The organism is Arthrobacter parietis (assembly GCF_039530425.1).
Classification (GTDB): Bacteria; Actinomycetota; Actinomycetes; order Actinomycetales; family Micrococcaceae; genus Arthrobacter_D; species Arthrobacter_D parietis.
In genome coordinates this window covers 1,167,592-1,225,262 of the sequence record NZ_BAAAON010000001.1, presented here as the reverse complement: position 1 = coordinate 1,225,262, position 57,671 = coordinate 1,167,592, and the positions used below count along the sequence as shown (strand labels likewise).

51 protein-coding genes and 2 riboswitches (2 of these 53 only partly in view) are annotated in these 57,671 nt (G+C 61.6%); of the genes, 35 read left to right on the top strand and 16 right to left on the bottom strand.

Annotated elements, in window-relative coordinates:
• From recF to dnaA, 4 genes are all read right to left on the bottom strand, one after another.
• On the bottom strand, positions 1 to 475 hold the beginning of the coding sequence (recF, locus tag ABFX19_RS05750) for a DNA replication/repair protein RecF (RefSeq protein WP_277358072.1). The gene continues 707 nt to the left of window position 1, outside the view; 475 of the gene's 1,182 nt are visible here — the first part of the coding sequence; it begins with the start codon at positions 473 to 475; its stop codon lies beyond the left edge, outside the window.
• A 17-nt stretch (positions 476 to 492) separates the two neighbouring features.
• A complete protein-coding gene (gene gnd, locus ABFX19_RS05745) occupies positions 493 to 1,380 on the bottom strand; it encodes a phosphogluconate dehydrogenase (NAD(+)-dependent, decarboxylating) (protein WP_346027788.1) in 888 nt (295 codons plus the stop codon).
• Positions 1,381 to 1,421: 41 nt separating this feature from the next.
• Positions 1,422 to 2,546, bottom strand: coding sequence for a DNA polymerase III subunit beta (gene dnaN / locus ABFX19_RS05740; protein WP_277358071.1), 1,125 nt, complete (start codon positions 2,544 to 2,546; stop codon positions 1,422 to 1,424).
• A gap of 454 nt (positions 2,547 to 3,000) precedes the next feature.
• The gene (gene dnaA, locus ABFX19_RS05735; protein WP_277358070.1) at positions 3,001 to 4,404 is read right to left on the bottom strand and encodes a chromosomal replication initiator protein DnaA; all 1,404 of its coding nucleotides are present in this window, start codon (positions 4,402 to 4,404) and stop codon (positions 3,001 to 3,003) included.
• Between the two features lie 454 nt (positions 4,405 to 4,858).
• Between dnaA and rpmH the strand changes: the two genes are divergently transcribed.
• The 8 genes from rpmH to ABFX19_RS05695 all read left to right on the top strand — a co-directional run bounded on the left by rpmH (position 4,859) and on the right by ABFX19_RS05695 (position 10,756).
• On the top strand, positions 4,859 to 4,996 hold the full coding sequence (gene rpmH, locus ABFX19_RS05730) for a 50S ribosomal protein L34 (RefSeq protein WP_022892375.1): 138 nt from the start codon (positions 4,859 to 4,861) through the stop codon (positions 4,994 to 4,996).
• Between the two features lie 65 nt (positions 4,997 to 5,061).
• Complete coding sequence (gene rnpA / locus ABFX19_RS05725) at positions 5,062 to 5,436, top strand: ribonuclease P protein component (protein WP_346027787.1); 375 nt, start codon at positions 5,062 to 5,064, stop codon at positions 5,434 to 5,436.
• A complete protein-coding gene (gene yidD, locus ABFX19_RS05720) occupies positions 5,433 to 5,786 on the top strand; it encodes a membrane protein insertion efficiency factor YidD (RefSeq protein WP_346027786.1) in 354 nt (117 codons plus the stop codon). Before rnpA ends, yidD begins: the two co-directional genes overlap by 4 nt.
• A 13-nt stretch (positions 5,787 to 5,799) precedes the next feature.
• On the top strand, positions 5,800 to 6,762 hold the full coding sequence (gene yidC / locus ABFX19_RS05715; RefSeq protein WP_056545587.1) for a membrane protein insertase YidC: 963 nt from the start codon (positions 5,800 to 5,802) through the stop codon (positions 6,760 to 6,762).
• Entirely contained in the window at positions 6,759 to 7,316 is a 558-nt protein-coding gene (locus tag ABFX19_RS05710; RefSeq protein WP_346027785.1) for a Jag family protein, read from the top strand. Before yidC ends, ABFX19_RS05710 begins: the two co-directional genes overlap by 4 nt.
• A 34-nt stretch (positions 7,317 to 7,350) precedes the next feature.
• Positions 7,351 to 7,989 carry a 16S rRNA (guanine(527)-N(7))-methyltransferase RsmG gene (gene rsmG, locus ABFX19_RS05705; RefSeq protein WP_428831013.1) on the top strand — a complete coding sequence of 213 codons (639 nt, stop codon included), beginning with the start codon at positions 7,351 to 7,353 and terminating at the stop codon, positions 7,987 to 7,989.
• A gap of 97 nt (positions 7,990 to 8,086) precedes the next feature.
• Entirely contained in the window at positions 8,087 to 9,196 is a 1,110-nt protein-coding gene (locus tag ABFX19_RS05700) for a ParA family protein (RefSeq protein WP_346027784.1), read from the top strand.
• A gap of 93 nt (positions 9,197 to 9,289) precedes the next feature.
• Positions 9,290 to 10,756, top strand: coding sequence for a ParB/RepB/Spo0J family partition protein (locus ABFX19_RS05695; RefSeq protein WP_346027783.1), 1,467 nt, complete (start codon positions 9,290 to 9,292; stop codon positions 10,754 to 10,756).
• 1,947 nt (positions 10,757 to 12,703) lie between these two features.
• Here ABFX19_RS05695 and trxA read toward each other — a convergent pair.
• From trxA to ABFX19_RS05670, 5 genes are all read right to left on the bottom strand, one after another.
• Positions 12,704 to 13,027 carry a thioredoxin gene (gene trxA / locus ABFX19_RS05690; RefSeq protein WP_277358063.1) on the bottom strand — a complete coding sequence of 108 codons (324 nt, stop codon included), beginning with the start codon at positions 13,025 to 13,027 and terminating at the stop codon, positions 12,704 to 12,706.
• Between the two features lie 21 nt (positions 13,028 to 13,048).
• Positions 13,049 to 14,083, bottom strand: coding sequence for a thioredoxin-disulfide reductase (gene trxB, locus ABFX19_RS05685; protein WP_346027782.1), 1,035 nt, complete (start codon positions 14,081 to 14,083; stop codon positions 13,049 to 13,051).
• A 117-nt stretch (positions 14,084 to 14,200) separates the two neighbouring features.
• Positions 14,201 to 15,706, bottom strand: a complete 1,506-nt coding sequence (locus ABFX19_RS05680; RefSeq protein WP_346027781.1) for an ABC transporter substrate-binding protein — start codon at positions 15,704 to 15,706, stop codon at positions 14,201 to 14,203.
• Positions 15,707 to 15,788: 82 nt separating this feature from the next.
• Positions 15,789 to 17,516, bottom strand: a complete 1,728-nt coding sequence (murJ, locus tag ABFX19_RS05675) for a murein biosynthesis integral membrane protein MurJ (protein WP_277358504.1) — start codon at positions 17,514 to 17,516, stop codon at positions 15,789 to 15,791.
• Positions 17,517 to 17,607: 91 nt separating this feature from the next.
• Complete coding sequence (locus tag ABFX19_RS05670) at positions 17,608 to 18,138, bottom strand: NUDIX hydrolase (RefSeq protein WP_277358505.1); 531 nt, start codon at positions 18,136 to 18,138, stop codon at positions 17,608 to 17,610.
• Between the two features lie 172 nt (positions 18,139 to 18,310).
• On the opposite strand from ABFX19_RS05670, the gene ABFX19_RS05665 reads away from it, so the two are divergent.
• Together ABFX19_RS05665 and ABFX19_RS05660 are read left to right on the top strand one after the other, a co-directional pair.
• The gene (locus ABFX19_RS05665; protein ID WP_277358506.1) at positions 18,311 to 19,753 is read left to right on the top strand and encodes a CCA tRNA nucleotidyltransferase; all 1,443 of its coding nucleotides are present in this window, start codon (positions 18,311 to 18,313) and stop codon (positions 19,751 to 19,753) included.
• Entirely contained in the window at positions 19,750 to 20,397 is a 648-nt protein-coding gene (locus ABFX19_RS05660; protein WP_056545578.1) for a histidine phosphatase family protein, read from the top strand. Before ABFX19_RS05665 ends, ABFX19_RS05660 begins: the two co-directional genes overlap by 4 nt.
• On the opposite strand, the gene ABFX19_RS05655 is transcribed toward ABFX19_RS05660, so the two are convergent.
• A complete protein-coding gene (locus ABFX19_RS05655) occupies positions 20,394 to 21,554 on the bottom strand; it encodes a DUF418 domain-containing protein (protein ID WP_346027780.1) in 1,161 nt (386 codons plus the stop codon). The genes ABFX19_RS05660 and ABFX19_RS05655 overlap by 4 nt on opposite strands.
• 469 nt (positions 21,555 to 22,023) lie before the next feature.
• Between ABFX19_RS05655 and ABFX19_RS05650 the strand changes: the two genes are divergently transcribed.
• The 6 genes from ABFX19_RS05650 to ABFX19_RS05625 all read left to right on the top strand — a co-directional run bounded on the left by ABFX19_RS05650 (position 22,024) and on the right by ABFX19_RS05625 (position 28,733).
• Positions 22,024 to 22,335, top strand: coding sequence for a hypothetical protein (locus ABFX19_RS05650; RefSeq protein WP_277358508.1), 312 nt, complete (start codon positions 22,024 to 22,026; stop codon positions 22,333 to 22,335).
• Between the two features lie 248 nt (positions 22,336 to 22,583).
• Positions 22,584 to 23,831: a D-inositol-3-phosphate glycosyltransferase gene (mshA, locus tag ABFX19_RS05645; protein WP_346027779.1), complete on the top strand. Its 1,248-nt coding sequence runs from the start codon at positions 22,584 to 22,586 to the stop codon at positions 23,829 to 23,831.
• Between the two features lie 50 nt (positions 23,832 to 23,881).
• Positions 23,882 to 24,649, top strand: coding sequence for a phosphatase (locus ABFX19_RS05640; RefSeq protein WP_346027778.1), 768 nt, complete (start codon positions 23,882 to 23,884; stop codon positions 24,647 to 24,649).
• A 107-nt stretch (positions 24,650 to 24,756) separates the two neighbouring features.
• Complete coding sequence (locus ABFX19_RS05635; RefSeq protein ID WP_346027777.1) at positions 24,757 to 26,448, top strand: formate--tetrahydrofolate ligase; 1,692 nt, start codon at positions 24,757 to 24,759, stop codon at positions 26,446 to 26,448.
• A gap of 34 nt (positions 26,449 to 26,482) precedes the next feature.
• Positions 26,483 to 27,526: an L-threonine 3-dehydrogenase gene (tdh, locus tag ABFX19_RS05630; RefSeq protein ID WP_277358512.1), complete on the top strand. Its 1,044-nt coding sequence runs from the start codon at positions 26,483 to 26,485 to the stop codon at positions 27,524 to 27,526.
• Positions 27,527 to 27,539: 13 nt separating this feature from the next.
• Positions 27,540 to 28,733: a glycine C-acetyltransferase gene (locus ABFX19_RS05625; RefSeq protein WP_277358513.1), complete on the top strand. Its 1,194-nt coding sequence runs from the start codon at positions 27,540 to 27,542 to the stop codon at positions 28,731 to 28,733.
• A 119-nt stretch (positions 28,734 to 28,852) separates the two neighbouring features.
• Here the strand turns inward: ABFX19_RS05625 and ABFX19_RS05620 are convergent, their stop codons facing one another.
• On the bottom strand, positions 28,853 to 29,347 hold the full coding sequence (locus ABFX19_RS05620; protein ID WP_277358514.1) for a DUF2306 domain-containing protein: 495 nt from the start codon (positions 29,345 to 29,347) through the stop codon (positions 28,853 to 28,855).
• A gap of 77 nt (positions 29,348 to 29,424) precedes the next feature.
• Here ABFX19_RS05620 and ABFX19_RS05615 point away from each other — a divergent pair, with 77 nt between their 5' ends.
• Positions 29,425 to 30,045 (top strand): MerR family transcriptional regulator, encoded by a 621-nt coding sequence (locus ABFX19_RS05615; RefSeq protein WP_277358515.1) that lies wholly within the window; start codon positions 29,425 to 29,427, stop codon positions 30,043 to 30,045.
• A gap of 20 nt (positions 30,046 to 30,065) precedes the next feature.
• On the opposite strand, the gene ABFX19_RS05610 is transcribed toward ABFX19_RS05615, so the two are convergent.
• Entirely contained in the window at positions 30,066 to 31,043 is a 978-nt protein-coding gene (locus ABFX19_RS05610; RefSeq protein ID WP_277358516.1) for a YeiH family protein, read from the bottom strand.
• 107 nt (positions 31,044 to 31,150) lie between these two features.
• On the bottom strand, positions 31,151 to 32,236 hold the full coding sequence (locus ABFX19_RS05605) for an inositol-3-phosphate synthase (RefSeq protein WP_056545557.1): 1,086 nt from the start codon (positions 32,234 to 32,236) through the stop codon (positions 31,151 to 31,153).
• A 213-nt stretch (positions 32,237 to 32,449) separates the two neighbouring features.
• On the opposite strand from ABFX19_RS05605, the gene ABFX19_RS05600 reads away from it, so the two are divergent.
• The 6 genes from ABFX19_RS05600 (at position 32,450) to ABFX19_RS05575 (ending at position 42,124) form a co-directional block, all read left to right on the top strand.
• Positions 32,450 to 33,919: a hypothetical protein gene (locus tag ABFX19_RS05600; RefSeq protein ID WP_346027776.1), complete on the top strand. Its 1,470-nt coding sequence runs from the start codon at positions 32,450 to 32,452 to the stop codon at positions 33,917 to 33,919.
• The gene (locus tag ABFX19_RS05595; protein ID WP_346027775.1) at positions 33,916 to 35,010 is read left to right on the top strand and encodes a lipid II:glycine glycyltransferase FemX; all 1,095 of its coding nucleotides are present in this window, start codon (positions 33,916 to 33,918) and stop codon (positions 35,008 to 35,010) included. Before ABFX19_RS05600 ends, ABFX19_RS05595 begins: the two co-directional genes overlap by 4 nt.
• 2 nt (positions 35,011 to 35,012) lie before the next feature.
• Positions 35,013 to 36,458, top strand: coding sequence for a phytoene desaturase family protein (locus ABFX19_RS05590; RefSeq protein ID WP_277358519.1), 1,446 nt, complete (start codon positions 35,013 to 35,015; stop codon positions 36,456 to 36,458).
• Between the two features lie 84 nt (positions 36,459 to 36,542).
• Positions 36,543 to 36,644: riboswitch (glycine riboswitch) on the top strand.
• Between the two features lies 1 nt (position 36,645).
• Positions 36,646 to 36,749: riboswitch (glycine riboswitch) on the top strand.
• 54 nt (positions 36,750 to 36,803) lie between these two features.
• Positions 36,804 to 39,632, top strand: coding sequence for an aminomethyl-transferring glycine dehydrogenase (gene gcvP / locus ABFX19_RS05585; protein ID WP_277358520.1), 2,829 nt, complete (start codon positions 36,804 to 36,806; stop codon positions 39,630 to 39,632).
• A 9-nt stretch (positions 39,633 to 39,641) separates the two neighbouring features.
• Positions 39,642 to 40,754: a glycine cleavage system aminomethyltransferase GcvT gene (gene gcvT, locus ABFX19_RS05580; RefSeq protein ID WP_277358521.1), complete on the top strand. Its 1,113-nt coding sequence runs from the start codon at positions 39,642 to 39,644 to the stop codon at positions 40,752 to 40,754.
• A complete protein-coding gene (locus ABFX19_RS05575; RefSeq protein WP_346027774.1) occupies positions 40,751 to 42,124 on the top strand; it encodes an L-serine ammonia-lyase in 1,374 nt (457 codons plus the stop codon). The genes gcvT and ABFX19_RS05575 overlap by 4 nt, the downstream gene beginning before the upstream one ends.
• A gap of 37 nt (positions 42,125 to 42,161) precedes the next feature.
• On the opposite strand, the gene ABFX19_RS05570 is transcribed toward ABFX19_RS05575, so the two are convergent.
• Entirely contained in the window at positions 42,162 to 42,356 is a 195-nt protein-coding gene (locus ABFX19_RS05570) for a hypothetical protein (RefSeq protein ID WP_346027773.1), read from the bottom strand.
• A gap of 19 nt (positions 42,357 to 42,375) precedes the next feature.
• Complete coding sequence (locus tag ABFX19_RS05565; protein WP_346027772.1) at positions 42,376 to 42,906, bottom strand: P-loop NTPase family protein; 531 nt, start codon at positions 42,904 to 42,906, stop codon at positions 42,376 to 42,378.
• Between the two features lie 81 nt (positions 42,907 to 42,987).
• Here ABFX19_RS05565 and ABFX19_RS05560 point away from each other — a divergent pair, with 81 nt between their 5' ends.
• The 3 genes from ABFX19_RS05560 to ABFX19_RS05550 all read left to right on the top strand — a co-directional run bounded on the left by ABFX19_RS05560 (position 42,988) and on the right by ABFX19_RS05550 (position 48,597).
• Positions 42,988 to 44,670: an ABC-F family ATP-binding cassette domain-containing protein gene (locus tag ABFX19_RS05560; protein WP_277358524.1), complete on the top strand. Its 1,683-nt coding sequence runs from the start codon at positions 42,988 to 42,990 to the stop codon at positions 44,668 to 44,670.
• A gap of 114 nt (positions 44,671 to 44,784) precedes the next feature.
• Positions 44,785 to 47,253, top strand: coding sequence for a zinc ribbon domain-containing protein (locus ABFX19_RS05555; RefSeq protein WP_346027771.1), 2,469 nt, complete (start codon positions 44,785 to 44,787; stop codon positions 47,251 to 47,253).
• A gap of 165 nt (positions 47,254 to 47,418) precedes the next feature.
• Entirely contained in the window at positions 47,419 to 48,597 is a 1,179-nt protein-coding gene (locus ABFX19_RS05550; protein WP_346028042.1) for an MFS transporter, read from the top strand.
• Between the two features lie 31 nt (positions 48,598 to 48,628).
• Here the strand turns inward: ABFX19_RS05550 and ABFX19_RS05545 are convergent, their stop codons facing one another.
• The gene (locus tag ABFX19_RS05545; RefSeq protein WP_346027770.1) at positions 48,629 to 49,045 is read right to left on the bottom strand and encodes a hypothetical protein; all 417 of its coding nucleotides are present in this window, start codon (positions 49,043 to 49,045) and stop codon (positions 48,629 to 48,631) included.
• A 267-nt stretch (positions 49,046 to 49,312) separates the two neighbouring features.
• Between ABFX19_RS05545 and ABFX19_RS05540 the strand changes: the two genes are divergently transcribed.
• The 9 genes from ABFX19_RS05540 to ABFX19_RS05500 all read left to right on the top strand — a co-directional run.
• Positions 49,313 to 49,906: an LURP-one-related family protein gene (locus tag ABFX19_RS05540; RefSeq protein WP_346027769.1), complete on the top strand. Its 594-nt coding sequence runs from the start codon at positions 49,313 to 49,315 to the stop codon at positions 49,904 to 49,906.
• 190 nt (positions 49,907 to 50,096) lie between these two features.
• Positions 50,097 to 51,083, top strand: a complete 987-nt coding sequence (locus ABFX19_RS05535) for an ATP-binding cassette domain-containing protein (RefSeq protein WP_277358528.1) — start codon at positions 50,097 to 50,099, stop codon at positions 51,081 to 51,083.
• The gene (locus ABFX19_RS05530) at positions 51,080 to 51,913 is read left to right on the top strand and encodes an ABC transporter permease (RefSeq protein ID WP_346027768.1); all 834 of its coding nucleotides are present in this window, start codon (positions 51,080 to 51,082) and stop codon (positions 51,911 to 51,913) included. Before ABFX19_RS05535 ends, ABFX19_RS05530 begins: the two co-directional genes overlap by 4 nt.
• Positions 51,914 to 52,166: 253 nt before the next feature.
• Positions 52,167 to 53,153: a YncE family protein gene (locus tag ABFX19_RS05525; RefSeq protein ID WP_346027767.1), complete on the top strand. Its 987-nt coding sequence runs from the start codon at positions 52,167 to 52,169 to the stop codon at positions 53,151 to 53,153.
• A 517-nt stretch (positions 53,154 to 53,670) separates the two neighbouring features.
• Complete coding sequence (locus tag ABFX19_RS05520; RefSeq protein WP_346027766.1) at positions 53,671 to 54,225, top strand: endonuclease domain-containing protein; 555 nt, start codon at positions 53,671 to 53,673, stop codon at positions 54,223 to 54,225.
• Between the two features lie 218 nt (positions 54,226 to 54,443).
• Positions 54,444 to 55,391 (top strand): ABC transporter ATP-binding protein, encoded by a 948-nt coding sequence (locus ABFX19_RS05515; protein WP_346027765.1) that lies wholly within the window; start codon positions 54,444 to 54,446, stop codon positions 55,389 to 55,391.
• Between the two features lie 2 nt (positions 55,392 to 55,393).
• A complete protein-coding gene (locus tag ABFX19_RS05510) occupies positions 55,394 to 56,275 on the top strand; it encodes an ABC-2 transporter permease (protein ID WP_346027764.1) in 882 nt (293 codons plus the stop codon).
• A gap of 34 nt (positions 56,276 to 56,309) precedes the next feature.
• The gene (locus ABFX19_RS05505; protein ID WP_277358534.1) at positions 56,310 to 57,566 is read left to right on the top strand and encodes a sensor histidine kinase; all 1,257 of its coding nucleotides are present in this window, start codon (positions 56,310 to 56,312) and stop codon (positions 57,564 to 57,566) included.
• Positions 57,563 to 57,671, top strand: the 5' portion of a protein-coding gene (locus tag ABFX19_RS05500) for a response regulator (protein WP_082565885.1). 575 nt of this gene lie beyond the right edge of the window; only the first 109 of its 684 coding nucleotides appear in the window; the start codon lies at positions 57,563 to 57,565; its stop codon lies beyond the right edge, outside the window. The genes ABFX19_RS05505 and ABFX19_RS05500 overlap by 4 nt, the downstream gene beginning before the upstream one ends.

Sequence of the window (57,671 nt, the reverse complement as noted above, 5' to 3'; positions counted from 1 at the left end):
TCAAGACCCGTTCGTAGTCCGCTCGTGTGCCGGCATGATGCGGTACCAGCTGCACCATCAGTTCGTCCAGGAACCGGCGGCGGTTGGACGGATCTCCCTTGACGAGAGCGAGGTCTTCCGGTGCAAAGAGTACCGTACGCAGGATACCTGCGGCGTCCCGTGCCCGAACCGGGTTGGCCCGGTTGATACGGGCGCGATTGGCCCGCTCGCCGTTGATCTCCAGCTCCACACTCGTGGCTTGTGATCCGCGTACCAGGCGCCCACGGACCAACGCCCGCTCAGCGTCGAAGGCTATCAATGGTTTGTCGGAGCTCACCCGGTGGGACGAGAGGGACCCGAGGAAACCGATGGCTTCGACGATATTGGTCTTCCCGACGCCGTTTTGCCCGACGAACACCGTCACTCCTGGTTCCAGGGCGACCTCAAGCTGGGAATAACTACGGAAATCGGTCAGTGAGAGATGCTGGACGTACACCGTTGCTCAATCATTTTTCACTTGCGGGGAGGGCGTACGGCATGGCCGCCGAACTGGTTGCGCAGGGCCGCAACCATCTTCAGCGAGGGTGCATCCTCCTGCCGCGAGCTGAATCGGGCAAAGAGCGCAGCAGTGATGGCTGGTGCGGCCACTTCATTGGCAATAGCCTGCTCAACCGTCCACCGCCCTTCGCCTGAGTCCTCAACGTAAGCGCCAACCTGGGTGAGTTTCGGGTCTTCCTCGAGCGCCTTCACCAACAGGTCCAGTAGCCAGGACCGCACGACTGTACCCTTTTGCCATGCGCGGAACGTCCCGTGTACATCCTTGATGATGTCTTTTGCCTCGAGCAGTTCGTAGCCCTCGGCGTAAGCCTGCATCAGACCGTACTCAATCCCGTTATGCACCATTTTTGCGTAGTGTCCCGCACCGGTGTCTCCCACATGGACGAAGCTTTCTTCGCGGTCACCTTCCGGACGCAAGGCATCGAAGACCGGCATCACCCGTTCAACGTCGTCGGCAGCTCCGCCGACCATCAGCCCATATCCGTTCTCAAGGCCCCATACACCGCCGGAGACCCCACAATCAACAAAGGCAATGCCTTTGAGTGACAACTGCTCGCTGTGTTCCTGATCGGTACTGAACTTGGTATTGCCGCCATCAATCACGAGATCGCCCTCGGAGAGCTTCTCTCCCAACTCGGCAATCACCTGATCGGTAATCTTTCCAGCCGGGACCATGACCCAGACCACCCGTGGAGTGGGGATCGTAGCAATCAGTTCATCAAGACTTGCGACGTCGGATACATCCGGATTGCGGTCGTAACCGGAGACCTCAATGCCCTTGGAACGCAACCGTTCCCGCATGTTATGTCCCATTTTTCCGAGTCCGATTAGGCCGATGTGCAAAGTATCCTCCATGGGTTTCGGTGGGATGGACGGTCTCGCTGCTACTGGTTTGGCAACCTCACCGGCATCAACAAGTACCTGTAATCTTCCCGGTCAGCGCCGGTTGCCTCTTCCTGCGCCGAGATAACAGCGGGTTTGGGCGGGGTGGTGAAGGAGAACCGCACGAAGCGGCTGCTGAAGGCACCAAGACCTTCACTCAGGTAATGGGGGTTGAAGGCAACGGTAATGTCCTCGCCGTCCAGGGTAGCTTCGATGGCTTCGGATGCCTGGGCATCCTCACCCGTACCGGCGTCAAGTACCACCTGGCCCGCACTGAAAGCGAGGCGCACAGGCGTATTCCGCTCGGCCACCAAGGACACACGACGGACTGCTTCGACCAGCAAACTCGTCTCCACCGTTGCATGGATGGGTGTGCTGTCCGGGAATAGGGACCGGATTTTGGGGTAATCGCCGTCAACCAGCAAAGAGGTGGTTCGCCGGCCGCCACTTTCGAAGCCGATGAGTTCACTGTTGTCAGACAGCGCGATGTTGAGATCTCCGGATCCGCCCAGGGTCTTTGCCACTTCGCTCAGAGTCTTGGCTTTGACCAGGGCGCTGGTGGAGATTCCAGGATTCGTCGGTTTCCAGGAGAGTTCACGCAACGCCAGGCGATAACGGTCGGTGGCGAGGAAGGTGATCAGGTCTTCCTCGATTTCCATCCGTACACCGGTGAGGATGGGCAGTGTGTCATCCCTGCTGGCAGCGATGATGACCTGAGAAACGGCTTCGGCGAAAGCATCGCCGTCGACGACGCCGCTGACCTCCGGCAGCGCTGGAAGTTCGGGATACTCCGCTTCCGGCATCGTCGCCAGGTTGAAGCGGCTGTTACGGCAGGTCAGTGTGACCTTGGATCCGTCAGTCTCTACCTCAACCGGTGCGGACGGAAGGCTGCGGCAAATGTCAGCGAGTAACCGGCCGGACACGAGAATGGTGCCTTCTTCGGCTACATCAGCGGCAATTTCCAAACGAGCTGAGATTTCGTAGTCAAAGCTGGCCAAGCTGAGACTGCCTGCACCCGCCTTGATCAACAGTCCCGACAGCACCGGTACGGGAGGACGCGGTGACAAGGAACGCGCCGTCCATGTGACGGCCTCAGCCAGGACATCGCGCTCGACTCGGAATTTCACTGAAGGGTGCCGCCTTTCGCGAGGTACATGGGGGAAGCCACTCGGCCTCGACCTGTCCGACGATTCTTTGCGGGCGAAGGAGGAGGCGTGAGCAAGCGTCAACTCTACTGAGTCACAGCTTAGCGCGACACAGCGGACAGTCTTGCCGGATGGCCTGGAGGGGAAATGTTATTTGGAACAGATCGATGGATTAAGGATCAGTAGTGTTAATAACTCCTGTGGATACTGTGGATAACCTTCCCAGTACTGGCATTTCCGCGGATTCTCCCTGTGTACAGCATGTGAGCTGAAGACGGAGAAGTACCAGGTGTGCTGTGCATGAGATAGCCGTAATTCAGCGGTCCACAGGCTTCCCTGGCGTTGTCCTCATTAACGTCCACGGGAATCCGGTAGTTATCCACAATTGTTTCCACAGATGTTAATTCACGCGCGGCTGAGGTATGTACCAAAGGTCCTATGAATCTTTCCGGTGGTGCTTTATCCGGTTGGTCAGTTCGGTCACCTGGTTGTAGATGGCCCGGCGTTCCGCCATGAGCTCGCGAATTTTGCGGTCAGCGTGGATGACAGTGGTGTGATCCCGTCCTCCCAGCTCTTGGCCTATTTTCGGTAGTGACATATCGGTCAGCTCACGGCACAGGTACATCGCAATCTGCCGTGCCGTGACCAGCGTGCGCGTTCGCGACTTGCTGCACAGGTCATCAAGAGTGATGTTGAAGTACTCAGCTGTCTGCGCCATGATCAGCGACGATGTAATTTCCTGGGCGCCGTCGTCACTGATCAAGTCCTTGAGCACGATCTCGGCCAGGTTCTTGTCCACCGCCTGGCGGTTCAGGCTGGCGAAGGCTGTTACGCGGATCAGCGCACCCTCGAGTTCACGGATGTTCGTGGAGATCTTCGACGCGATGTACTCAAGCACCTCATCGGGTGCGCTCATTCCTTCGCTGATTGCCTTCTTACGAAGGATGGCGATCCGGGTTTCCAGTTCCGGCGGCTGGATGTCAGTAAGGAGCCCCCACTCGAAGCGCGAACGCATCCGCTCCTCGAAGCCGGACAGCTGCTTGGGCGGAAGATCAGAGGTGATGACCACCTGCTTGCTATGGTTGTGCAGGGCGTTGAAGGTGTGAAAGAACTCCTCCTGTGTACGATCTTTGCCGGAGAGGAACTGAATGTCATCGATGAGCAGGATGTCGACGTTCCGATACGTCTGCTTGAAGCTTGTGCCTTCATCATCGCGAATTGAGTTGATGAAGTCGTTCGTGAATTCCTCGGAGTTCACGTAGCGAACCCGGATCCCTGTGTAGAGGTGGCGGGCGTAGTGGCCGATGGCGTGTAGCAGGTGAGTTTTACCCAGCCCGGAATCGCCGTAGATAAAGAGCGGATTGTACGCCTTGGCCGGCGCCTCGGCGACCGCCACTGCGGCCGCATGCGCAAACCGGTTCGATGAACCAATGACGAAGGTGTCGAAGATGTATTTAGGATTCAGTCGCCCGAACTCATGGGAGTTGCTCGGTGGAGTGGGCGATGGCGTCTGGTCCCGCGGCGCACTTTCCTCCGGAATCTCTTCCGGTTCTTCTTCAATGATCGGAGTGAGTTCCGGATCAATGACGAACGCGCACTGGATATCCTCTCGGAAAACGTCTTTTAGTGCGTCATTGAGCTGGCTCTTCAGCTGACTCTGCAAAACTTCGCGGGTCAGTTCATTCGGAACGGCCACCAGCAGGGTTGTCCCGATGAGTCCCTGTGCCTGCGCCAGCACCACGAACCCACGTTGACGTGGAGATATCCGCTCGTCCTGTTCCAGGGTTCGGATGACCTTGCGCCAGGAGCTTCCTACATCATTGATCTCGTCTGTACTCACTCGCGTCCTCAGTTGTCAGTTCTTTTGAGCCATCTTGACCCCGTAGCAGGGTCAGTAATCCACAGAGTTATGCACAGTACGTGGATAATTGCGCCACCCGGCAACAGTAGACGATGAAAAGTACAGAGGATAGCTGGGCCCGCGCCTGTGGATAAGGTAGTTCCCGCGAGTGCCCGTAGGGTGCAGGAGCGGCCGGTTGTCGGCAGTTGTCCACACGGTTCACAGGACGCCGCGCGCTGTGTCGAAGCCGGTCGGTTTGACCGCCTTGTGTTCGGTGCCCTAACGTTATGTAGTCCTTTATGTCTGCATTTTGCGTGCCTCCGTACGGCCAGCCAAGCGCTGAACAGTATGCTGTTGCCCGCCAACGCAGATGTACTACAACTTCATTGCGCCAGTCCGTTCTTCCCCCTTGTTGCAACGGCAGCGCATGCCAAGAACGTTCTGGAGTATCACAGTGAGCAAGCGGACCTTTCAGCCGAATAACCGCCGTCGTGCCAAGAAGCACGGCTTCCGCCTTCGCATGCGCACCCGCGCCGGCCGCGCCATCCTGTCTGCGCGCCGCGGCAAGGGACGCACCGAGCTTTCGGCCTAGCATCAGTCAATCCGTCCGCCGGTGTTGTCTCAACTGACAACGCCCTGACCGTCCCGGAGCTCCAGGTGCTTCCTATCGCCCACCGAGTTCGGACGGCCACAGATTTTTCACATACCGTTCGTTCCGGTACCCGTTCGGGGTGCCGGAACTTGGTGTTATATGCGGTCGGAACCGGAGCCGGTAGGCCTTCGCGTTTCGGTTTCATTGTGTCGAAAAGTGTGGGGAACGCGGTAACAAGGAACCTCGTTAAGAGGAGACTGAGAGAAGCAGCAGCGTCAGCGCTGGTGAAGCGACCGGTCGGAGTAGATGTTGTCGTACGTGCACTGCCTTCGGCGGCTTCGGCGGGTTGGCCCGAGCTCAGTTCCGATTTTGAACGATGCCTGGCATCGAGTGTGAAGCGGTTCAGCAAGGACCGCGGCAGAAAGGGAGACGGCAGATGACACGGGATCATTCGCCGTCCAAACTCTCCGGGCTGTTGTCGCTGCCACGTGTCATTCTTATCGGCATCCTTGTTGGCTACCGCCGCTTGATATCACCCCTCTATGGACCGGTATGCCGATTTTTCCCCTCCTGCTCGGCCTACGCACTTGAAGCTGTGACCGTCCATGGTGCTGGAAAGGGTTCATGGCTAGCTGCCAGGCGGCTCTGCCGGTGCCATCCCTGGAACGACGGCGGCGTGGACCACGTGCCGTCTGGTGGGCGACGCTTTGCACCCGGTGAGGAACCACAGATTGTAGTGCTGAATCACCCGGTGATTCCTGCAGACGAGGAAAGCCGCCCAGCGGCCTGAGGAGCAACAGATTATGGATTTCTTCGAAACGATTCTCCTGCCCTTCCGATGGCTGGTGTCTTGGGTCATGCAGGCTTTCCACGAGGGATTCACCTTCCTCGGGATGGACGCGGCGTCCGGCTGGACCTGGACGCTGTCCATTGTTGGCCTGGTTGTGGTCATCCGAGCCGCATTGATCCCCGTCTTCGTGAAGCAGATCAAGGCCCAGCGCGGGATGCAGGCGCTGCAGCCGGACCTTCGGAAGCTGCAGCAGAAATACAAGGGCAAGACGGATCAGCTTTCGCGTCAGGCAATGACGCAGGAGCAGATGGCACTGTACAAGAAGCATGGGACAAACCCGTTTGCTGCGTGTCTGCCGATCCTGATCCAAATGCCGTTCTTCTTCGCTTTGTTCACTGTTCTGAACGGTGTATCCACCGCAAGCGACAATGGTGAGGGTATCGGTGCTCTGACCGTCGACGATGTGCAGCAGTTCGATGCTGCCGAGATCTTCGGTGCGCCCCTCTCCTCCTCCCTGCTTCACGGGTTCGGTACTGAGGGACATACCTCAGTGGTGGTCCTTTCGATCATCATGATCCTTGCCATGACTGCCTCGCAGTTCATCACGCAGAAGCAGATCATGGCCAAGAACATGTCCGAAGAGGCCATGCAGAGTCCCTTCATGCGGCAGCAGAAGATCATGCTGTACATCCTTCCGCTGGTCTTCGGTATTGGTGGAATCAACTTTCCGATCGGTGTGCTCATCTACTGGACCACTACCAACCTCTGGACCATGGTTCAGCAGTTCTACGTGATCAGGCGGATGCCTACTCCGGGGTCCCCGGCGGCGAAGGCCCTGGCCGAGCGTCGCGCAAAGAAGGGACTGCCCATGGTTCCGTTGCTCGGCGAGAAGAAGAGTGAACCGGCAGTCGAAGTTGTTGCTCCACCCAAAGCTCAACGAGTACAGCCTCAGCGCAAGAACAGGAAACGCAAATGAGCACTGACAACATGCAGGAAGAATCTCTTCAGACAGTTGCTGGGGACGCCGGCGCCCAGGACGCAGGAGACCAAAATGAAGCGACCTCAGCGGAAGACGAGGGCGACGTCGCCGCTGACTACCTGGAGGAACTCCTGGACATAGCGGATCTAGACGGTGATATCGACATTGAGGTGCGAAATGGGCGCACCTACATCTCGATCGTGTCGGAAGAGAATGAAGCACGGGGACTTGAAGCTCTTGTCGGTCGGGATGGGGAGGTTCTTGAAGCACTCCAGGAACTGGCACGGCTCTCGGTGCTTACGTCGACGGAACACCGCTCACGTCTTGTTCTGGATATTGACGGATTTCGTGAGGCCCGTAACAAGGAGCTCCGCGAGATCGCCGAACAGGCAGTAAGTACGGTCAAGGAAGGCGGCACAGAGGTAGCTCTCGCGCCGATGTCTGCATACGAACGCAAAATCGTCCACGACATTGTTGCGGATCTGGGCATGGTCAGCGAGTCCGAGGGTGAGGGGTCACGGCGCCACATCGTAGTGTCAGCCGGATCCTGACATCCCGTCTGTCTTTCCCAAAGGAGGGATTGCCTTGACGATTGAGATCAGCACGAAGGAACTTCTTGCTGCGCGCACCATCTTCGGTGACGACCTTCCGCTTGCTGAGCGCTTCGTACACCACTTGGCTACGTCAGGGATCGAGCGAGGTCTTCTCGGACCTCGCGAGTTGCCGCGCTTGTGGGACAGGCATGTCCTTAACTGTGCGGTTGTCGGTGAACTGATTCCAGAGGCGTCTCGCGTTGCTGATGTCGGTAGTGGTGCCGGCTTGCCTGGGTTGGCTCTTGCCATCGCCAGACCGGATGCTGCATTCCTCCTGATTGAGCCCCTCGAACGAAGAGTGAACTGGCTTCGCGAGGTGACCGAGGATCTCGGCCTGAAGAACGTGGAGATTTTTCGCGGTCGCGCTGAGCAAGCTATCGGAAAGTCTGACGTAGATGTTGTTACAGCTCGCGCTGTGTCCGCGCTGTCCGGGCTCGCCTCGCTCACCATGCCACTCCTTAAGGGTCCGGGAGAGGTCCTCGCCATCAAGGGGCGAAGCGCGGGTGAAGAAGTAGAGAAGGCGGCGAAGATCATCCGCCGTTTGGGTGGAAAGTCGACGCGCGTTGAAACAGTGGGTGGCGATCTCCTTGACGAACCGACGACGGTAGTCCGTATCGTCGTCGAACGCTGATCTCGCCTCTACAGGGAAGTTCCACCACACAAGGGATTGCCTGCCGGGGTATGGGGCCTACACCCGATAACCTAGAGTGGAACACCCGGACCGGAAAGTGAGCAAAACGCTTGTGACGAAAGATTCTGCCATGCGACGCGAGCAGCCTACGTCGATGATGGGTTCGTCCTTGGCAATCACTATCGCCGATATTCAACCCGAAGTGTTTTCGAACCCGACAAACACCGGCATCGTTTCACGTGAAACGGGCAGCACGGGCGGGACAAGTGATTCAAGTCAGGCCACCAGCGTGAAATCTAATGGAAGTACCAGGAACGTCATGGATGTTCTCGACGACAGCACCCCTTTGGCGCGTGAGCTTGCGTCGGAGAACCGGCGACGCGAGAAGCTACTGGGGCGCTCTTTGCCTCGGCCGGCCGAGACGCGTGTGCTTACCGTCAGCAATCAAAAGGGCGGCGTCGGCAAGACGACCACAACAGTGAATCTCGCGGCAGGTCTCGCCTCCTCCGGCTTGAACGTTCTTGTTATCGACATCGACCCGCAAGGAAACGCCTCTACCGCTCTGGGCATTGAGCATCATGCCGAAGTGGACAGCATTTACGATGTCCTGATCGATGACCTTCCACTGTCGAGTGTGGTGGCACCGTGCCCAGATGTTCCAAACCTGATCTGCGCGCCCGCGACAATTCACTTGGCCGGCGCTGAAATTGAGCTCGTCTCGCTGGTGGCTCGTGAGCAGCGGCTGCGGCGTGCCATCGATCTATATGCGAAAGAGCGTGCGGAGAATGGTGAGGACCGTTTGGATTTCATCTTCATCGACTGCCCGCCAAGTCTCGGTTTATTGACCGTCAATGCTTTTGTAGCGGCTCGTGAAGTCCTTATACCCATCCAGTGCGAGTACTACGCTCTAGAGGGTTTGAGCCAGCTTCTGAAGAACATCGAGATGATCCAGAAGCACCTCAATGCTGATCTGGTTGTGTCTACGATCCTTCTCACCATGTACGACGGCCGAACTAATCTGGCCGCGCAGGTGGCTGCCGAGGTTCGCGAGCACTTCCCCCACCAGGTCTTAAAAGCGGTTGTTCCCCGTTCTGTGCGGATATCAGAGGCTCCCAGCTACCAGCAGACAGTACTTACCTATGACCCATCATCGAGTGGTGCACTGTCCTATTTAGAAGCGGCCGCTGAAATAGCGGAACGCTCCTAGAGCGCCTGCGCTGTATAGCGCATCCCCCACAGTAGACTGAACGCGTTATCAATCGTTGCAGTTTGTCTGCTCTCCTTTGAGAGGAACCGTTTCATGCCTGAGAAGCGTAGGGGTCTAGGTCGAGGACTTGGCGCGCTCATACCGAGCAGCGCAGAACAACAGGATGGAAACGCAGGCAGTACTAGCACGAGGGTCACTGAGCGTGGGCGTCCAGTTGACCTCTTCTTCCCCACCGGCGCATCTAATGGCGCCGGTGATCGCTCAAGTGATGGCGGAGAGCGGGATGAGCCGTCGCAGTCGTCTACGCGATCGTCGATTAACAAGGAGGCGCTGACCGCGCCCTCGAAGCGACAGACCGGACGTAACCAGGCAGGGCTCAAGAAGCAACCGCCGATCAGGGCAGCAAAAGCCAAGGCGGAACTCACTGGTCAAGGCACTGTTGCAACACCGGTTGATCCGGCGATTGATGATCAGAAGACAGACCAGAGCGGCATCACGGCGGAGCCTGCTCTGGATGCAGCGGGTTTGCAGACAAGCCCCGGCGACGCGACCACCTTGGCGGCATCTGACGCAGTTGAGTTGCAGCGCCCGGCCGCGAAGGAACCTTCGCCTGTGTCCCGAGTTGAAGGGGCGTCGCCGGGCTCCGAAGCCGAGCCGGGCGAGGATAAGACGGGTATCGTCGACGCCGGAACCGATACCGCTGATGACGTTTCACCCGATGACGTTTCACGTGAAACGCTTCGCGAGGTGCCGGGAGCCCGTTTCGCCGAACTCCCGATTGACTCCATTCACCCTAACCGGAAGCAGCCCCGTAACGTCTTCGACGAAGACGAGATGGCTGAGCTGGTGCACTCTGTCCGTGAAATTGGTGTGCTGCAACCGGTAGTGGTTCGTGTCTCCCCTGAGGGCGGAGAACAGAACTACGAGCTAGTGATGGGCGAGCGTCGTTGGCGAGCATCAAAAGAGGCCGGCCTTGAAACCGTTCCAGCAATCATCCGCGATACCACGGACGATGATCTTCTCCGGGATGCCCTTCTGGAAAACCTGCACCGTAGTCAACTCAATCCACTTGAGGAAGCTGCTGCGTACCAACAGCTTCTCGAGGACTTCGGTTGTTCTCAAGAGGAGCTGGCGGTGCGCATCGGGCGTTCCCGACCGCAGATCTCGAACACATTGCGGCTGATGAAACTGCCACCGCTCGTGCAGCGCCGCCTGGCAGCTGGCGTGCTCAGTGCTGGGCACGCGAGGGCGCTTCTCGGACTGTCCGATCCAGCTGAGATGGAGAAGCTGGCACAACGGATCGTCGCTGAGGGTCTATCCGTCCGTTCCACAGAAGAGATCGTTGCCATGAGTGACGGTCTGCGCCGGCCATCGAAGCCAAGTAGTCCGCGAGTTGGCGCGCGACATGAGCGCCTCGATTACCTTGCTACCTCGCTGTCCGATCGGTTGGACACCAGTGTCAAGATCACACTGGGCGCAAAAAAGGGACGGGTGAGTATTGAGTTCGCGAGTGTCGACGACCTGAACCGAATCATGGGGGTACTTGCACCGACTCCATAGTGGGAAGGAGCGGTCAATAGGTTCTGAAAAGGCGTCGTTTGCGTGGAAGTTTCACGTGAAACGGCGCCTTTTCGTGGTCAGACCGGTGCTGCCGAGGACGGGTCGTTTACAGTTGCGAAGTCCGCTCGGGCCAGATCTGCGGTTCCACCTGCGCTGAAGGTGTAATCAGGGGTTGATGACTCCGCGTAGCATTCGCACGGTGCGTCGAAGTCATCGCCGCATACAGCGGCGAATCACGCTGAGGCCACGCGACCCCTATGGGCGCGCTATATGCTACTGCTATCTGGGTTGGAAGGCGTTTGGTGTTTAATGGTCCCTGCGCTGGTCAAAATTGGCTGAAGGTAGGACCGGGGTTTGAAACAGAGACCTGTCTACCGTACCCACCCGGTTGCTGGTGGTACCGCTCGCACCTTTGCACGATGGGCTAGTTGACGACTGCGTGGCTGATGGCACCGGATACGACGGCGGAGGAAAGTGTCACGCGGAACTCCGAGCACTCGTGGCGAGCCTCTGCATTGTAGGAAATTGCTCGTGCAGGAGTGCCAAGGAACGAACGGTTTCACGTGAAACACCGGTACACCGGAATGCCATCTCGGTGAGCGGCTGTTGCGAAGGGCGGGCGACCCGAGGGCGACGGGCGGGCGACAGGCACGGGCACTACGCGGTCGGCGTCATTAACGAGTTGCCGATTGGCTTAACCGATTGAATTGTTCAGCGGCGGTATTGGTGCGTGTTGCCGTTGATTCAGGCTACGGGCGGGCAGCTTCCAGCTCTATGCTGTCGGAGCAAGCCGTTTCACGTGAAACGCGCGATACTACTGACCGGATGCAATGTGACGATGCGCTATGCGGCTCCGGTTGTGGCCATGTCGCGCGTTGCCATGTGCCCTGGCTCCTCGCCAACTGTTCTATTTTCCTACTCACTCGCTTCAGGGAAAGTAAACCGTAGCCCAATTTGTATGAGTGTCTGCGTATGAGTGTCCGCGGGCGCTTCAGAAGTATCGCCGAAGACAACGTTGCTGGAGGCTGAGGCGGGTCGTTTCGTGCAGTCTGCGCTCGGGGACCCCAATGGCCACCACGGCGCCCACGTCCCGTATTTGCCGCCTAGCCTTTGAAGACCTGTAACTTGCAAACCGGCACGACCCCGTCGCTACACGTTTGGAGTCCCAGTTTCACGTGAAACTCGACCGAATGAGTGCCTGCGTGACGCTGTTGGGAGCCAGGCCTGGTACTGCCTGGATCCGTTCCGAAGGACGGGCAGTTCGATTGAGCGCGAAGCTCTGGGGCAGCAAGCCTAACGAAGGCCGGCCCCGGATAGCTCCTCGGGATCGAGCTGCCACCGACGCGCGAGCGGGGCTAAGTCGCGATGGGTTGTCGATGGTCCGGCTTCATGAATCAGGAAGTCCGAAGGTTTCACGTGAAACCGCCGGTTTCCCTATCTGACCTGGCTGGTGACGCCGGCGGGTGTGTTCTTGGACGGACGTTAGCGCCCTGTGAACAGAGTCGGCATCTGCGATCAGAGCACCGATTCCCTTTGGCTTTTGGTGGGTCGCCTTGTAAGTACCTGACCGCTCGCGCGTTCCACGTGAAACGTACCGGCCAGCATCGGGCGGCTAGCCAGTGTTGGCGCGGGACTGCCGCTGACATCCAGGACGCTCAGGAGATAGAGGACCTGTCGGACAAGTCCTCGGACCAGCGTCTGCTATCGGTCCACAGCAGACCGGGGGCGGGATACGATTTTCGGTGAGCCGTTGGCTGGATTGAAGTTTTAGTGACCTTTGATCCACTTCCGCCACTGAAGCGCCGCGCGCATGGAGGTTGTGTTCCACGTGAAACATTGTTCCCTTGAAGATGAGCGTCTGGACATAAGCGTGAGGTGGCACCGCGATTTCATGCATGAAAAAGCCGGGGCCCGATTGGGCGGCCCGGCTTCTTCTGATCCGCGTTCTTAGAGGAACTGTGCAAACTCCTGTTCCAACACCTGCTTTGGCTTGGCACCAATTGAGGTAGCCGCCACTTCCCCGTCCTGGAAGACGTACACAGCGGGAATTGACGTGATCCCGTACTTCGCCGCCGTGGCAGGGTTGTCATCAACATTCAGCTTCACGACATCGATCTTGTCGGCGTGCTCTGAAGCGATGTCATCAAGGATTGGCGATAGTTTACGGCAGGGGCCACACCACTCGGCCCAGAAATCAACCATTACGGGTTTCGAAGCGTTGAGTACATCGGCTTCGAACGAACTGTCAGTAACTTCCTTTGCATCGCTCATATCTCTACTCCTTTTCGAGGGTTATACGGAAGCCGTCTCGGAGACTTCTTCTGCTACCGGTGTCGGTACTTCAGCGGCTGTCTGCACAGTGTCTCCCAGATCAGCGAGGTAGTGCTCGACATCGATGGCAGCAACACAGCCGGAACCGGACGCCGTGATGGCCTGACGGTACGTCGGGTCAATGACGTCCCCGGCTGCAAACACACCGGGCAAGGAGGTCTTGGATGTCCGCCCGAGAACGGCAATGGTTCCTTCACCTGTCAGCTTGAGCTGATCTTTGACCAGGTCGATCCGAGGGTCGTTGCCGATCGCCACAAACACTCCAGTGACAGCTAGTTCCCGGGAGGAATCGTCGACGGTGCTCGCGAGCGTCAGACCGGTCACCTTGTCGGTGCCATGGATAGCTGCCACTTCCGCGTTCCACTCGAAGCGGATCTTCTCGTGAGCCAGTGCGCGGTCCTGCATGATTCGTGACGCGCGGAGGGAATCACGCCTGTGGACCACCGTAACCGAGCGGGCAAACTTGGTCAGGAAGAGTGCCTCCTCCATAGCTGAGTCACCTCCGCCGATAACGGCAATGTCCTGGTCCTTGAAGAAGAACCCGTCACAGGTGGCGCACCAGCTGACTCCGTGACCGGAAAGTCGCTTCTCATCTTCGAGGCCGAGTTCGCGGTAAGCGGATCCGGTGGAGATGATGACCGCACGAGCCCTGAACGTCTCACCGGTGCCGATGGTAACGGCTTTGACGTCTCCAGAGAGGTCTACCGACGTCACATCTTCAAAAAGGATCTCAGTTCCAAAGCGCGCTGCCTGCTTCTCGAAGTTCTCCATGAGGTCAGGGCCCATGACACCTTCGGGGAATCCCGGATAATTCTCGACGTCAGTCGTATTCATCAATTCGCCGCCAGCGGTCACCGAGCTGGCGATCAGCAGCGGTGAAAGATTGGCCCTTGCTGTGTAGACCGCGGCGGTGTATCCAGCGGGACCGGACCCTACGATGATGACGTCGCGGATATCGCTTGGCGAATTGCTGCCGTTGTCTGTCTCAGTGCTCACGGGTTTGATGAACCTTTCTATCGGTGAGAGCGATCGAACCGTCAGTCCAGTCGCGATCATTTGCAATAACGACAGGTCAACTGCCGTTATTCCGTGTCCCGGGCAGAGGGGTAGTCGCTAGGAGATGTTGATCTCGGCGATACGCATTCCCCATGGGTACTGTGCCTGAACGTTGGAAAGCCTGGGGAGCTGAGTGAAATTGACGATCACATACTGCGCTGTGGCAGGAGCACCATCGACCTGCGGCACATTGAACGTCACCGACGGTCCGGTGAAGCCCGACTGCGCCACCTGGGTAGCACCGTCAAGTGTCGGCTCATCATTCAGCAATACACTGAAGCTGCCGCCCGAGCTGTTCAGTTGTTCAATCTGAATTTCCGAGATGCTGGATGGCTCTTCCAGTTCGACCACGAGCGCAAGGTTCTGAGCGAGCCCGCCGAAGGTTTCGTTTGCGTAGACGAGGCTGCCCCAGAAGCTTGCAGGGTTATCGTCGATGATTGCCCCGAGGTCACCGTCGGTCTGGGAGTTGAGCTCGGGATTATCCGGCACCAGGCGAGTGACGCTTGTGGCGACCGGGGGTACCAGCTCCGGTGTCGGTGTTGCAGAGCCTGAGGCGGACGGAGAGGGAGCCGCGCTGTCCGTGGGTTCGACGGTACTCTCCGTCGTTGCGCTCTCGTTGGCGACAGGCGGGTCGAAGATGGGCCGCAATTGGGTGACAGCGAGGACGACCGCACCGACAATTACAAGAGCGAGGACAATACCCACGAGCAGGCGCGTGAAGCGGGGATTATTCTCGCGATCTTCATCCTCGTCGTAATCCTCGTACGGGCCGTCGTCGTCATACTGGCTACCGGCAGCGGTAGCTCCGCCCGCAGCAGCGGCGGGGAAACGCGACGCCGGCCGCTGGGATGATGATCGGTCTTCCGGGCGGTCGTAATCGTCTTCGGACCAGGCCGTGACTTTCGCCCGCTCGTTCCGCTCGTCAGCCGGGATAGCCCGGGGAGGGGCGCTCGGTGGCGGTGGAACACTCGCATTGCCTCCGACGGGGCGGGATGCCGAGATGTCCTGCGGTGCAGTGCCTGGATCTGCCTGTCCGGACGCGGCGGCAGCACCCGCAGCAGCTCCGCCAGCGGTGCCGGCCGCAGACCCGCGGCCGAAACGGGGCATCCGCGCCTTCGGGAGGCGTGCCGGCCGCCGTTCCGGCTCGTGGTGATAGTCGTCGTCGTCCTCGTGGGTTTCCGGCTCCGTGGAACGGGCAACACCGAAGATTTCCGAACCGAGGGTGTCTGTGAAGAACGGTTCGATATAGGGGGCATCCTGCTGGATCACAAGGTCCAGGAGGTCAGCCGCCGGTGCGCGGTTGGTGACAAGGTAGGTGCCGGCGTCGGTGATTCCGAGATCAAGAACCTGGATATTACCGGACCGCTCACCCGTGGCGACTTCGCGGGCGCTCGTGGCAACCTGACCGGCGTTGGAAGGCGATGCCACCAGGATGCTGACCGGCCGATTGAGCACCTGGTCCACGCCATCGAGCACCAGGTCCTTCTCAGCAGAGGCGAGGACGTAAGCGGTGACCTTGTACCGGCCGCCCAGTACTGAGCCGACGTCTACTGCTTCTGGCACGTGTTCCTCCCGGATGTGGATACTTTGTACCAATGCTACCGGCCACTTCCGGGCAGATAGTGCGCACGCGCGGGGCCACCGCTTACCGGCGTGCGAAGCGGGATAGGAGCGGAGCGAGGAAGTCGCTCAGTTCGGTGATCCGCAGGACTTTCAGCATGCCGATGTAGACCCCTGCCATCAGCGGTCCGGCAACCAGCAAAACGACGACGGCGCTTCCCACCGACTGCCAGACGAACCCGTCCGGCTGGTAGGCACCGAAAAACCACAACAGCCCGGCGCCGAAAGCCGCGGCGATGAGGCCCGCAACGGTCAGCCGGACGTGCACGTCGTAAATATGCCCAGCTCCGTATCCGCCGATTTTCCGGACCAGAAACACATGACTGACGACGACGGCCACAATATTGCCGAGGGTGAAGCTGAGAGCCAGCATGGGAACGATGAGAGCCGGCTCGAACAGACTGGCGGTGAGGGCCAGTGCAACCCCGGTGACCGAGAGGATGAGCTGGATTTTCAGCGGGGTGATGGCGTCTTCCGCCGCGTAGAAAACCCGGTTGAGGAAGAAATTGGCGCTGAGGAAGGGCGCGCCGACCGCCAGCAGCGTGATGATCAGTGCGTTGAGTGCGCCGCCGGCACGGATACCACCGGAGAAGACCATGCCAAGCGGCGCGGCCAGGGCCAGTAGCGCTGCTGCACCGAAAACGGTGGCCACGCCGATGGTCCGCATGCCCAGGGACAGTGTTTCTTTGGTGGTTTCCACATCACCCTGCGAGTGCGCGGCCGCTAGACGATTGAACATGACGGTTGCCAGCGATAGCGCAATCACGGAGTGCGGCAGAACATAGACCAGCGACCCGATGTCCAGGTTGGTCAGACCGGCAATGTAGACGTCGTCGGGCAGGTCGGTTCGAGCTTCTGTGGCGATCGTGGCCACCCACTGGTTGATCATGTAGAGACCGTTGCCGATCAGCATGGTCACGATCGTGATGGAAGCCAGCCGTCCTGTCTTGCCGAGCCCGACGCCGCGCCACCCGAACCTGGGACGAAGGCCGAGGTGCAATCGGCGCAGCGGGACGATGAGGACCACCGCCTGGATGACGATGCCGAGGGTGGTGCCGCCGGCCAGCAGCAACGTATGGGTGGGAGTCCACGTATCGGGGGTATGGCCAGTGGTCCGTTCGGCGCCCAGCATCACGATGAAGGCAATGAGGAAACCGATCGAGACGATGTTATTGACCACTGGAGCCCACATGTACGGGCCGAAGGAGCCGTTGGCGTTAAGCACCTGGCCAATGATCGAGTAAAGCCCGTAGAAGAAGATCTGTGGCAGGCACCAATAGGCAAAGACCGTAGTGAGGGCCAGCGCGTCACCGGACACATTGGTGAGCAGGTCCGCCAGGAACGGCGCAGCGAGCGTAATCAGCACCGTAAGAATGAACAGGACGATGACCGAGAGCGTCATCAGGCGGCTTACGAAGTCCGAACCGCGGTCCTCCTGCTGGCTCGCCCGGATGATTTGCGGCACGAGCACTGCGTTGAACACACCGCCGGCAACCATCAGGAAGATGTAGGTCGGCAGGTTGTTGGCAGCAGGAAACAGGTCGGACACCGCGCCGGCCGTGCCGATCGCCGTGGCGAGAAGAGCGACACGGACGAGGCCGAGGATACGCGAAACGAGGGTACCCGCGGCCATGATTGCGCTGGAACGTGCTGTTGTATCAGTGGGCGGAACGTTGCCCGCGGGAGTGGGACGGCGACTGGGCACCACGCCCGCATCCTGGACCGGTATTGAGGCGGTGTTGGTATCAGACATCGTGACTTATCGTCTCACCATTGGCGGCCGATTCCGGTAACCGCGGTCCACGCAGCAAGCCCGTAATCGCCACGGTATGACGGGCACCGGCTCAGAGGTACTGCGGCAGGACCTCTCGGGCGAGGTCGGCGATACGCCGCTCGTTAGGGAAGGAGAGCTTGCGGCCGAGGTCTGCGAGCGGAACCCATGCGACGTCGACGGCCTCGTGATCGGGATCATTCTCGATGGTCAGATGCCCGCCCGTAGAGACAAGGAGAAAGTGGTGGACCGTCTTGTGGACGCGGTGACCGCTGACAGTGAACCAGTAGTCAATACTGCCGAGCGCTGCGAGGACGCGGCCGCAGATGCCGGTTTCCTCCTCGATCTCCCTTACTGCTGCCTGTTCGTTGTTTTCCTGGTTCTCCGGATGTCCCTTGGGCAAACACCACTCAAGCCGTCCACCGCGGTTCAGCCTCGCGATGATTGCTACGTTGAGCAGGTCCGTAGAGGTGTCGACGACGATTCCGCCGGCCGAAACTTCCTCCACCGTGGGGAGGGACTGATGAATTAAAGGCGCGCCTGTTCGGCCCATTGACGCTGTCAATGGGGTGCGCTTTGGTGCGCTCGGAACGGGACGGTCCATGATCCCACTCTAACTACCTTTGCTGGGGGATGATGACCGCGCGGGCGGCTCCCCGCCAGCATGCAGGACGGTCGGCGTGTTGCCGTGCCGATGGTTCCACCGGCGACCCTTTAGCGCGTGCCCCCGTTCCCGTAATGGTGTTTGGGCTGATCTCTGGCACGCTTAAAGGACTATGGTGCACCTGTTGGAAGATTCCCCGTTGACCGCCCCCCTTCCGGCGGTGGTTACTGAGCTAGGACGGCTGTTCGCTGATGCCGGCCACGAACTTTCACTGGTGGGCGGGCCGGTCCGCGACCTTTTCCTCGGTAGGTCCTCGCCGGACCTCGATTTCACCACGGACGCTGATCCGGATCAGATAATCGCGGTCATCCGGCGGTGGTCCGACGCCTTTTGGGAGATTGGCCGGGAGTTCGGAACGATCGGGCTGCGCAAGGCGTCCTTCACCATCGAAGTCACGACCTACCGCGCCGAGGCGTATGAGCCGTCCTCCCGCAAGCCCGTGGTTGCCTTCGGCACGAATCTGGAGGATGACCTCCTCCGCCGGGACTTTACGATCAACGCCATGGCCTTGCGTCTGCCCTCACTGGAACTCGTGGACCCGTACGGTGGAGTAAAGGACCTGCACGCGGGCCTGCTGCGCACTCCGGGGGCGCCGTCGTCGTCATTCTCCGATGATCCGCTCCGAATGATGCGCGCGGCACGGTTCGCTTCCCAGCTGGGAGTGGAGGTTGCGCCGGAGGTGCGGGATGCGATGACCGCGATGGCCGAGCGCATCACCATCATTTCCGCAGAGCGCGTCCGGGATGAGCTGATCAAGCTCATCAACGGTGCCCACCCCCGGCGGGGCGTCGACCTCATGGTTTCCACCGGGTTGGCCGACCACGTGCTGCCTGAGGTGCCTGCGCTGCGCCTTGAGATGGATGAGCACCACCGGCACAAGGACGTCTACCAGCACTCACTGACCGTGCTGGAGCAGGCGTGCGCACTGGAAACCGATGACGACGGCGCGGTGCCGGCTCCGGACTTTGCCCTGCGGTTCGCTGCCCTGATGCACGACGTCGGGAAGCCGGCCACCCGGCGCTTCGAACCAACCGGCGCGGTGAGTTTCCGCCACCACGATGTTGTCGGAGCAAAGCTGACAGCCAAGCGGATGAAGACGCTCCGTTTCGACAATGACACGATCAAGGCGGTGGCGCGCCTCGTGGAGCTGCACATGCGCTTCTACGGCTACGGCGAGGCGGGCTGGACGGATTCCGCGGTGCGCCGTTACGTGAGCGACGCCGGGCTCCAGCTTGAACGGCTGCACCGGCTGACGCGGTCGGACGTGACAACGCGCAACCGCCGGAAGGCAGAGCGCCTCGCTTTTGCTTACGACGACCTCGAGAACCGCATCGCTGCGCTCGCCGAGCAGGAAGAGCTCGCATCGATACGGCCGGATCTGGACGGAGAAGACATCATGAAGCTGCTGGGTATTCGGCCGGGGCCGGTTGTGGGGCGGGCCTATCGCTTTCTTTTGGAGGAACGCATGGAACATGGTCCGCATACCCGTGAGGCTGCCGAGTCCAAGTTGCGCGTCTGGTGGGCCGGCCAGCCCGAAGCAGGAGATGAATCATGAGCCAGTCCGGAGCAGCTGCCGCTGATCTGACCGCGGCGGGCACACCGCTGCCTAACCTTTGGCTATTGCGCCACGGTGAGACGGAGTGGTCCCGCGACGGCAACTACACCGGCCTCACTGACCTTGCGCTGACTTCGGCCGGCGAGCAGCAGGCACGGGACGCTGCGAGCCGGTTGGCCGGCGTCGAGTTTGACCTGGTCTTCACGTCTCCGCTTCAGCGTGCGCGACGCACGGCTGAGCTGGCCGGTTTTGGTGGCGCCGAGGTGCTCCCGTATGCCCATGAGTGGGACTACGGCGACAATGAAGGCCGTAACAGCGCGCTTGTCCGCAAGGAGAATCCGGATTACCTCATCTGGAAGGACGGCGTCCCAAACGGAGAAACCATTGCCCAGGTGGCAGCACGCGCTGACCGGATCATCTCGAGGGTTCAGGCCGGTTGCGGCACACCGGCGGACCAGGATCCGCAGGCGCAACCGGTGCGTAACGCCCTCCTGGTTGCTCACGGCCACTTCCTCCGGGTGCTTACGGCGCGCTGGCTGGAGTTCGAACCCGTGGAGGGGCGGCGCTTCATCCTTGGTACGGCCGCGGTGTGTGCGCTCGGCTGGGACAAGCGCACTCCCGCCATCCTGCGCTGGAACGTCTAACTTCCCGGTGCCCGCGTACTCCGTCGGCCATACGTGATGCTCCGCAGTAGCCACTCTGCCGGGCCAATTCGTATGCGTGCGAGGAGAAGGCGGCTGAGGATAAGTTGGGCTGCAAAGATGACGACGGCGATTCCCGCCACCGCGCTGGCCGGCAGTCCGTCGGAGAGCCGCAGCCCGTAGGCGGTGAAAACGAGCGCCATGATCACCGACTGCAGGAGGTAGTTGGTGAGCGCCATGCGTCCCGCGGGTGCAAGCAGTCCGCAGAGGCGTGCTCCGGCCGCCGTGCGGAAGAGCAGCAGGAGGAGACTCACGTAGCCGGCTGTCTGCAGAGGCGCGGTGAGCGTTGAGATGCCGAAGGCCAGCACACTGAACCGGTCGCCGCTCCCATAGGTGGTCAGGTAGGCCTGGAAAACACCGGCGGCGAGGCCGACGGGAAGGCAGGTTGCCGCCGTCGTCGTCAGGATGCGGGTGGAGAGCGGCCGTTCCAAAAGGCGGGCCCGGGCGGCCGCGAGCCCGAGGTAGAACATTCCGAGCGAGAGCGGACCCTGAACGAAGACCACACCGGCAACGTTCTCCAGGAAGTTGTCCGCGTTGGCTGCGAAGACCGAGCTTGGGCTCTGGGTGAGCGCGCCTGAATTGACTGCAATAGCGGCGGAAGGAGCACCCGCTCCGGCGCCGGCAATGAAAAGGCCCACAGCCAGGATGAGCGAACCGATCCCTCCAATCAGCGCACTGCCCGTGATGACGGCCGTGGACGTGCGCAGTGAGTGCGTCGCGAGCAGAATCAGGCCCATCAGCGCATACGTCAGGAGGATGTCCCCAAAAAACAGGACGAGACCGTGCAGCAAGCCGAGGACAAACAACGCAGCAAGGCGGCGCTGGATGCGTTGTACCGGGGATGCGGTTGCCGCAATGGCCGCCCGCCACTGCAGATCAAAGCTGTAGCCGAACAGGAAGGAGAAGAGTAGGTAGAACTTCGCTTCGAAGAGAGCTGCAACCGTGAACCGCACTGCGAGGTCAGCTGCCGACCGGTGATTCGGGCTGATTTCGCCGGCAAGGGTGAACGCGTCGGCGAAGTACCAGATATTGACCATGAGGATGCCGCCGAGCGCAAAGCTGCGCAGCGCATCGACCTCGCGGAGCCGTGCAGATCCCATCCGCCTACCTCTCCTCGAATCCTTGGTCAGCCTAACGCTGCCTGGCGGGCTAATGCGCTGCTGCTGTCCCGGCTACTCCCCGTCCGGCAAAATATTCGGAATTTCTCGCAAAAGAGCTAGGCGAAGGCGCTTCGTTTGAGGTAGCTTTGAGAAGTGCCATTGGGAGAACCCAATCTTCCTTTGTTTTTGCACTGTTCAGGTAAGCGCAAGTTAGAAGTGGAGGTGGGATTCGGTGATTAATCTTCTCGGCGGCATGATGGCCGCGCGAACCCGCCCAGCCTCCGCCATCGCTGCGCATTAACTTCCTGCTGAAAACGGCACTTCTCTCCTAATTTCTTCTGCGGAGAAGTTTTCTTTTTCCTTTGTGTGCGTCAGGCGGAACCCGCCTCGCTTTTTCGTGCCTTTCTCACGAATTCCGGGCTCATCGCAGCCCTCTTCTCTTCCCGCACCACAATCTCAGGAGATATCCATGCCTGTTTCAGCCCCTGTTTCCACCGAACGCACCACGGCCCAGGTCGATGCACAGCAGCGTTCACACGGGGAATTCATCATGTCCGGCAGTCTCACCCGCCTCGACCCGGTTCGTGAACCCGACACGCAACCCGTCGATTTATCAGCGGTGATGCCTGACTTCACGCAGCGAGAGGAGGTGTACTTCATGATTAAGAAACTTCGGGAAAGTGTTTCCTTCTGGAAGCGAATACAGGAATCGTCGGTCGATAACGCCTGGGAAAACGCCCAGTCTTTTGCCCTGCCGCAGCATCACCTGTTCATCAAGTAACAGGTGCGTCCATGCGGCGTGTAGCCGCGCCCTGTCGATCCGCGAAGGAGAAACTGATGCAAGTCATCGGTGCCACCACCAGAGAAGCCCGCGCTTCCCAGCGCGGGCTTCCGCCTTTAACGGACCACTCCGGCTCCACGAGGCGCTCCCGCGGAATGTCGTGACTGTTGTCCGCGTTATATGGTCACTAGTGGCCAGAGGTCAAGTGCTGGCAGAAGAATACAACCTGGACGGCGAAGGGAGGGCTCGTGACCCCCGTGAAGCGCGTGGCGATGCTGTCGCTTCACACATCGCCCTTCGATCAGCCCGGCGGCGGCGACGCCGGCGGTATGAATGTCTATGTACGCTCAGTGGCGCTGGAGCTCGCCAAGGTCGGTATCGACGTCGAAATTTTCACTCGCGCAGCAGCGGACGGGCAACCTCACATTGAGGAGCTGGGCCCGGGTGTCCTGGTCCGCCACCTTATTGCCGGACCCACGCGCCGGGTTCCGAAAGAAGTACTTCCCCAACTCTCCGATGACCTGGCCGACGCCATCGCCGACGCCACCGATCTGCTGGCAGACGGACACTTCGATGTCATCCACTCCCACTACTGGGTCTCCGGCATTGTGGGCTTGACCGTCGCGAAATCCCTCAACCTGCCGTTGGTCCACTCGATGCACACCATGGCGAGGGTGAAGAACCTCCGGCTGCATGCCGGAGGAGTAAGGGAACCTGAATCGCGGATTTCCGGCGAGCAGACCATCGTCAACGACGCCGATCGCCTCATCGCCAACACAAGTACCGAGGCCGCGGAATTGGAATCCCTTTACGGGGCGGCCGCCGAGAAGGTCGACATTGTCGCCCCCGGTGTGGATCTCGACATCTTCAATGCGCTTGACCGGCCCGCCTCGCGTTCCGGGCTTTCGTTCTCTGCCGAGACGTTCCACGTGGTCTTCGCCGGCCGGATCCAGAAGCTGAAGGGTCCCCACCTGCTGGTTGAGGCTGCCGCTGACTTGCTGGCGCGGCGCCCGGACATCCCACTCCAGGTCAGCATCATCGGCTCCGGCAGCGGACCTGAAGCCCTGGAGCTGCGGCCCCTGATCAATCGGCTTGGACTACAGGACGTGGTCCGGCTCTATCCGCCCGTTTTGCCGGAGCAGCTTGCGCACTGGTTCCGCGCGGCCGACGTCGTTGCGATGCCTTCCTACAGCGAATCTTTCGGTCTGGTGGCGCTTGAAGCGCAGGCCTGCGGCACACCGGTTCTGGCAGCGAATGTCGGCGGACTGCCGCAGGCGATCAGTGCCGGGCGAACCGGCGTTCTGGTTGACGGGCATGGTGCCGCACTATGGTCAGCGGCGCTGGAGGTCCTGCACGACGACGGCGCAATGCGCCGCACGCTCGGCACCAATGCTGCGGTGCACGCGTTGGCCTTCGGTTGGCAGCGGACCGCACTGTTCACGGCGCAGAGCTACCGGACGGCCGTCGAACAATACGAGGGTGCGCCCGCACTGTAGCCCGCAGCACATCAGCCAGTTCCCCAGGACAGTGTGCCTAGGATGGACGGGTGAATGCAGCCGCCGAACTCGCCAGCTATCTCGACTCAGTAGGTATTACCGGGAAGGTTGCCACACCGCGGCAGGACAACCTGCGGCACATGCAGCTGTTCCTCGATGGAAACGAGCACCTCGAGTTTGGTGTGCGGCTTACCCGCACCTGGAGCCTTGATGAGGTGTTTGACCTGATGCACGAGCGCGTCGGCACCAGCGCCGACCGGGATCATCTCGAGGGTCAGGACACCATCGACGCGCACAAGTGCGTCGCAGCACTCGACCGGTTCGCGGACCGGTTTGGCGTGGCCGTCCGCTCGGGCAGCCGGATTCTGTTCGCGACCGGCCACCCCGCAGGGTTGCTGCCCGTTCACGCTGCGCTCGCCTCTGCAGCTGAACGGGGCGGCGCAACCGTCGTCAAGGTCCCCGAGGGCCAGCCCTTCCGTGACGGTGACATCCGGCAGTTGTTCGGTGTCCTGGCCTGGCATCAGTACGGCGGCCTCGTCCACACCCACTATCCGGAGCCGATGCGGCTCAGCCTTGAGCTTCTCGCATCCCAGGGCGCACCCGCGCCCGAGCTGATCGTGGCCGATCATGGTTGGGCAGGGCATGCCGCATCAGTTGGCATTCCGACTCTCGGCTTCGCCGACTGCAATGACCCCGGCTTGTTTGTCTCCGAGGCTGAGGGGCAGTTGGAGGTCGCGGTGCCGCTGGATGACAATCTGTGCCCCGGTCTGTATGAGCCGATGACCAGCTACGTTCTGGAGCGCGCAGGACTCGGCTAAAGCCCCTCTTCGGCGGCGCGCTCGCGCGTGGGCGCGCTGGTAGATTGGATGCAGCTCACACCCGAGCCGCCCATAGTCCAGCCAGCACCCCGGAGGGATTTCAGACGATGACGTCTATCCACGCCCCTGTGTCCGATCTCGACATTGCACGAGCGGCCCGTATCCGTCCCATCGAGGACATCGCAGCAGCGGCGGGTATTCCTGCTGAAGCGCTGGAACTGCACGGGCGGTACAAGGCAAAGATCGACGTCGCGCAGTTGCCTCGCGTCCCCGGGAAGGCGCCGGGGAAAGTGGTTCTGGTCAGCGCCATGAGTCCAACTCCCGCGGGTGAAGGAAAGTCCACCTTGACGGTAGGGCTTGCGGATTCGCTGGCGCGGGCCGGCCAGAGCGTGATGGTTGCGCTGCGCGAGCCCTCGCTTGGCCCGGTCATGGGCATGAAGGGCGGAGCCACCGGCGGCGGGTATTCGCAGGTGCTGCCGATGGAGGACATCAACCTTCACTTCACCGGTGATTTCCACGCGATCACCAGTGCAAACAACACGCTCATGGCCCTGGTGGATAACTCCATCTACCAGGGCAACCCGCTCAACATCGATCCGCGAAGGATCACCTTCAAGCGCGTGCTCGACGTCAATGACCGCAGCTTGCGGGACGTGGTGATCGGACTGGGCGGGCCCACGCAGGGAGTTCCGCGCCAGGACGGTTTCGACATCACGGTGGCGTCCGAAGTCATGGCCGCTTTCTGCCTCGCCACTGATCTCGCCGATCTCCGGAACCGGCTGGCGCGCATGACCATCGGATATACCTATGACAGGAAGCCGGTAACCGTTGCGGATCTCGGCGTCGAGGGAGCGCTGACACTGCTGCTGAGGGACGCCGTGAAACCGAATCTCGTGCAGACGATTGCCGGCACGCCGGCGCTGGTGCACGGCGGACCGTTCGCCAATATCGCACACGGCTGCAACTCGGTCATCGCCACCCAGACAGCGCAGCGCCTTTCCGACATCGTGGTAACCGAGGCCGGGTTCGGCGCAGATCTGGGTGCCGAGAAGTTCATGGACATCAAGGCGCGGGCCGCGGATGTGGCGCCTGACGCCGTCGTAGTGGTTGCGACCATCCGTGCCTTGAAGATGCACGGTGGTGTGGCGAAGGACAATCTGCGGGAGCCGGATGTCGACGCGGTGAAGCGCGGAGTCGTGAACCTTCGGCGCCACGTAGCGAACGTGCGGAAGTTCGGCATCACACCCGTGGTGGCCGTCAACAAGTTTGTTACTGATACGGATGAGGAACTCGAGTGGCTGTTGTCGTGGTGTGCTGCCGAGGGTATCAGCGCGGCCGTGGCGGATATCTGGGGTGAGGGCGGCGGCGGCCCGGGCGGTGACGATCTCGCCGGGAAAGTCCTGGCCGCGCTTGAAGCACCTCGCTCCTTCCGGCACCTGTATCCACTGGAACTCCCTGTGGAGGAGAAGATCCGCACGATTGCGCAGGAGATTTATGGGGCATGCGACGTCGAATTCTCCGCTGCTGCCCTGCGCCGGCTCAAGGAGATCCAGGCAAACGGGTGGGATCAGCTTCCGGTGTGCATGGCCAAGACGCAGTACTCGTTTTCCGACGACGCCACCCGGCTCGGCGCTCCCGAGGGTTTCACCCTCCATGTACGGGACCTGATCCCGAAGACCGGAGCGGGCTTCATTGTCGCCCTCACCGGAGCGGCGATGACCATGCCCGGTCTGCCGAAGGAGCCAGGCGCCCTGCGCATGAACGTGGATGACGACGGCGGCGCGGTGGGACTGTTCTGAGTATTGTCCAGCGATACAAACGAAAGGACTGTGGGTGAAGGCGCTTTATAAATCGGGTGCTCGGGCTGGTTTTGAGTTCGTGGATCGGCCGGAGCCGGTGCCTGGCGTGGGTGAGGTGAAGATCCGGGTGTTGACCACGGGTATTTGCGGGACGGATCTGCATATTGAGTCGTGGGATTCGTGGGCGGCCGGGATTATCGAGGCGCCGCTGATTCCCGGGCACGAGTTCTACGGTGAGGTTGTGGAACTCGGTGAGGGTGTGTGTGAGGTCCGGGTGGGGGACCGGGTGTCCGGTGAGGGACATATTGTGTGTGGTATTTGCCGTAATTGCCGTGCTGGGCGCCGGCAGATGTGTATCCGGACGGTCAGTGTGGGCGTGCAGCGTGATGGTGCGTTTGCTGAGTTCGTGGTGATTCCGGAGACCAATGTGTGGGTTCACCACGATGCTGTGACACCGGAGTTGGGTGCGGTGTTCGATCCGTTCGGTAACGCGGTTCATACGGCGTTGAGTTTCCCGTTGGTGGGTGAGGATGTGTTGATCACGGGGGCTGGTCCGATTGGTTTGATGGCGATCGCTGTTGCCCGTCATGCCGGTGCACGCAACATTGCGATCACGGACGTGTCGGAGCCGCGGTTGGATCTTGCCCGGTCCATCGGCGTGGATTTGGCGGTGGATGTGAGCCGGATGCGGATCATCGAGGCGCAGCGTGAGCTGCATATGGTGGAGGGTTTTGATATTGGTCTGGAGATGTCCGGGCACCCCACGGCGTTGCCGGAGATGATCGAGAACATGAACCACGGCGGGCGGATCGCAATGCTGGGCTTGCCGTCCCAGGACATCACGATCGACTGGGGGAAGGTGGTCACGCACATGCTCACGTTGAAGGGTGTGTATGGGCGGGAGATGTTCGAGACGTGGTACGCGATGAGTGCGATGCTGCAGTCCAATGACCGGTTGCGTGATGCGGTGGCGAGTGTGGTCACTGACGTTTTGCCGGCGTCTGACTGGCAGGAAGGTTTCAGCATTGCCCGTGATGGGCGCAGCGGCAAAGTAGTGCTTGACTGGTCGGCGATCTAGAGGGAGTTTGCGAATGTTTGTTTCAGTGCGGGATCAGCTGCAGTCGGAGCTGCAGGAAATCCGGGATGCGGGTTTGTATAAGCATGAGCGGACCATTTCTTCGCCGCAGTCCAATAGGATCCGCGCGGCGTTGGGCAGCGCGGAGGGGGCGCAGGTGTTGAACTTCTGCGCCAACAACTACCTTGGTTTGGCGGATCATCCGGCGATTATCGAGGCTGCGAAGGGTGCGTTGGATGATCGCGGGTTCGGGATGGCGTCGGTGCGTTTCATCTGCGGGACGCAGGATCTGCATCTTGAGCTCGAGAAGCGCGTGTCGGCGTTTTTGGGCACTGAGGACACCATCTTGTTCTCGTCGTGTTTCGATGCCAACGGCGGGGTGTTCGAATCCCTGTTGAACGCTGAGGATGCTGTCATCTCGGATGCGTTGAACCACGCCTCGATCATTGACGGGATCCGGCTCAGTAAGGCGCAGCGGTACCGGTACGCGAACCGGGATATGGCGGATCTTGAGGCGAAGCTGCAGGAGGCTTCCGGTGCGCGCCGTCGGTTGGTGGTGACTGACGGGGTTTTCTCGATGGATGGGTATCTTGCTCCGTTGCAGGAGATCTGTGACTTGGCGGAGCGGTATGACGCCATGGTGATGGTCGATGATTCGCATGCTGTGGGTTTCATGGGGCCAACGGGGGCGGGAACACCGGAGCATGCTGGTGTGTCTGACCGGGTGGATCTGTATACCGGGACGTTCGGTAAGGCGTTGGGTGGTGCCTCGGGTGGGTACGTGTCCGGGCGGGCGGAGATCGTCGAGTTGTTGCGGCAGCGGGCGCGGCCGTATCTTTTCTCCAACTCGCTGGCCCCCTCGATTGTCGCGGCAACCCTGACGGCCCTGGACCTGGTCCAGAACAGTGCGGAGCTCCGTGCACGGTTGGGTGAGAACGCGGCCCTGTTCCGGTCTCGGATGAGCGAGGAAGGATTTGAGCTGCTCGCCGGCGAGCATGCCATCATCCCGGTTATGTTCGGTGATGCGGCGCTGGCGGCGAGAGTGGCGGACAGCATGCTCGAACACGGGGTCTACGTGATCGCGTTCAGCTACCCGGTTGTCCCCAAGGGAGCCGCGCGCATCCGTGTGCAACTCTCCGCAGCCCACAGCGCCGAAGACGTGGAAGCGTGCGTCACCGCCTTCGTTGCAGCACGGGACGCCACGGCGTAGTTCCTGCGTGCCGCGCTCAAGTAGGCGAGGGTGATTGCTTCCTGCTGAAGAGTACGTAGGCGGATGCCGCGCGGAGGCGATCCTGCCGCCCCAACCGCCCCCGGTCACGCCCAACGGTACTAAACCGGCGCCTTGCCGGTGTGGACCACCTTGACAGGTGCCGCTACCGTTCTCGGCCGGACCGCCAGGTAAAGCCCGCCCACTGTGAGCAGCACCAGCGCAGCAACAACGACGGCGGTGCCCGGGTCATCAGCCAACAGCAGCGGTATTGCCCGCCCCGGTGCCGTGGCTGCGAACACAAAAGCGATTGCAATGCCGATGTAGCTACCGATCATGTTGGCCCGGTGAGCAACGATGTTGCGGCGGATCGCCGAGACGAGGCCGAGCGTCACCGTGATAATGGTGAAGGCGGAGAGACCGTGAAGCCAGCTGAAATGTCCGTCGGTCACAATCCCGAAACTGCTCACGCAGACGAAGTACATGGCGCTCACCCAGGTATAGCCAATGATCCTGTGGGTGCGGTCGCGTCGCCGTCGGAAAATATTGAGTGGCCCGAGCACCAGGACGTACAGCGCGGCGACCACGTGGGCGGCTATGAGCGGGCTCCAGTCCATGGTTATAAGATAGACCCACTATCTTGCGATGTATATCTGGATAGTTGACGTCTTTCCACTATCCAGTGAGGACCCTCGTGCAGCTGAAGGAACTGAGCGCGTCAACGGGCATAAGCGCCGCCAGCATCAAGTTCTATCTTCGCGAAGGACTGCTCCAGCGCGGGGTCGAGATCCATCCCACTCGTGCCGAGTACAGCATCCGGCACGTTGAACGCCTCGAGCTGATCTCGGGTCTCCGGTCAGTCGTCGGGCTTCGTGTCGATCAGATCCGTGGCTTGATCGGACTCATTGAGGATACCGGTGTATCCCGCCTTGAGCTGTTGGGCAAAACCCAGGCGATGGTGATGGGTGCCCCTGCGGAAGCGGTGCAGGACCACCCGCTTATGAACGGGCTGTTGGCAGCCCAGAGCTGGCCGGATGCACCCTCTGAGGCGCGCGCGCTGCTCAACATCATCCTCCGGGAAATGGAGACAATGGGACTTTCGGTGAGCGCCGACGTCGTACTCGGATATGCACGAGCGGCCGATCAGGTGGCACAGCAGGATCTGGGCACAGTCCTCGACACACAGTCCCGGGATCAGGCAGTGCTCGCGGTGGCAGTGGGTGTCCGCGCATACAGCCGACTGCTCCTTGGCCTGGTGGGGATGGCGCAGGCGTCGCACAGCATCCGCCGACTGGGTGGAACACGTTCCGCGTGAGGCCTGCAGGCCACGTTTCTTCAGGACAGTGGCAGGGCCACCGAGCAGACGAGGGATACCGCGAGGATCACCAGGGTTGAAATCAAACCGAGCAGCACCGGGCGCTTGCCCACGCGCAGCAGGCTTTTCAGGTGGACTCCCAGACCCAGGGCGAACATCGCCGCTGACAGCAGCAGCGTCTGCAGGATCTGTGCCAGTTCCAGGACCCCTTGCGGGAGGACATCCGAGGTGCGCAACAGCATCGCTCCGACAAACCCCACAATAAAGAGCGGGACCACGGGAGGAATCTTGCCGCCTGTAGCCGGTTCGGCACGGCGCATGCGCAGGGCTATTCCGGCGGTGATCGGCGCCAGGGTGAGGACACGGGCGAGTTTCACCGTGACGGCAACAGCAAGAGCAGAGCTGCCCACTGATCCGCCCGCGGCAACAACCTGTGCCACTTCATGGGTCGATGCCCCGATCCACACGCCGAGGGTCCTCTCCGGCATTCCCAGCAGCCCGCCCAGGAAGGGGACCGTGGGGATCATCAGGGTCCCAAAGAGCACCACCAGTCCGATGGCGGTGGCGACTTCCGTCTTCTTGGCGCCGGCCGCAGTCTCCGTGGCTGCAACCGCTGCCGCACCGCAGATAGAGAACCCTGAAGCGATGAGAAGTCGCTGGGCAAAGCTGATGCCCAGGAGCTTTCCGATCCACAGTGTGGCAGCGAAGGTCACACCCACTGACAGAAAAACAAGGAGGAGCACACCGGGGCCCAGCCCAAGTACTGCTGAGAGTGAGAGTTGAAGTCCGAGCAGTACGATGCCCGCCCGCAACAGGGTTTTGGATGAAACACCGATCCCCTCGAAGAACAGGGATGGCACCGGCAACAGGTTTCCCCAGGCCGCTCCAAGGAGGATGGCGATCAAGAGCGGGCTGGTTCCCGGGAGTAGACCGCTCAGCAGCCAGGAAATTGCAGCGCCGGCGAGACACACCGCCAGACCGGGAAGGCTATTGCTCATGACAACAATCTCTCATGCGATGCGAACGCCAGCGGTCGGACAGGCCACTTCCCCACAACAAAACGCCCCCGGTAGGACCGGGGGCGTTTCATCAGAGGGGAACTGCTCTAGCGCTCGACCTCGCCGCGAATGAAAGCTTCAACTTTGTCGCGGGCGATGTCGTCGTTGTACTGCTCCGGCGGCGACTTCATGAAATAGCTCGACGCCGAGAGAATCGGTCCGCCGACGCCGCGGTCTGCGGCAATCTTCGCGGCGCGGATGGCGTCGATGATCACACCGGCCGAGTTCGGGGAATCCCACACCTCGAGCTTGTACTCAAGGGAAACCGGTGCATCGCCGAAGTTGCGGCCCTCGAGACGCACAAACGCCCATTTGCGGTCATCGAGCCAGGCGACGTAATCCGACGGTCCGATGTGGACGTCGTCGGCGTGCAGTTCGGCCTCTACGTTTGAGGTGACAGCCTGGGTCTTGGAAATCTTTTTTGACTCAAGGCGGTCCCGCTCGAGCATGTTCTTGAAGTCCATGTTGCCGCCGACGTTGAGCTGGTACGTGCGGTCCAGCGTGACTCCGCGGTCTTCGAACAGCTTGGCCATCACGCGGTGGGTGATCGTTGCGCCGATCTGGCTCTTGATGTCGTCACCCACAATCGGCACACCCGCTGCAGTGAACTTATCAGCCCACTCCTTGGTGCCTGCGATGAAAACGGGAAGTGCGTTGACAAAAGCGACGCCCGCATCGATTGCGCACTGGGCATAGAACTTCGCTGCTGCTTCGGAGCCGACTGGCAGGTAGCAGACCATTACGTCAACCTGTGATGCCTTGAGCTCAGCGACGACGTCAATCGGCTCCGCATCGGATTCGACGATGGTCTCGCGGTAATACTTGCCCAGGCCATCGAGGGTGTGCCCGCGCTGGACCTTCACTCCGGTGGGCGGCACGTCCGCGATCTTGATGGTGTTGTTCTCGCTGGCGCCGATGGCGTCGGCGAGGTCCAGGCCGACCTTCTTGCCATCGACGTCGAACGCGGTGACAAACTGCACGTCATTGACGTGGTACTTGCCGAACTCCACATGCATCAGGCCGGGGATGGTCGCCGTAGCGTCTGCATCCTTGTAGTACTGCACACCCTGCACCAGGGATGCTGCACAGTTTCCAACACCGACGATTGCTACCCGAATGGGGTTAGTTCCCACTGTTCTCCTCTTTACGCGCACTTATAACCGCCCGGACCGAGGTCTTTGTTTGCCTTTGCCTCCGGCGAAATCCACAGCTTACCCAGTCTACTTGTTATTGCGAACGCCCGTTGTTGCCTGCTCATTCCCTCAAGCCCTCCGGAGTACGGGATTACAGGTGGGATTCCACGAAGAGAGCGCCATTTTCCTGCCCGTTGGCTAGGCTTTCGAGACATGGAGCAAGAGCAGGGTCAGCGCCGCCCCGCAAGCATCTCCGTGCCTACGCGCAGGGACCCCTTGCTCAGGCATGTCGCGGAAGTCGCCGGCGGGCCACTTGGGAGGCACGCTGCACCGGGCAGGGTGCGGCCGGCCGTCTTCACCGTCGGGCGGGTCCTGATCCTGATGACCACAGCCGCCGCTGTCCTGGCGGTGCTGATCAAGGCTCCGTGCCGAACCGACGGATGGACACGTCCCGCGCAGTTCTACCGGGGATGCTACTCAGACTGGACCGAGGCCTTCCAGTTCCAGGGTCTCGGAAGCGGTTTGTCCCCATTCGCGGAGGGCTCCACCTTTGATGGGCCGCTGCTCGTTGGAGTGTTTGCGGGACTGGTCGCGCTACTGGTGCCGACGTCCGCGGACGGCATAGTCCAAACGCAATCCCTGATGCAGTATTTCGACGTGAACGCTGTACTGATCGCTGCCGCGTGGATTGGAACTGTTGTTACCGTGATGCGACTGGCGAGTCGCCGACCCTGGGATGCGGCGCTTGTGGCGGTGGCGCCGATCGCGATCCTGACGGCAACCTCAAGCTGGGTGCTGCTGTCCGTCCTATTGAGTGTCCTGGCTGCGTGGGCGTTTGCGCAGGAGCGCTATGTGATCTCCGGCGTCCTGCTCGGGTTCGGCGCCGGGTTCAGCGTTCACGTGCTCCTGGTCCTCGCTGCCGTCATACTGTTGGCCATCCGGACCGGCCGGTTCAGGGGTGCCCTGCTGAGCGGCGGTTCGCTGATCGCCGTCTGGGTACTCACCGTTCTGCCGTTCGGGCCCGAACGCATTCTGGCACTGCCGTGGGAATACGATCCGGCTCGCCTCGGCATTTCCTCTTCGCTGTGGGCGGGCTATGACCTGCTTGCGCAGCGGCTCGGCCTGCCGGTGCTCTCTCCGGTAGCAACAGCAACCCTGGCTTTTACCATTCTCGCGGTGCTGGTTGCCCTGATATGCCTGCTGGTGCTGCGGGCACCGCGACGCCCACGCCTTCCGCAAGTGATTCTTCTGCTGCTCGGAGCACTCGTCCTGGTCCTGCCCGACTACCCTCCCGCACTCACTCTGTGGTTGCTGCCCTTCGTTGCGCTCTCGTATGTCGATTGGCGAATACTTTGTGTCTGGCAGCTTGTTGAACTACTTCACTGGTGGGCGTACTGGATGTACGTAGCCCGTGAAGCGTCGTCAGGCGTGGTGGAGAACAATATCGACTCCCCCTACTATGTAGCCGCGATCTTGGCGCGGCTACTGGCCACCGGTTACCTGTTGTATCGGGTTGCGCAACATATACTTGAACCGACATATGATCCCGCACGGCGCATTGGTATTGACGATCCGGCAGGCGGCCCCTTCGATGGCGCTCCAGACCGGCATGCGCCTGCTCCGGTACTGTTGAGCGAGTCCTCTCCAAACCTCACCATCACCGCACCGAAAGACCCCCAGTGACAGAATCCGTCTTCCGCAGTGAGCGCCTTACGCCAGAGGCATTCGAGCTGTTGGCGTCGGCAAGCCCCGATGTCGTCATTCCGCTCGAACAGACTCCGCAGTGGGCGGACTTCGAGCGCAGTCTGGGCCGGGAACCGTACGGATTGTGGGCCTACTACGACGACGACGGCGCACCGGCTGCGATGGTGAGCTTCCTCCGGGTGCGGCGCAGGTTCCGAGAATCGCTGGTCGCGATCAACGGGCCCGTATGGTTCGCGGACCGTACCGCGGAAGCTGAACTCCGTCTTATGCATACGGTTCGGCACCAGTTCACTGATGATCCGGGCACAGACCCCCTCTATGTCCGCATGCAGGTGAAGCACCCGCTGCCTCCTGCAGCCGGACCGATCGAGCACGGCTGGTATGAGCGCGAGATCGTCGTTGACCTGACGCCGGGTGAGGATGCAATTTTCAAGTCTTTCCGGCCGAATGCCCGGAACAGTATCCGTCGTGCGGAACGGTCAGGCGTGGAGGTCCGGACCATCGAGCGGGCACGCTGGGTCGAGGTATTCAGGGCGGACCTGTACCCGATTTTGAAGGAAACAGCGGAGCGCGACGGCTTCTCCAGCTTCGGCCCCGAATACTACGAGTTGCTGCTCTCAACTCTGGGGGATCATCTTCGGCTCATGGTCGCCTACGTGGACAGCAGGGCTGTGAGTTGGTTGATCACTACCGAATACCGCGGCTACTCGGTCTACTACTTTGCGGGCAGCACACACGATGCGCGGAAGACGTTTGCGCCTTATCTGTTGCTGTGGGAAGCGTTCAAACAGCTCAAAGCCGCCGGCAATACCGCTTGCGGGCTTACCGGGATTGTGAGTGAGAACTACCCACAACTGGTCAACGTCACCACGTTCAAGCGGAACTTCTCCAAGAACGTTGTGGACCTCCCCACAACTTATGACATCCCGCTGAACCCGGGTAAGTACAAGGTGGTGGCTGGACTGCTCTCATTCCGCAGAACGGCGCCGGCCAAAGGTCGCGCGTTGCTCATGCGAGCAGCCTCGTCCGTGTCCACGCTTCGCGCCCACCGGTCCGGAGGGAAGAGCTAGCCATGGCGGACGTCGCGATTGTCGGTGCCGGCCCCAATGGGCTGGCTGCCGGCGTCGTGATGGCACGTGCAGGCTTGAGCGTGGAGATATTTGAGGCCGAACGAGCTATCGGCGGCGGGTCACGCACCATGGAGCTGCTTGAGCCGGAACACGTGCATGACATTTGTTCGGCTGTGCATCCGATGGCGCTGGCGTCACCCTTCTTCCGGGAGTTCGGTCTCCGGGAACGGATTCCCTTCGTGGTTCCCGAGCTGTCGTACGCCAATCCGCTGGACAATGGCCGTGCTGGACTCGCGTACCGCGATCTTGGGCGTACGGCGCTCGGTCTGGACAAGGACGGACAGGCCTGGCGGCGACTGATGCGCCCGCTCGTGCAGCACATTGATGGGGTGGTCGATACCGGGCTCAACCAGTTCCTGCGGGTCCCGCGGCATCCAGTCGCGGCCGCCCTGCTCGGTTCAAGGACGCTCGAGCAGGGGACTGGCCTGTGGAACCTGCGCTTCTCGACGGAAGAGGCGGCGGCATTGTTTACCGGAGTTGCCGCACATGCCGTTGCTGCCCTGCCCACACTCGCGGCTGCAGGTGCCGGGCTCACCCTCGGAGCGTTGGCGCATGCCGTGGGATGGCCCATTCCGGTTGGCGGATCCCAGGCATTGGTCAACGCTATGGCGGATGACATCCGGGCACATGGCGGCGCCGTCCACACTGCCCGTCGGATTGAATCGGTCGGCGAGTTCGACGGAGCAAAGGCAGTCCTGCTCGATGTCTCACCCGGTGCTGTTGGAGGCCTGGCAGGCGATCGCCTCCCGCAGGGCTACGTCTCAATGCTGGACCGGTTCCGCTTCGGGGACGGCGCCTGCAAGGTTGACTTCATCCTCTCGGGGCCGGTGCCGTGGGCAAACGAGGAAGTACGAGCGGCCGGCACAGTTCATGCGGGCGGAACCCGGGCTGAAGTGGCGGCGTCGGAAGCCGACGTGGCCGCCGGACGCCATCCGGAAAAACCGTACGTGCTGGTTTCGCAGCCTTCCCTGTTCGATTCTTCCCGCGCACCCCACGGACGGCAGGTTCTGTGGACTTACTGCCACGTGCCCAACGGTTCCACGCGGGACATGACGGAGGCCATTGTGCGGCAGATCGAACGTTTCGCGCCCGGCTTCCGCGACGTCGTCGTGCGTTCACACGTCATGACTGCAGCTGACCTTGAGCAGTACAACGCCAATTACGTGGGCGGTGACTTCAGCGGTGGCGCGGTGACCATCCCTCAGCTGCTGGCGCGTCCCTCATTCGGGCCGCACCCTTGGCGGATGCCGGGGAAGGGCCTCTATCTGTGCTCAGCATCGACCCCGCCCGGCCCGGGCGTGCACGGGATGGGCGGTTATCACGCGGCAAAACTTGCACTCAAGGACGTGTTCGGGCTGCCGGTGCCGCAGTTGGGAAGGTCATCGTGAGCGCACTCCTTTGCTGATCGATTTCAGCGAAGAGTAAGCTTGATCACGATCGCATAACTGAAAAGCGCAGTAATAAAACGCCCTTGACCCGCAGCGGGAGAGTCCTGCCGTTGACCTACAGCCGGCAGGCGCCGTAGGAGCAAACCCTCCCCAGGAATCTCTCAGGCCCAGCACCGCAGCGGAAAGGCAACTCTGGAAAGTAGCGCAGCTGAAGATAGGTTGTGCTCACCGACGGTGCAAGGTGAACCCTGTGTTCACGGAATCTCTCAGGTCCAAGACAGAGCGGGGAGGAACCCACCCACCTGTCCGCGCGCCCTGCACGCACACTGATTCACGGAGTTCCTCATGACGCACCAGACGGAATCAACTTTCTCCGACCGCCACATCGGTCCCCGCTCGGACGACGCCGAGCAGATGCTCAAGGTCCTGGGCTACCCCAGCCTGGACAAACTCGTCGATGTTGCGGTGCCGGCGAGCATCCGTATCAACGAGGGCCTGGACATTCCGTCTGCGCTGAGCGAGTCGGAGGTCCTGGCGGAACTGCGCAGCATCGCCGCGAAGAACAAGACCGCCGTGCAGATGATCGGTCAGGGCTACTACGACACGGTCACCCCTCCTGTCATCCGCCGCAATGTGCTTGAGGCTCCCGCCTGGTACACCGCCTACACGCCCTACCAGCCGGAAATCTCCCAGGGCCGTCTTGAAGCCCTGCTGAACTTCCAGACGATGGTCCAGGACCTCACTGCGCTGCCCATCGCCAACGCCTCCCTGCTCGATGAAGCATCGGCCGTTGCCGAGGCCGTCCTCCTGATGCGTCGCTCCGGCAAGAACAAGGGACGAACCATCCTGGACGCGGAATGCCTCCCCCAGACCATCGCCGTCGTGCAGGGCCGCGCTGAGGCGCTGGGCTTTGATATCGAGATCGCTGACCTCTCAAAGGGATTGCCGGACGGCGACATCAACGGCGTCGTCCTCCAGCAGCCCGGGACATCCGGCACGCTCCGCAACCACACGGACATGGTCGCGAAAGCGCACGACGGCGGCGCCCTGGTGACGGTCGCAGCGGACCTGCTAGCGCTGACCCTGATCACCCCTCCGGGGGAGCAGGGCGCGGATATCGCCGTCGGCTCCGCCCAGCGTTTCGGTGTGCCGCTGTTCTTCGGCGGACCGCACGCTGCGTACATGGCCGTTCGAAAGGGCCTGGAGCGCATGCTCCCCGGCCGCCTTGTTGGGGTGTCGAAGGATTCCGACGGCGCACCCGCCTACCGGCTTGCACTGCAAACACGTGAGCAGCACATCCGCCGCGAGAAGGCTACGTCGAACATCTGTACCGCTCAGGCGCTCCTCGCGATCGTTGCCAGCATGTACGCCGTTTACCACGGTCCGGACGGGCTGAAGGCGATCGCGGAACGTGTCCATGGAAAGGCGGCGCGGCTCGCTGCAGCCGTTCCAGGGACGGTCCACGAGTCCTTCTTCGACACCCTTCTCGTGAAGGTCGAGGGCCAGTCCGAGAGCATTGTCCGCAAGGCCGAGGAGCGCGGCATCAACCTGCGGTTGGTCGATGCCGATCACGTCGGCATCTCCTGTGACGAGACCACCACGGACGCTCACCTTGAAACCATCGCCGAGATCTTCGGGGTAAATCTGTCAGCCGACGCGGAGACTGCAATCCCTGCTGACCTGCAACGGACGTCGTCCTATATGACCCATCCCGTGTTCTCCCTCCACCGCTCAGAGACCCAGATGCTGCGCTACCTGCGCGGTCTCTCGGACCGCGACCTGGCACTGGACCGCACCATGATTCCGTTGGGATCCTGCACCATGAAGCTCAACGCCACGGTTGAGATGGAACCGATCTCCTGGCCCGAGTTCGCAACCATCCATCCGTTCGCCCCCGAGCACCAGACCGAGGGCTGGCGCCAGCTGATTGATGACCTGGAGGGCCGTCTCGCTGAAATCACCGGCTACGCCAGGGTGTCGATTCAGCCGAACGCCGGCTCCCAGGGTGAACTCGCCGGTCTGCTGGCCATCCGCAAGTACCATCTTTCACGCGGTGATGAGGCTCGCACAGTGTGCCTCATCCCATCGTCAGCACACGGCACCAACGCCGCCTCTGCTGTGCTCGCCGGCATGAAGGTGGTTGTGGTCAAGACAGCCGGAAACGGCAACATCGATCACGATGATCTCCAGGCAAAGATCGAGGCGAACAAGGATTCCCTCTCCGCGATCATGATCACCTACCCGTCCACGCATGGCGTTTTCGAGGAGGACGTCCGCTGGGTCTGCGACCAGGTGCATGGCGCGGGCGGTCAGGTCTACATCGACGGCGCAAACCTTAACGCGCTGGTCGGGCTAGCAAAGCCGGGTGAGTTCGGTGGTGATGTTTCCCACCTGAACCTGCACAAGACGTTCTGCATCCCGCACGGCGGCGGAGGTCCCGGTGTCGGGCCGGTAGCAGTGGCGGAGCACCTTGCCCCCTTCCTGCCTGGAGATGCGAATAGCGCAGCTGGTGTAGACAACAGCAACACAGCCGGCGTCCCTATCTCCGCCTCCCGCTTCGGTTCAGCAGGCGTACTGCCGATTTCCTGGGCCTATGTGGCGCTGATGGGAAGCGAGGGCCTGACGGCAGCCACGAAGTCCGCGCTCCTTGCAGCGAACTACGTCGCCGCCCGCCTCAATGAATACTTCCCGGTGCTCTACTCGGGTGAGAACGGACTCGTGGCGCACGAGTGCATTCTGGACCTTCGCGCACTTACCGCGAAGACCGGTGTGACAGCCGAAGACGTGGCCAAGCGCCTCATCGATTACGGCTTCCACGCCCCGACGCTGAGCTTCCCGGTAGCGGGCACGTTGATGGTGGAGCCCACGGAGTCCGAGGACCTGCGCGAACTGGACCGTTTTGTCGAGGCGATGATCGCCATCCGACACGAGATCGACCGCGTCGGAACAGGCGAATGGCAGCTGGAGGAGAGTCCGCTTCGCCAGGCACCGCATACCGCACAGACGCTCATCAGTGACGAGTGGTCGCAGGCCTACTCCCGGGAACTGGCTGCATTCCCGCTGCGGACGCTGCGCCACGACAAGTACTTCCCGCCGGTCCGCCGTATCGACGGCGCCCACGGTGACAGGAACCTCGTGTGCTCGTGCCCGCCGATCGAAGACTTCGAGGACTAAGGGATCGCCATGACAAAGCAGACAGCGCTGTATGCCCAGCACCAGGAACTCGGTGCGGCATTCACCGACTTCGGCGGTTGGCAGATGCCCCTGAAGTACCGCAGCGAACTTGAAGAGCACCACACGGTTCGCCGGGCCGCCGGCATTTTCGACCTTTCGCACATGGGCGAGGTGATGGTCACTGGGCCGCAGGCAGCCAGCTTCCTCAACTATGCCCTCGTGGGAAATATGGAGATCATGGCGGTGGGGAAGGCCAAGTACTCCCTCATCTGCACCGAGGGCGGCGGAGTGATTGATGACCTCATCACGTACCGCCTCGCCGAGGACCAGTTCCTTGTGGTGCCCAACGCCTCGAACTCCGACACGGTTGCTGCCGAGCTGCAGCAGCGTGCTGCCGACTTCGATGTCACTGTGCAGGATCAGTCGGAGGAGACCGCTCTCATCGCGGTGCAGGGACCGAACGCGGAGGCGATCCTGCTCGGCATGGCGCCGGCTGCAGACCGCGACGCCATCACCTCGCTCAAGTACTACGCCGCCGTTCGCGTGGAGCTCGCCGGTCAGCCGGTCCTCCTCGCCCGCACCGGCTACACCGGCGAGGATGGCTTTGAACTTTTCATCGAGAACGCGCAGGCCGTACAGCTGTGGAAAGCCGTGACCGAGGCAGGAACCAACCATGGCCTGGCGCCCTGCGGGCTGGCCTCGCGGGACTCGCTTCGCCTTGAAGCCGGCATGCCGTTGTACGGTCATGAGCTCGGCCTGGAGACAAATCCGTTTGAAGCGGGATTGGGCGGTGTCGTCAGCCTGAAGAAGACCGAGAACTTCGTGGGCCGCTCCGTGCTGGAGCCGCTGAAGGCCGAAACACCGGAGCGAAAGCTGGTCGGTTTGCGTGGTACCGGACGCCGGTCTGCCCGTGCAGGGTACGACGTCGTTTCGAACGGACAGACCGTAGGTACCGTTACGTCTGGCCTTCCGAGCCCGACCCTCGGGTACCCGGTTGCCCTCGCTTACGTTGACACAGCGTTGAGCGAACCGGGCACGGAACTGCAGGTTGACCTGCGCGGACGTCCGGAGGGTTTCACCGTCGTTGAGCTGCCGTTCTACAAGCGTCCGGGCCGCTCATGACCATCAGCGCCTTCGACCTCTTCAAAATCGGGATAGGTCCGTCCAGTTCACACACGGGCGGGCCCATGACGGCGGCCTTTCTCTTCACCCGGATGGTGGTGGAGCAGGGGCTGCTGGAACAGGTCCAGCACGTCGATGCTGAACTGTTCGGTTCGTTGGGCGTAACCGGTCATGGGCACGGAACAGTCAAGGCCGTGATCCTGGGGCTCGAGGGCGAGCAGCCGCACCTTACCGATCCGGAACGCGCTGAACCTCGTGTGGATGAAATCTCGAAAACAAAGACCCTTCGTCTGGCCGGCTCACACGATGTAGCTTTTGATCCGGAGAAAGATCTTGTTCTGCACCGCAAGCAGCGGCTGGACTACCACACCAATGGGATGCGCTTCTCGGTATATAACGCTGAGGGCATACTCTTATTCGCCTGCGAATACTACTCGGTGGGCGGGGGTTTCGTTCTGGACGAGGACCAGATCGGCACCGACCTGTCCGCGGAACAGACCGTCGCGATTCCCTACCCGTTTGAATCCGGCGAACAGTTGCTCGGCCTTGCAGCATCGACGGGAAAGTCCTTTTCCGGGATTGTGCTGGCCAATGAACTGGCCGTCCGGTCCGAGACTGAGATCCGCAACGGCCTGCTCGAGATCTGGGACGTCATGCAGGACACCATCCGGCGGGGGTCGACCAACAGCGGCATTCTTCCCGGTGGGCTGCATGTCCGGCGTCGTGCTGCCCGGCAGTTGGAACTGCTTCAGAAGGAAGCTGACCCCAATGACCACCTCAGCACCATGGAGTGGGTCACCCTGTTCGCGCTTGCCGTAAACGAGGAAAACGCGGCCGGCGGTCGTGTGGTGACCGCTCCCACCAACGGCGCGGCCGGCATCATCCCGGCAGTCCTGAAGTACTACACAGACTTCGTTCCGGGAGCCGACGACGACGGCGTTATCCGCTTCCTGCTCGCCGCCACTGCTGTCGGTGCCCTCTTCAAGAAGAATGCCTCCATCTCGGGTGCCGAGGTCGGCTGTCAGGGGGAAGTTGGTTCAGCGTGCGCGATGGCCGCTGCGGGGCTGGCCGAGGTGTTGGGAGGCACACCCGAGCAGGTCGAAAACGCCGCTGAAATCGGCATTGAGCACAACCTGGGCTTGACCTGCGATCCCGTCGGCGGACTGGTGCAGATACCGTGCATCGAGCGCAACGCCGTGGGAGCGATGAAGGCAATCACCGCAGCCCGCATGGCCGTGCGCGGCGACGGGCAGCACTTCGTCTCACTTGACGCTGCGATCAAGACGATGCGTGAAACCGGTGCGGACATGATGGACAAGTACAAGGAAACCGCCCGTGGCGGGCTGGCCTTGAACGTCGTGGAATGCTGATTGGGTTCCAGGGACTGCCCCGGAACTGAGCTGCGGCTCAGTCAGCCTCGACGTTCACGATCTGGCGCGGCGTGTGCCGGTTGCGCACGAGGTCGCGGGCATCCTGCATCACCACGTCGATGTCCACACCGACTGCCGCGGGAATGATGGCGCCGAGGGTCGGGATGACCGATCCGACTGCAGCTCCTCCTGCACCGATTTTTAGCGCGCTACTTTGCGTGAGCGAGCTCATCGTTCGATGAATTAGGCCGTCACCTCTCATAGGACCTGAGCCATTGCTCCAGATCCCGCGGTCTGGTGAAGCGAAGCACTGGCAACCCGGCGTCCTGATATTCAAGAATCCTCCGGCGCTTGCTGGCGAAGGACGTGAAGTGCCACCGAATGATCGAGTCGTGTGCGATGACGCGGCGGAAGGTCTCCGTGTTCCCGTTGCAGACCTCTTCCCGCAGCACCATGCGCCGCAGCGTCCTGCGGACCAGCCGGGACAGCGAGAGCCAGCGCGGATAATCCAGCGCAACGATGACTTCAGCGCGCGGAATCAGGTGGTCTGACCACTTCCGGTAGAAGCTGTCCAGCACCCAGGCATCCCGCGAGGCGATTTCCTCAACCATGCGGAGCTGCTCGGCGGGATCCCGCTCCGCCCATCCCGGAAGCCACCCGATGTCCGAGTCTACGGATGTCAGCGGCAACCCGGTCGCAGCGGCATAGCGCTCAGCCGCTGTTGTTTTCCCGGATCCGGTCACGCCGAAGAACACCACCCGCTGGGGAGTTATTGGAATCACGCTCCCATCCTCGCACTCGAGTGTCTACCCACGGATGAGACCCTATTTCGGCTCACTGGATGCGGGTGGAAGACTGGGAGCGTGGCGCACCTCGACATTTCCAACATCGACTACTTTCTTTCCGACGGCCGCCAGTTGCTCAACGGCGTCACCTTCAAGGTCGGCGAGGGCCACAAGACTGCCCTGATCGGTCCCAACGGCACCGGAAAGACCACGCTCCTTCGCATTGTTGCCGGCGATATCACCGCCGATGAGGGGGCCATCACCCGCTCCGGCAGTATGGGCATCATGCGCCAGTTCGTGGGCCAGGTCCGCGATGACACCACGGTGCGGGACCTGCTCGTCTCCGCTGCGCCGCCGGTGCTTGCAGCGGCCGCGAAAAAGATCGACGACGCTGAGCTCGCAATGATGGAGCACGACGACGAACCCACCCAGATGCGTTATGCCCAGGCGATTGCCGATTGGGGAGACGCCGGCGGCTATGAGCTCGAAACCACCTGGGATGAAGTGACGATGGCTGCGTTGGGCGTTCCGTATGATCGCGCACAGTACCGCGCGGCGTCGTCGTTATCCGGAGGAGAACAGAAACGGCTCGTCCTGGAGGCGCTGTTCTCCGGTCCAGACGAACTGCTCCTCCTCGACGAGCCGGACAACTACCTCGACGTACCCGGCAAACGGTGGCTCGAAGCGAAGCTCAACGAGTCCAGCAAGTCGGTCCTCTTTGTCAGCCACGACCGCGAGCTGCTGGACAATGCGGCTACCCGGATCGTCACGCTGGAACCCGGCGCACTCGGCGCCTCCAGCTGGGTGCACGGTGGAGGTTTCAGCACCTACCTGCAGGCCCGGACGGACCGCAACGCCCGCTTTGAGGAACTGCGGCGACGTTGGGATGAGGAGCACATCAAGCTCAAAGAGCTCGTGAACATGTACAAGAACAAGGCCGCGTTCCGCTCGGACATGGCTAATCGCTACCACGCCGCCCAGACGCGCCTGGCGAAATTCCTGGAGGCAGGGCCGCCGGAAGCGATCCCGATCGAGCAGAACGTGAACATGCGGCTCAAGGGTGGCCGCACAGCCAAGCGGGCCGTCGTCGCGCAGAGACTGGAGCTGACCGGGCTGATGAAGCCGTTCAGCACCGAGATCTGGTTCGGTGACCGCGTCGGAGTGCTGGGCTCCAACGGGTCCGGCAAGTCCCACTTCCTTCGCCTCCTCGCCGCCGGCGGCACCGATCCGGAGAAAGAACATGAACCGGTGTCCGAGGTGAGCATCGCACCCGTGCCTCACACCGGCGTGGTGAAGTTGGGTGCGCGCATTCGCCCTGGGTTCTTCGCCCAGACCCATGTGCGTCCGGACCTGCTGGGCCGGAGCCTGCTCGACATCCTGCACCGCGGCGACGATCACCGATCGGGCCTCGGCCGGGAGGCGGCGTCGGGAGTACTGGACCGCTACGGGCTGGCAGGGCAGTCGGAACAGCTGTATGACTCGCTTTCCGGCGGGCAGCAGGCACGGCTGCAGATCCTGCTCCTCGAACTGTCCGGCGCCACGCTCCTGCTCCTCGACGAGCCCACGGACAACCTCGATCTCCATTCAGCCGAAGCCCTGGAACGCGCTATCGACGCGTTCGAGGGAACCGTGCTGGCCGTAACCCACGACCGCTGGTTCGCGCGGAGTTTTGACCGCTTCCTCGTCTTCGGCGAGGACGGCAAGGTGTATGAATCGGAAGCTCCTGTGTGGGACGAAGGCAGAGTGCAGCGGTCGCGCTAGGACAAGGCTTGACACTTATCCACAGCACTACCCGGGGCACTGGCCCCTCATAGTAAATTGTCTCCGGGGGCAAATTAGTGATCGTCCTCATCATTCTTTCGTTGGGGGACAACCATGAATCCAGAATCCGTCGATCGGCCTGCCCTTCCGCCGCTGCCGCCAGCCACTCCGCGCGTATCGGCTCCGTCATCGTCAGAGCGGCCCGTTGATCCGTTGCCAGTTGGCGGAGGTTTCAGGGACATCGGGCACAGCCGTTGGTTGAGCGCGGGTTTGGCCGGGGTCATCGCGTACGGCGTCACAGTTTTCGCAGCATTCGCAGTCTTACTGCTGGTTGCTCTGGGCCTGGTTCTTTCAGCACAGGACCTGCAGGCCTCCCTCGATGAGTACGTGGGAGTGGAGACGCCCTCGGACGTTGGCGGCGCTTTTCTTTTGCTCGCACTCCCATTTCAGCTCGCCGGCATGGCGATGATGGGAGCCCTACACGCCGATCTGGGTCTTAATGTCCTCGGGATGCCGCTGCAAATAGGCGCTGTAGGCTGGGGCGTCCCGCTCGCTCTGACGGGAATCGCGGTACTCACGCTGTGGTTCCTTGGTAGGCGGAGCGCTCGAAGCCAAACAAGTATCACCAGTACGCAGGCGTGGATGCTTTCGGCGGTCAGCGGACTGACACTTGCACTCGTTGGCCTGTTGCTTAGCTTCCTCTTGGCAGTCCGGATCTCCGAGAACGGCATGTCTGCTGTCCTTACGAGCGCCTCCTTGCCATTGTTCTTCGGGGCCCTTGCCATCGGAACACTCGGCAGTCGCTTGGGACATCATCACGGGTCGGCGACTACACACGGCCTTCTGCAAGCAACTGCGAGGCGACGCGCAGGCGCGGAGATACTGGCGGGCGTGAGGATCTTCTGCCTCCATTACATGGCCTACACGCTCGTGAGCGGGCTTGTACTGTTCATCTTTGCCACGGTGAAAGGCGGAGCAGCAGCGGCGTTCTCAGCACCGCTCTGGCTACCCACCGCCGCCGGCTGGGCCTACGGAATCGGGCATCTGTCTTCCGTCAGCAACGCCACCAGCCAAGGCACAGATTCCATGACGGTTTTTGATCTCTCATGGTGGGCCGCCCTGCTGCTTATCCTGTTAGCCATCACGATCGCTTTCGTCGCATCGATCGCCTGGGCAGCTGCGCGAGCCTCCTACCGCCAACGGGAGGGTTGGATGTCATGGGCCATCCTGCCGGCCATCTTTCTGGTGGGTGGGCTCCTAATCACTCTGTTCACCTCAGTGGTCTTCGGTGTCAGGGGCGGCGCATTGTCGTTTTCGGGCACTCTGGCACTGGCTCTCTGGACGCCGCTGATCATGGGTTTGTGGGGAGCCGCAATTGAAGTTTCGGGACGATACCTGGCCCCGGTGGCAGTGCCTTTCCTGCCCGCCATTATCCACCGCTGGTTCTCCGGTCCCACAGCAACCGCCGACTCCGCAGTCGCCGGCACCGATACCGGGCGCCAGGTGGAGGAGGTGCCGGGTGCCGGCGGGCGGGAGACCAAACCATTAACCGCCCATGCCAAGAAAAGGCTGCGGATTGGCACAGCAATCGCGGGAATCGTCATCCTCCTGATTGTGGCTGCCACTGTTGCGTTCAACATTCTGAGCGCCACAACCTATGGGCCCCAAGCGCACGTTGAGAAGTACCTCAAGGCGCTCGAGGAGGGGGATGCGAGCGCAGCGGTAGCGCTGCATGATCCAAATGTGACGTCCGAGGAGCGGTTGCTGCTGGATGACGGCATCTTCGGTGCTGCTCAGAACCGCATAACCGACCATGAGATTCGCGACGTCGAGTTCTCGGGTGAATTGGCGACCGTTACGGCGGAGGTAACCCAGGATGCCAAAAGGGTGCCACTTATCTTCACCCTGGAGAAGGCAGAGCGAACGGCGCTGTTCTTCCACAACTGGACGGTGACCCGCGGGACGTCCTGGACCTTGCCGATCCAAGTGCCTGAAGGCGTGGACATGGTGACGGTAAACGGCGTGGACGTGGAGCTGTCCCAACAGCTCGGCCAGCAGGCTCCAGGCGCGTTCTCATTGCCGGTCCTGCCGGGCGACTATGTGCTGACTCCGCCGGAAGGCACCAAATATGTGACGTTGGGGGAGGAGCAAACCATTACAGTGTCGGCTGATCCGGCAAGCAGTGTTGGGGAAGGGGCCCTTTTCCAGCGCTCCATGACGGATGCAGTGACGGAAGATGCGGTGGCTCAGGCGAGGGAATTCCTTCAGACCTGCGCCGACTCCACAGAGGCGGCGCCCGAGGACTGCCCGAACAGAGCGTTCACGTTTGGCGACGACGAGGACTATCGCAATTTCAGCTGGACAATTACCCAGGAGCCTGAGTTCGAGGTGTCGGAGAATTGGGATGGGTCCCTGGCGCTGTACGCCACGGAAGGCGAGATGACTGCCACCTATGAGCGGAACACTCAGTGGCAGGACGACGAGCCGGCCGAATGGGAGCCGGAAGAAGACACCGCGAGCCTCTACTTCAGCGCGGCCGTGCAGATTGATGGAGACCAGCTCACCCTCAGCTTCGAGGATTAGCGGTACGTCGAGCCGGGCGTGTTTCTTTTGCCCGGGGTTTCAGTGCGGTCCGCCACCGTAGCGGCGGCAACCTGTTGTCATCTCCATCACACTGCCTGCCCTGGGTAGCCCCTTCCGAGCCCGTGCGCCTACGGTTTAGAGGTGCAGAGCAACGTCAATTCAGCCATGTGGGCTACCTTCGCTATCTTCGGTCTCAACGGCCTCGTATTCGCCAGCTGGGCGGCCCGGATTCCATCTGCGTCGGACACGCTGGGGCTGAGCGACGGCCAGACGGGCGCGCTGCTGCTTGTTGCGGCGATCGGGTCCATGGTGTCGTTGCCGTTGTCGGGCGGGATCGCCGCACGGATCGGGACAGCGAACACCGTGAGGCTGGGCGGAGTGGCTGCCACTATCGCCGCCTCCACCATTGCCGGCGGACTCGTCACGCAATCCGTGGTGGTTGCCGCCGTCGGCCTCTTCATTTTCGGCCTTGGTATAGGCCTCTGGGATGTTGCGCAGAACCTGGAAGGCGCCGACGTCGAACGCCGGCTCACGCGCACCATCATGCCGAAGTTCCACGCGGCCTTTAGCGGTGGTGCCTTCATCGGCGCGCTCACCGGAGCCGGTCTCGCGGCCGCAGGCGTAGAGCTATCAACCCACCTGGCGGTGGTTGCGGTGCTGGTACTCATTATTTCGCTGTGGATTCCGCGTTACTTCCTGCCTGAGGACCCTCACGCCGGGAAACATGACGACGCCGAGACCTCCCCTTCCGGCGGATTTGCCGCCTGGAAGGAGCCGCGCACGCTCCTCATCGGGCTGGTAGTGCTCGGTGCAGCGCTCACTGAAGGTGCTGCAAACGACTGGGTGGCGAAGGCAACAGTGGACGGCCTTGGTTCCACTGAAGCCGTCGGTGCGCTGATGTTCGGCGTGTTCGTAGCCTCAATGACCCTCTTCCGCTTCGTTGGCGGCGGCTTTATCGACCGGTTCGGGCGGGTGCGGGTGCTGCAGGTGAGCCTTGCGTCGTCGCTGGCCGGCCTGGTGCTCTTCGTCTTTGCACCCACTGTGCTTCTTGCCGGAGTCGGAGCGGTTCTGTGGGGAACGGGCGCCGCGCTCGGGTTCCCCATGGGAATGTCTGCCGCTGCGGACGAACCGCGCCTGGCTGCTGCCCGCGTGTCGGTGGTTTCCACGATCGGGTACACGGCATTCCTCGCTGGGCCTCCGCTGCTCGGATTCCTCGGTGACCAGATGGGAATCCGGAATGCCCTGCTCGCCGTCGGAGTGGCTGTATTGGCGTCGTTCCTTGTGGCGCCTGCCGCGGCCGAGCGCCCCGCGGGCGAACCGAGGGGCGCCGGCATCCGATCCTGATGACGGAGCGGCGCGGTCAGCGGCCCAGCTGTCAGTGACGTCCGGACCGGCCGGGATCGGCGCCGTTCTTCCTATCGCTGCGCGTCCCCTGGTCGTTGCGTACGTCAGGATCGATCTCATCCGCGTGGCGCGCGCGTTCTTCGGTTTCCCGGCGCAGGCCCTGGGCATCGTTCTGCCGCTGTTCCGCTTCCTTGCGCAGTCTTTCGGCGTCCACCTCGGCCTGCTGGGCATCGGCGTCAGCGCGGGCGGCGCGTGCCTCACGCTCACGGGCTTCCAGGTCCTTGGCGTGCGCCTCTTCCCGAATCTCGTTTGCGTGCTCGTGGTCTTTCCGGCGCTTCTCCTGGTCGTGTGCGTGCTTGCGCTTCCGTCCAAGGAATACGATCAGTCCGATGATGAGCAGCACCACGAGGATCCCGATGATGATCCAGACCCACATCATTGCGTCCATTGCCTTCGCCTTCCTATGAATGGCCGCCGCGTATGCAGCGAGCCAATTGAGCGGCGCCCAGAAGGGACGTCATGTAGTAACTCTCGACCCGCGGATGAAGGTCGTCAAGGGCTCCGGATTCCCGGCACGGCCGTCATTTCCCCGGTACGGCCGCTCATTGGGCAGAGATACTCCCTCAGGACGACGTCGGCAGAGACCTCAGGTAGCTAGGCTCAGAACGGCTGCCCGCAGAGCGGTCGCAACTACAGACAACGACGAAAGAATCAGATGAACTCCCAGCCGCCGATCGAGCGATTTTCAGTAACCCAGAAGGTCACCCTCATGGTCAATCGGTACGAGGTCCGATCCGTCGATCCGGACGGAAATCCGGGGGCGCTCATGGCTCTTGCGCAACAGAAGCGGGCTGCCTTCAAGGAAGAGGTTAGGTTTTTCACGGACGAGTCGAAGAAGACGCAGCTATTCTCCTTCAAGGCTCGCCGGCGTCTTGACCTGGGAGCAACCTATGATGTGCTCGATGCGCAGGGAAGCCCGCTGGGCTGCTTTCGCAAGAACTTCGGATCCTCGCTGCTGCGTTCCACCTGGGAGCTTGAAGCACCCGGAATTCAGGCAGTGGGCAGCGAACGGAGCCAGGGCGTCGCGATCGCTCGCCGTGTGTGGGAGATTGTGCCGTTCCTGGACGCCATCCCGGCGCCCTTCCTGTTCCACTTCGATTTCCGCGATCCGACGGGCCAGCTTGTCCTGACTTCGGAGCGGCGCGCTTCACTGCGGGACAGGTATGACGTTAATGTTCCCGGCGGACGTCTCGACTGGAGACTCGCGGCAGCTATGGCGGTTGCGCTGGACTCGCTGCAGTCCCGATGAATGCGGTTGGTACAAAGAAAACCGTTGCCGTCAGGATAAGAAATGTATACGGTGTCTACATGCTGTTTTCCTAGGAGCCGCACACTCCTTATGACATCGCTCAGCGGCACAATTTGCCGCCACCAGGTCGCGGACCAAAGCTGTCCGCAATCTCCTTCTTCCCGTAATTCCGAAAACCTAGGGTTGACCCATGACGATTATCCAGGCTGAAGGCCTGACCAAGACCTACAAATCGAAGAGCGGCCCGGTGCATGCACTGGCGGGCCTCAACCTTTCGGTCCCGCAGGGGACCGTGAAGGCTCTGCTCGGGCCCAACGGCGCTGGCAAGACAACGGCGGTCAAGGTACTTACCACCCTGATCAAGCCTGACGAAGGCACAGCACATATCGACGGCATCGACGTCGTGAACAACCCCAAAGCGGCCCGGCGGATCATCGGAGCATCCGGTCAGTATGCGGCGGTCGATGAAAATCTCACCGGGTTCGAGAATCTGGAGATGGTGGGCAGGCTCTACCATCTCGGCGCGAAGACCGCACGCAAGCGGGCACAGGAGTTGATTGACCAGTTCGAGCTCACGGAAGCCGGGAACCGGCCGGTCAAGGGATTCTCCGGCGGCATGCGCCGTCGTATTGACCTCGCCGGAGCGCTGGTCATCAACCCGAAAATCCTTTTCCTTGACGAGCCGACTACCGGACTGGATCCACGAAGCAGGCTCGCGCTGTGGGAGATCATCTCCCAGCTGGTGAATGACGGGACCACGCTGCTCTTGACCACCCAGTATCTTGAGGAGGCGGACCACCTGTCAGATGACATTGCCGTGATTGACGGCGGTAAGGTCATCGCCGAGGGCACTTCGGATGAACTGAAGGCGCAGATCGGCGGACACCGGGTGGTCGTGACGCTGGTGGATGAAGCAGACGCCGGCGCGGCCCGTGAAATCCTCGCGCGTCACGGTGACGGCACTCCTACCGTCAGCGACCGCACCGTGGAGGTGTCCGTCGTCGACGGACCACGCGCGCTGCAGTACGTGCTTTCCGATCTGGGCCAGGCAAACATCCAACTGCACGACGCCGGTATGCGCCGGCCCACGCTTGATGACGTCTTCCTCAAGCTCACCGGCCACCGGGCCGAAGACGAGACCAGCAAGAATGACGCCGAAATGGAGAAAGCCCAATGACCGCGGTCAGCCAGCCCGCCTACGAGAGCGTAGGGTCGCCTCTCGCCCAACTGTTCTCGGACGGCTGGATCGCCACACGCCGCAACCTGATCAAGATCAGGCGCGTGCCGGAGATCCTCGTCTTCACCATCCTCCAGCCCATCATGTTTGTACTCCTGTTCAGCCAGGTTTATGCCGGCGCAATGAATGTGCCCGACTACGTGAACTTCCTGATGGCCGGGATCTTTGCCCAGACCGTGATTTTCGGCTCGACGTTCTCCGGGGCAGCCATGGCACAGGACCTGAAGGACGGCATCATCGACCGCTTCCGTACGCTGCCGATGAGCCCGGCAGCAGTGCTCATCGGCCGTACCAACGGTGACCTCGTGATCAACAGCATTTCGATGATGATCATGATGGGCACCGGCTGGCTGGTCGGTTGGCGGGTCACCACCTCGGTGTGGGGTTTCCTGGGCGGCGTGGCGGTCCTGCTGCTGTTTTCCTACTCCTTCAGCTGGGTGATGGCCCTTCTCGGGATGAGCGTCCGCAGCCCGGAGGTCATCAACAATGCGTCCTTCATGATCCTGTTCCCGCTGACGTTCATCTCGAACGCCTTCGTTCCCATCCATACCCTGCCGGAGGTTCTGAAGAACATCGCTGAGTGGAACCCGGTGTCAGCCCTTGTGGAATCGGCGCGCCAACTGTTCGGGAACACAAACCCCGACTTCCCTGAGCCCACCGCATGGACCCTGCAGAACCCGATCATCACCGTGATACTGGGAATCATCGTGATGCTTGCCATCTTCGTGCCGCTCTCAGTGAAGAAGTTCAAGTCCATCAGTTCCCGGTAACAGATCAGCCGTCGACGGCGGCAGCCCACCGGGGCTGCCGCCGATGCGCCTTTCGCGGGACAATGGCTGCATGTTTCGCAGCGCCGTCGCCATTCTGTGCCTGTTGTTTCTGACAGCCTGCACAGCGGCGCCTATCCCGAGCGCCACGAGTTCGGCCCCTCAACCGGCGGCCACCCCTTCCAGCATGACCGTGCCCACCTCTGGTCAAGCTTCCTCAGCAAAGCCGAGCCCATTACCGTCGCCACAGCAATCCATGGTTCTTGTTACCGACGCGGCAGGAGCGGACCTTCTGGTCATCAATCCTGCAGACTCGGGCAGTCCCGTTGAGCAGCGGATTGCTGTCGGGCAGGCACCGTGGGATGTTGCGGTGAGCGGCACGCGGGCCTTCGTCTCCACTGCCGAAGGAGTGGCGGTAGTCGACCTTGTGGACCGGCGTCGTACTTCACTGATCCCGTATGCGAATCCGACCGGTTCCATCTCGCAGGGGGAGTATCGGCCAGGCGGTACGGGTATCGCCGTGAGCGCGGACGGAAGCACCGTTTATGTGGCGGTACTTCGGGCTGACGGCACCTCGGCGCTGGAGAAGATGGATGTCCAGGAAGGGCGGACCATCGGTACCGTTGAGGTGGGACTGCGGCCGTTTGACATCCTGCTCTCCGCCGACGGCTCTGAGGTCTACACGATCGACCATGATTCCTTTTCGGTCCACATCGTCACTACCGAAACCCTCGCCGTGCGGCGGATCGAGGTAGCCCCGTTCGGCACACAGGGCGGCCTGGCCTCCTGGGAGAAGCCGCACTATGGCGCAATTGACGACGCCGGGAACCTCCTTCTGCCCTATCAGGGCCTGGCGCTCGCCATCGTCAATCCGGCTTCGGGTGCTGTCTCCGTGGAGGAGATGACCGCCAACTCTCATCAGCACGGAACGGCGCTGGTTGACGGGGCCCTCCTTGTGATCGGAACGGGGGCATTCGGCAACGCCACTGGATCCCCGAACCTTACGGTCCGGGATACCGAAACGAACGCTGAGCGAATCGTGCCGCTGGACCGGTTGCACGAGACCGTGGTGCCGTGGACCGATCCCGCGACCGGCGAGGCCTATGCGCTGCTCTCCGGGGGCTACACCCGGGACGGCTTCTGGTCCGGTGTCACCCTTATCGATCTCGAAACGTTCGAGCAGCAGGAGCTTGCGGTGCCGGGGAGGCCGCAGTCTCTTGCCGTGATTCCCGCCGCCGCCTGAAAGTTCTTGTCGCCTTGTTGAGGCGTAGAGGCGGCGAAAGCAGCAAGTAGGCGACAAAAACTCGGGAAGGGGCGCGGATATGACTCAAGATATCCACATACCCGGGCACGGCTGATTTTTCCTGAGTGCGGCGTGGCATCAAAGGATGATGAAACAACCTCATCCCCTACCTTCTCCACTGGATCAGCGCCCGTTCACGGTGCAGGAGTCGATGGCCCACGAAATCCCCTATTCGCGGCTCCGTGCGAAGGACCTGACTGCGCCCACGAGAGGCATCCGTGAAGCTGTCGGTCAGAACGCTGACGTTCTCAGTCGCGCCGAAGCCTTCATACAGCTCAATCCGGGCTCCTGTGTCAGTCACGTGAGTGCCGCGAGGCTTCACGGCATTGCCGTGCCGGGTCAACACGAGGATGTGCTGCATCTCGCACGCCCTGCACGCGGCTCTCTTACCCGTCGGAACGGGGTTGTCAGTCATCGACTGGCGCTAAGAGCAGAAGACACAGTGATCATAAACGGGTTGCCAGTTACAAGTGTCTTCCGCACCTTCGTCGATCTGGGAACTCTGTTGCACCTTGATGACCTGGTGGCTGCGGGTGATTCGATTGTCAGCGAGCACCACCGCCATTTCGGAGAGCCTCGCCACCCCATGATTCCTGTCGCTGGACTTCGAAAACTGGTTGAGCACACGAGCAAAATTCACGGTATCCGGGCGGCACGGCTTGCGATCGACCTGATTGAGCCCGGAGTCGATTCGCCCCCCGAGACCCAGATTCGGCTGATGCTCGGCCGTGCCGGTCTGCCCGTTTTCGTCCCCAATTGCCGGATCGACACCGAGATTGGCCTTCCCGTCTGGGCGGACCTCGGCTGCCATGAGTTCAAGACCTGCATAGAGTACGACGGCGGACACCACCTTACGCCCGAACAGCAGCAGTACGACGCCCGGCGGGATCAGCGCACCCGCGAAGCCGACTGGGCTCAGGTGAAGCTCAACAAACTGGATATTCGGAAGGGGGAGCAGTGGATTACTTCGCTGGCGCGCGGGGCACTACGTTCCCAGGGCTGGCCCGGGTAGGCAAGGGGGGCGCCATCGTCGCCGGGAGTTTTTGTCGCCTACTTGCCGATTAGACGGTGTCGAAGCAGCAACTAGGCGACGAAAACTTCAAATAGGGGTCATCCTTTTGATGGACGCATGACGCGTGCAAGATCATCCGGTTGGTCGGTGCCCTTCGCGGTGAAGCTCCGTAGGGTTGGGTGTATTCCAAAACTTTCCCTTCCCCAAGGATGCCCATCATGATTGAGGCAGCAGAACTGTCCAAGCGCTATGGCGCAAAAACGGCGGTAGACCGTATCTCCTTCAACGTTAAGCCCGGCCGCGTGACCGGTTTTCTCGGTCCCAACGGCGCCGGTAAGTCGACCACAATGCGCATGATCGTCGGGCTCGACAATCCCTCAGGCGGCGACGTCCGCGTCAACGGCAAGCACTACGCCGAGCACTCCGCACCCCTGCGTGAAGTCGGCGCCCTGCTCGATGCCAAGGCGGTCCACACCAAGCGCTCCGCCTACAACCATCTGCGGGCGATGGCTGCCACTCACGGCATCCCCAATAGCCGGGTCAAGGAGGTCATTGAAATGACCGGTCTTGGACCTGTGGCGAAGAAGCGTGTCGGAAGTTTCTCCCTCGGTATGGGCCAGCGGCTCGGCATTGCCTGCGCGCTTCTTGGAGATCCGCATACGGTGATCCTCGATGAGCCGGTCAACGGACTCGACCCGGAGGGCGTGCAGTGGGTCCGGCACCTCGCCAAGGGCCTTGCGTCCGAAGGCCGTACCGTCTTTCTTTCCTCCCACCTGATGTCGGAAATGGCGCTCACAGCGGACCACCTCATTGTCATCGGCCGCGGCCGGATCATCGCTGATGCTCCCATCAGCGAAATCCTCGACGCACAGGGTCAAACCCGCGCCCGGGTCCGCACCGACCGACCAGCCGAGCTGGTGCGGGCACTGGCCGCGGACGGCGTTTCGACCCAGCAGCTTGAACCGGAACTTCTCGAGGTCACCGGGGCGAACTCGCGCCGGATCGCGGAGGTCGCTCTTGACCACCAGATCCTCGTCTACGAATTGACACCGCTGCAGGCCTCGTTGGAGGACGCATACATGCAACTCACCTCCGATGAGGTCGAATACCACTCACACACTCTTCCGGATGCTCCTTCCGGCGCCGACTCCAAGGAAGGCAAGTAACCATGTCGCATACAGCAACCGCATCCGCGCCGGAAACTGCCGGCTCCCACCGCGGCCCCGCCAAAGGATCCGGCGTGAACTTCGCGCGGGTACTCAAGTCCGAGTGGATCAAGGTGACAACCGTCCCCTCGACGGTAATCATGCTGAGCATCACCGTGGTGGTCATGGTTGGCCTGGCGGCGCTGTTCGCCTGGCAGACAACTATCCTGTTTGATCTCCAGTCCGATCCGGAGGTGGCTGCCCAGGTGCAGGGAGCGCCGGACGCAACCTCGATCGTTTCCACCATCCCGGGCTCCGGACTGATCTTCGGCCAACTGCTCATGGGGTCCCTGGCAGTGGTCCTGATTGCCTCCGAGTGGGGCACCGGGATGATCCGGTCCACCATGGTCGCGGTCCCCAAACGTATTCCGGCGCTGCTGGCGAAGCAGCTCGTTTTCGCTGTCATCGCATTTATCCTCGGCGCGGGTTCAGCTTTCGTCGGCTACCTCGTTGCACAGCCGATTCTCGCCCCATCAGACCTGGCCTTCGGCCTGGATACTGACGGCGTGCTGCTGCACATCATCAACACGGGTTCGGTTCTGGCCCTGGTCGCCATCATTGCCATGTCCATCGGAACCCTCCTGCGCAACACCGCCGGCGGAGTTGTAACGACCATTGGCCTCCTGTTTGTCCTTCCGATCCTCGTGGCCACGTTGCTGGCAGGTATCGCTGACTGGATCCCTGACGCCGCGCGGTTCCTACCGAGCAGTGCCGGCGAGCAGATGGTGGCAATCACCATCGCTGAAGACGCCCTCAACCAGTGGCAGGGTGCGCTGGTACTCGGCGGCTGGGCTCTCGTGCTGCTCGTCATCTCGGTGGCGGTCACCAAGAAGCGCGACGTCTAGACGAGTAGACCTGCGCACCACATAAGCTCACTCCATGAGTGAAAAAGCCTTGGTGAAGGAGACTGCGGAACGAACGGCCGCCGTCTCCTTCACCGAGATTAACGCCCGGCGGCTCGGCCCCATCCGCCGGTACTTCCGGTCACATCCGCGGGTGATGGATGTCGCCGTCGTCGTGCTGTTCCTTGTTGCCAGTGTGCCCAACGTCGTCCTGGCAGCAGACCTTCCCCTGGGGTGGTGGGGTATAGCGCCTCTCGGCGCCGCCGCCCTCATCCTCTTCTTTCGGCGCCGACGGCCACTGGTTGTCCTGGCGCTGTTGTGTTTGATCGAACCCGTGGCGCTGCTGATCTCCGACGGGCGCGCAACGGTGGGCATCAGCATCTGGTTTGCGCTGTACGCGGTTGCGGTGGCTTTCCCTATCAAAATTGCAGCTGTGGCGTTTGCTGCCGCACTGGTCACCTCGGTGGTTCCCCTGCCCTTTATCCCGGACCTGATGCCCGACGACGCTCCCTTCCTCATCTGGGTTGTCGTGGGATTCGTGGTCATGTGGTACGTCGTGGCCGTCGGCATCGGCATGACCGTCCGCCGGGAGAGGCTGCATGAGAATGAGTTGCGCGAGTGGGCTGAACGTAACGCGGAACTTGCCTCCGCGAACGAGAGGAACCGGATCGCCCGTGAGATGCATGACGTCGTCGCGCATTCCCTGTCGGTGATGATCGCGCTGTCCGATGGCGCCGGCGTCGTCATGAAGCGGGATCAGGATCGAGCGCGGGAGGTACTGGCGGAGCTCTCCGCCACCGGGCGCACAGCGCTGGCGGATATGCGGCGGGTGCTGGGTGTTCTCCGTGAAGGACCGGACGCGGCCCCGCTCGCGCCGCTGCCGGCCGGCGGTTCACTCGCCGGTCTCCTTGAGGGATTTCGCGCGGCAGGGCTGCCTATCCGGGTGCAGCTGAGTGGGCCGGGCCTGCCCGAGGATGCCGCCTTCCAGATGACCGTCCACCGCATTGTCCAGGAGTCATTGACCAACGTGTTGCGGTACGCGAAGGGGGCCACCACGGTCGACGTCCTGATCGCCAGACTGGGCAGCACCGTCAGGGTGCGGGTGTCCGACGACGGCCGCGGCGCCATGGAACCGCTGCCGTCAGTGGGAACCGGGCAGGGAATCACGGGCATGCGTGAGCGGGCCGCCATTTACGGCGGCACAGTGAACTGTGGGCCAACGCCGTCCGGAGGATGGGTTGTTGCCGCAGAACTACAGGTTCCCATTGAGAACCGACAGGAGAAGATTGCGTGAGCGAGCCGACAAGGGTGCTGCTGGTGGATGACCAACCGCTGCTGCGGATGGGCTTCCGCCTGATCCTCGAGGGCGAGGAAGACATGCACATCGTCGGTGAGGCCT

What these genes read in the sequence shown, in the direction of transcription:
- yidD (WP_346027786.1), top strand. Translation starts at nt 5,433, where the DNA reads ATGACACGGGATCATTCGCCGTCCAAACTCTCCGGGCTGTTGTCGCTG.
- yidC (WP_056545587.1), top strand. Translation starts at nt 5,800, where the DNA reads ATGGATTTCTTCGAAACGATTCTCCTGCCCTTCCGATGGCTGGTGTCT.
- ABFX19_RS05710 (WP_346027785.1), top strand. Translation starts at nt 6,759, where the DNA reads ATGAGCACTGACAACATGCAGGAAGAATCTCTTCAGACAGTTGCTGGG.
- ABFX19_RS05695 (WP_346027783.1), top strand. Translation starts at nt 9,290, where the DNA reads ATGCCTGAGAAGCGTAGGGGTCTAGGTCGAGGACTTGGCGCGCTCATA.
- trxA (WP_277358063.1), bottom strand. Translation starts at nt 13,027, where the DNA reads ATGAGCGATGCAAAGGAAGTTACTGACAGTTCGTTCGAAGCCGATGTA.
- murJ (WP_277358504.1), bottom strand. Translation starts at nt 17,516, where the DNA reads ATGTCTGATACCAACACCGCCTCAATACCGGTCCAGGATGCGGGCGTG.
- ABFX19_RS05670 (WP_277358505.1), bottom strand. Translation starts at nt 18,138, where the DNA reads ATGGACCGTCCCGTTCCGAGCGCACCAAAGCGCACCCCATTGACAGCG.
- ABFX19_RS05665 (WP_277358506.1), top strand. Translation starts at nt 18,311, where the DNA reads ATGGTGCACCTGTTGGAAGATTCCCCGTTGACCGCCCCCCTTCCGGCG.
- ABFX19_RS05660 (WP_056545578.1), top strand. Translation starts at nt 19,750, where the DNA reads ATGAGCCAGTCCGGAGCAGCTGCCGCTGATCTGACCGCGGCGGGCACA.
- ABFX19_RS05655 (WP_346027780.1), bottom strand. Translation starts at nt 21,554, where the DNA reads ATGGGATCTGCACGGCTCCGCGAGGTCGATGCGCTGCGCAGCTTTGCG.
- ABFX19_RS05650 (WP_277358508.1), top strand. Translation starts at nt 22,024, where the DNA reads ATGCCTGTTTCAGCCCCTGTTTCCACCGAACGCACCACGGCCCAGGTC.
- ABFX19_RS05635 (WP_346027777.1), top strand. Translation starts at nt 24,757, where the DNA reads ATGACGTCTATCCACGCCCCTGTGTCCGATCTCGACATTGCACGAGCG.
- ABFX19_RS05625 (WP_277358513.1), top strand. Translation starts at nt 27,540, where the DNA reads ATGTTTGTTTCAGTGCGGGATCAGCTGCAGTCGGAGCTGCAGGAAATC.
- ABFX19_RS05620 (WP_277358514.1), bottom strand. Translation starts at nt 29,347, where the DNA reads ATGGACTGGAGCCCGCTCATAGCCGCCCACGTGGTCGCCGCGCTGTAC.
- ABFX19_RS05610 (WP_277358516.1), bottom strand. Translation starts at nt 31,043, where the DNA reads ATGAGCAATAGCCTTCCCGGTCTGGCGGTGTGTCTCGCCGGCGCTGCA.
- ABFX19_RS05600 (WP_346027776.1), top strand. Translation starts at nt 32,450, where the DNA reads ATGGAGCAAGAGCAGGGTCAGCGCCGCCCCGCAAGCATCTCCGTGCCT.
- ABFX19_RS05590 (WP_277358519.1), top strand. Translation starts at nt 35,013, where the DNA reads ATGGCGGACGTCGCGATTGTCGGTGCCGGCCCCAATGGGCTGGCTGCC.
- gcvP (WP_277358520.1), top strand. Translation starts at nt 36,804, where the DNA reads ATGACGCACCAGACGGAATCAACTTTCTCCGACCGCCACATCGGTCCC.
- gcvT (WP_277358521.1), top strand. Translation starts at nt 39,642, where the DNA reads ATGACAAAGCAGACAGCGCTGTATGCCCAGCACCAGGAACTCGGTGCG.
- ABFX19_RS05575 (WP_346027774.1), top strand. Translation starts at nt 40,751, where the DNA reads ATGACCATCAGCGCCTTCGACCTCTTCAAAATCGGGATAGGTCCGTCC.
- ABFX19_RS05570 (WP_346027773.1), bottom strand. Translation starts at nt 42,356, where the DNA reads ATGAGCTCGCTCACGCAAAGTAGCGCGCTAAAAATCGGTGCAGGAGGA.
- ABFX19_RS05555 (WP_346027771.1), top strand. Translation starts at nt 44,785, where the DNA reads ATGAATCCAGAATCCGTCGATCGGCCTGCCCTTCCGCCGCTGCCGCCA.
- ABFX19_RS05550 (WP_346028042.1), top strand. Translation starts at nt 47,419, where the DNA reads ATGTGGGCTACCTTCGCTATCTTCGGTCTCAACGGCCTCGTATTCGCC.
- ABFX19_RS05545 (WP_346027770.1), bottom strand. Translation starts at nt 49,045, where the DNA reads ATGGACGCAATGATGTGGGTCTGGATCATCATCGGGATCCTCGTGGTG.
- ABFX19_RS05540 (WP_346027769.1), top strand. Translation starts at nt 49,313, where the DNA reads ATGAACTCCCAGCCGCCGATCGAGCGATTTTCAGTAACCCAGAAGGTC.
- ABFX19_RS05535 (WP_277358528.1), top strand. Translation starts at nt 50,097, where the DNA reads ATGACGATTATCCAGGCTGAAGGCCTGACCAAGACCTACAAATCGAAG.
- ABFX19_RS05530 (WP_346027768.1), top strand. Translation starts at nt 51,080, where the DNA reads ATGACCGCGGTCAGCCAGCCCGCCTACGAGAGCGTAGGGTCGCCTCTC.
- ABFX19_RS05525 (WP_346027767.1), top strand. Translation starts at nt 52,167, where the DNA reads ATGGTTCTTGTTACCGACGCGGCAGGAGCGGACCTTCTGGTCATCAAT.
- ABFX19_RS05515 (WP_346027765.1), top strand. Translation starts at nt 54,444, where the DNA reads ATGATTGAGGCAGCAGAACTGTCCAAGCGCTATGGCGCAAAAACGGCG.
- ABFX19_RS05510 (WP_346027764.1), top strand. Translation starts at nt 55,394, where the DNA reads ATGTCGCATACAGCAACCGCATCCGCGCCGGAAACTGCCGGCTCCCAC.
- ABFX19_RS05505 (WP_277358534.1), top strand. Translation starts at nt 56,310, where the DNA reads ATGAGTGAAAAAGCCTTGGTGAAGGAGACTGCGGAACGAACGGCCGCC.